The organism is Paenibacillus lignilyticus (assembly GCF_017942085.1).
Classification (GTDB): Bacteria; Bacillota; Bacilli; order Paenibacillales; family Paenibacillaceae; genus Paenibacillus_Z; species Paenibacillus_Z lignilyticus.
Genome location: NZ_JAGKSP010000008.1, coordinates 1 through 57671, shown reverse-complemented (window position 1 = coordinate 57671; position 57671 = coordinate 1). Strand labels below are relative to the sequence as shown.

The 57671-nt window shown below is 46.3% G+C and carries 55 protein-coding genes and 1 riboswitch (1 of these 56 running past the window's edge); of the genes, 52 read left to right on the top strand and 3 right to left on the bottom strand.

Annotated features, from left to right (window positions below; genetic code table 11):
- Window positions 1-110: the 3' portion of a MerR family transcriptional regulator gene (locus I8J30_RS19245; protein ID WP_210660843.1), read on the top strand. It extends 658 nt beyond the left edge of the window; the window shows 110 of its 768 coding nt (coding positions 659-768); its start codon lies off the left edge, out of view; the stop codon is at window positions 108-110.
- A gap of 127 nt (window positions 111-237) precedes the next feature.
- On the opposite strand, the gene I8J30_RS19240 is transcribed toward I8J30_RS19245, so the two are convergent.
- A complete protein-coding gene (locus I8J30_RS19240; RefSeq protein WP_210660841.1) occupies window positions 238-384 on the bottom strand; it encodes a hypothetical protein in 147 nt (48 codons plus the stop codon).
- Window positions 385-618: 234 nt separating this feature from the next.
- On the opposite strand from I8J30_RS19240, the gene ychF reads away from it, so the two are divergent.
- The 10 genes from ychF to I8J30_RS19190 all read left to right on the top strand — a co-directional run bounded on the left by ychF (window position 619) and on the right by I8J30_RS19190 (window position 10903).
- Entirely contained in the window at window positions 619-1719 is a 1101-nt protein-coding gene (ychF, locus tag I8J30_RS19235) for a redox-regulated ATPase YchF (RefSeq protein WP_091224928.1), read from the top strand.
- Between the two features lie 175 nt (window positions 1720-1894).
- The gene (prfA, locus tag I8J30_RS19230; protein WP_210660839.1) at window positions 1895-2968 is read left to right on the top strand and encodes a peptide chain release factor 1; all 1074 of its coding nucleotides are present in this window, start codon (window positions 1895-1897) and stop codon (window positions 2966-2968) included.
- A 281-nt stretch (window positions 2969-3249) separates the two neighbouring features.
- Window positions 3250-4170: a peptide chain release factor N(5)-glutamine methyltransferase gene (gene prmC / locus I8J30_RS19225; protein ID WP_276316158.1), complete on the top strand. Its 921-nt coding sequence runs from the start codon at window positions 3250-3252 to the stop codon at window positions 4168-4170.
- A 654-nt stretch (window positions 4171-4824) separates the two neighbouring features.
- Window positions 4825-5553, top strand: coding sequence for a stage II sporulation protein R (spoIIR, locus tag I8J30_RS19220; RefSeq protein WP_210660835.1), 729 nt, complete (start codon window positions 4825-4827; stop codon window positions 5551-5553).
- Between the two features lie 90 nt (window positions 5554-5643).
- Window positions 5644-6819 carry an L-threonylcarbamoyladenylate synthase gene (locus I8J30_RS19215; RefSeq protein WP_210660833.1) on the top strand — a complete coding sequence of 392 codons (1176 nt, stop codon included), beginning with the start codon at window positions 5644-5646 and terminating at the stop codon, window positions 6817-6819.
- A gap of 190 nt (window positions 6820-7009) precedes the next feature.
- Entirely contained in the window at window positions 7010-7570 is a 561-nt protein-coding gene (locus tag I8J30_RS19210; protein ID WP_210660832.1) for a manganese efflux pump MntP, read from the top strand.
- 33 nt (window positions 7571-7603) lie between these two features.
- On the top strand, window positions 7604-8179 hold the full coding sequence (locus tag I8J30_RS19205; protein ID WP_210660830.1) for a low molecular weight protein arginine phosphatase: 576 nt from the start codon (window positions 7604-7606) through the stop codon (window positions 8177-8179).
- Between the two features lie 140 nt (window positions 8180-8319).
- Window positions 8320-8402: riboswitch (ZMP/ZTP riboswitch) on the top strand.
- Between the two features lie 117 nt (window positions 8403-8519).
- Window positions 8520-8987, top strand: a complete 468-nt coding sequence (rpiB, locus tag I8J30_RS19200) for a ribose 5-phosphate isomerase B (RefSeq protein ID WP_210660828.1) — start codon at window positions 8520-8522, stop codon at window positions 8985-8987.
- A gap of 15 nt (window positions 8988-9002) precedes the next feature.
- The gene (locus I8J30_RS19195; RefSeq protein WP_420831237.1) at window positions 9003-9623 is read left to right on the top strand and encodes a TIGR01440 family protein; all 621 of its coding nucleotides are present in this window, start codon (window positions 9003-9005) and stop codon (window positions 9621-9623) included.
- Window positions 9624-9655: 32 nt separating this feature from the next.
- Entirely contained in the window at window positions 9656-10903 is a 1248-nt protein-coding gene (locus I8J30_RS19190) for a serine hydroxymethyltransferase (protein ID WP_210660826.1), read from the top strand.
- Window positions 10904-11236: 333 nt separating this feature from the next.
- Here I8J30_RS19190 and I8J30_RS19185 read toward each other — a convergent pair whose 3' ends face one another.
- Window positions 11237-11482: a hypothetical protein gene (locus tag I8J30_RS19185; RefSeq protein ID WP_210660824.1), complete on the bottom strand. Its 246-nt coding sequence runs from the start codon at window positions 11480-11482 to the stop codon at window positions 11237-11239.
- Window positions 11483-11646: 164 nt separating this feature from the next.
- On the opposite strand from I8J30_RS19185, the gene I8J30_RS19180 reads away from it, so the two are divergent.
- From I8J30_RS19180 to I8J30_RS19010, 35 genes are all read left to right on the top strand, one after another.
- Entirely contained in the window at window positions 11647-12438 is a 792-nt protein-coding gene (locus tag I8J30_RS19180; protein ID WP_210660822.1) for a sugar phosphate isomerase/epimerase family protein, read from the top strand.
- A 558-nt stretch (window positions 12439-12996) separates the two neighbouring features.
- The gene (locus tag I8J30_RS19175; protein WP_210660820.1) at window positions 12997-14058 is read left to right on the top strand and encodes a glycine-rich domain-containing protein; all 1062 of its coding nucleotides are present in this window, start codon (window positions 12997-12999) and stop codon (window positions 14056-14058) included.
- 145 nt (window positions 14059-14203) lie between these two features.
- Window positions 14204-14833 (top strand): uracil phosphoribosyltransferase, encoded by a 630-nt coding sequence (gene upp, locus I8J30_RS19170; protein WP_091224939.1) that lies wholly within the window; start codon window positions 14204-14206, stop codon window positions 14831-14833.
- A gap of 57 nt (window positions 14834-14890) precedes the next feature.
- Window positions 14891-16039, top strand: coding sequence for a non-hydrolyzing UDP-N-acetylglucosamine 2-epimerase (wecB, locus tag I8J30_RS19165; protein WP_276316157.1), 1149 nt, complete (start codon window positions 14891-14893; stop codon window positions 16037-16039).
- A 189-nt stretch (window positions 16040-16228) separates the two neighbouring features.
- A complete protein-coding gene (locus I8J30_RS19160; RefSeq protein WP_091224941.1) occupies window positions 16229-16495 on the top strand; it encodes an AtpZ/AtpI family protein in 267 nt (88 codons plus the stop codon).
- Window positions 16495-16905, top strand: a complete 411-nt coding sequence (locus tag I8J30_RS19155; protein WP_091224942.1) for an ATP synthase subunit I — start codon at window positions 16495-16497, stop codon at window positions 16903-16905. The genes I8J30_RS19160 and I8J30_RS19155 overlap by 1 nt, the downstream gene beginning before the upstream one ends.
- Window positions 16905-17660, top strand: a complete 756-nt coding sequence (gene atpB, locus I8J30_RS19150; RefSeq protein ID WP_210660818.1) for a F0F1 ATP synthase subunit A — start codon at window positions 16905-16907, stop codon at window positions 17658-17660. The genes I8J30_RS19155 and atpB overlap by 1 nt, the downstream gene beginning before the upstream one ends.
- A gap of 71 nt (window positions 17661-17731) precedes the next feature.
- Window positions 17732-17956, top strand: a complete 225-nt coding sequence (gene atpE / locus I8J30_RS19145; protein WP_090982204.1) for a F0F1 ATP synthase subunit C — start codon at window positions 17732-17734, stop codon at window positions 17954-17956.
- Between the two features lie 102 nt (window positions 17957-18058).
- The gene (gene atpF, locus I8J30_RS19140; RefSeq protein ID WP_210660816.1) at window positions 18059-18541 is read left to right on the top strand and encodes a F0F1 ATP synthase subunit B; all 483 of its coding nucleotides are present in this window, start codon (window positions 18059-18061) and stop codon (window positions 18539-18541) included.
- Complete coding sequence (locus tag I8J30_RS19135; RefSeq protein ID WP_210660815.1) at window positions 18538-19086, top strand: F0F1 ATP synthase subunit delta; 549 nt, start codon at window positions 18538-18540, stop codon at window positions 19084-19086. Before atpF ends, I8J30_RS19135 begins: the two co-directional genes overlap by 4 nt.
- A gap of 16 nt (window positions 19087-19102) precedes the next feature.
- The gene (gene atpA / locus I8J30_RS19130) at window positions 19103-20617 is read left to right on the top strand and encodes a F0F1 ATP synthase subunit alpha (RefSeq protein ID WP_210660812.1); all 1515 of its coding nucleotides are present in this window, start codon (window positions 19103-19105) and stop codon (window positions 20615-20617) included.
- A 78-nt stretch (window positions 20618-20695) separates the two neighbouring features.
- Window positions 20696-21556: an ATP synthase F1 subunit gamma gene (gene atpG, locus I8J30_RS19125; protein WP_210660810.1), complete on the top strand. Its 861-nt coding sequence runs from the start codon at window positions 20696-20698 to the stop codon at window positions 21554-21556.
- Between the two features lie 110 nt (window positions 21557-21666).
- Window positions 21667-23085 carry a F0F1 ATP synthase subunit beta gene (gene atpD / locus I8J30_RS19120; RefSeq protein ID WP_210660808.1) on the top strand — a complete coding sequence of 473 codons (1419 nt, stop codon included), beginning with the start codon at window positions 21667-21669 and terminating at the stop codon, window positions 23083-23085.
- Between the two features lie 26 nt (window positions 23086-23111).
- The gene (locus tag I8J30_RS19115; RefSeq protein ID WP_210660807.1) at window positions 23112-23510 is read left to right on the top strand and encodes a F0F1 ATP synthase subunit epsilon; all 399 of its coding nucleotides are present in this window, start codon (window positions 23112-23114) and stop codon (window positions 23508-23510) included.
- 176 nt (window positions 23511-23686) lie between these two features.
- On the top strand, window positions 23687-24472 hold the full coding sequence (locus I8J30_RS19110; RefSeq protein ID WP_210660805.1) for a tyrosine-protein phosphatase: 786 nt from the start codon (window positions 23687-23689) through the stop codon (window positions 24470-24472).
- 91 nt (window positions 24473-24563) lie between these two features.
- Window positions 24564-26882 carry an S-layer homology domain-containing protein gene (locus I8J30_RS19105; protein ID WP_210660803.1) on the top strand — a complete coding sequence of 773 codons (2319 nt, stop codon included), beginning with the start codon at window positions 24564-24566 and terminating at the stop codon, window positions 26880-26882.
- A gap of 130 nt (window positions 26883-27012) precedes the next feature.
- Complete coding sequence (locus I8J30_RS19100; protein WP_210660801.1) at window positions 27013-27789, top strand: YveK family protein; 777 nt, start codon at window positions 27013-27015, stop codon at window positions 27787-27789.
- On the top strand, window positions 27770-28462 hold the full coding sequence (locus I8J30_RS19095; RefSeq protein ID WP_210660799.1) for a CpsD/CapB family tyrosine-protein kinase: 693 nt from the start codon (window positions 27770-27772) through the stop codon (window positions 28460-28462). The genes I8J30_RS19100 and I8J30_RS19095 overlap by 20 nt, the downstream gene beginning before the upstream one ends.
- A 121-nt stretch (window positions 28463-28583) precedes the next feature.
- Window positions 28584-30401 (top strand): polysaccharide biosynthesis protein, encoded by a 1818-nt coding sequence (locus tag I8J30_RS19090; protein ID WP_210660797.1) that lies wholly within the window; start codon window positions 28584-28586, stop codon window positions 30399-30401.
- Between the two features lie 33 nt (window positions 30402-30434).
- Window positions 30435-31091 carry a hypothetical protein gene (locus tag I8J30_RS19085; protein ID WP_210660795.1) on the top strand — a complete coding sequence of 219 codons (657 nt, stop codon included), beginning with the start codon at window positions 30435-30437 and terminating at the stop codon, window positions 31089-31091.
- 185 nt (window positions 31092-31276) lie between these two features.
- A complete protein-coding gene (gene galU / locus I8J30_RS19080; RefSeq protein ID WP_210660793.1) occupies window positions 31277-32167 on the top strand; it encodes a UTP--glucose-1-phosphate uridylyltransferase GalU in 891 nt (296 codons plus the stop codon).
- 53 nt (window positions 32168-32220) lie between these two features.
- On the top strand, window positions 32221-33360 hold the full coding sequence (locus I8J30_RS19075; RefSeq protein WP_210660791.1) for a DegT/DnrJ/EryC1/StrS family aminotransferase: 1140 nt from the start codon (window positions 32221-32223) through the stop codon (window positions 33358-33360).
- 2 nt (window positions 33361-33362) lie between these two features.
- On the top strand, window positions 33363-34004 hold the full coding sequence (locus I8J30_RS19070; protein ID WP_210660789.1) for a sugar transferase: 642 nt from the start codon (window positions 33363-33365) through the stop codon (window positions 34002-34004).
- Entirely contained in the window at window positions 34001-34618 is a 618-nt protein-coding gene (locus I8J30_RS19065) for an acetyltransferase (protein WP_210660786.1), read from the top strand. The genes I8J30_RS19070 and I8J30_RS19065 overlap by 4 nt, the downstream gene beginning before the upstream one ends.
- 3 nt (window positions 34619-34621) lie before the next feature.
- Window positions 34622-35833: a glycosyltransferase family 4 protein gene (locus I8J30_RS19060; protein WP_210660784.1), complete on the top strand. Its 1212-nt coding sequence runs from the start codon at window positions 34622-34624 to the stop codon at window positions 35831-35833.
- Between the two features lie 22 nt (window positions 35834-35855).
- Window positions 35856-36878: a polysaccharide biosynthesis protein gene (locus I8J30_RS19055; protein WP_210660782.1), complete on the top strand. Its 1023-nt coding sequence runs from the start codon at window positions 35856-35858 to the stop codon at window positions 36876-36878.
- Window positions 36875-37984 carry a capsular polysaccharide biosynthesis protein CapF gene (locus tag I8J30_RS19050; RefSeq protein ID WP_210660780.1) on the top strand — a complete coding sequence of 370 codons (1110 nt, stop codon included), beginning with the start codon at window positions 36875-36877 and terminating at the stop codon, window positions 37982-37984. The genes I8J30_RS19055 and I8J30_RS19050 overlap by 4 nt, the downstream gene beginning before the upstream one ends.
- 2 nt (window positions 37985-37986) lie before the next feature.
- Window positions 37987-39114 carry a non-hydrolyzing UDP-N-acetylglucosamine 2-epimerase gene (wecB, locus tag I8J30_RS19045; protein ID WP_210660778.1) on the top strand — a complete coding sequence of 376 codons (1128 nt, stop codon included), beginning with the start codon at window positions 37987-37989 and terminating at the stop codon, window positions 39112-39114.
- A 107-nt stretch (window positions 39115-39221) separates the two neighbouring features.
- Complete coding sequence (locus I8J30_RS19040; RefSeq protein ID WP_210660777.1) at window positions 39222-40475, top strand: glycosyltransferase; 1254 nt, start codon at window positions 39222-39224, stop codon at window positions 40473-40475.
- 294 nt (window positions 40476-40769) lie between these two features.
- Window positions 40770-41951, top strand: coding sequence for a glycosyltransferase family 4 protein (locus I8J30_RS19035; protein ID WP_240548195.1), 1182 nt, complete (start codon window positions 40770-40772; stop codon window positions 41949-41951).
- Window positions 41952-42011: 60 nt separating this feature from the next.
- Complete coding sequence (locus tag I8J30_RS19030; RefSeq protein WP_240548194.1) at window positions 42012-43379, top strand: flippase; 1368 nt, start codon at window positions 42012-42014, stop codon at window positions 43377-43379.
- A gap of 33 nt (window positions 43380-43412) precedes the next feature.
- Window positions 43413-44324: a glycosyltransferase family protein gene (locus tag I8J30_RS19025; protein WP_210660775.1), complete on the top strand. Its 912-nt coding sequence runs from the start codon at window positions 43413-43415 to the stop codon at window positions 44322-44324.
- A gap of 147 nt (window positions 44325-44471) precedes the next feature.
- On the top strand, window positions 44472-45641 hold the full coding sequence (locus I8J30_RS19020) for a nucleotide sugar dehydrogenase (protein ID WP_210660773.1): 1170 nt from the start codon (window positions 44472-44474) through the stop codon (window positions 45639-45641).
- A gap of 114 nt (window positions 45642-45755) precedes the next feature.
- Entirely contained in the window at window positions 45756-46736 is a 981-nt protein-coding gene (locus tag I8J30_RS19015) for a stalk domain-containing protein (RefSeq protein ID WP_210660771.1), read from the top strand.
- Between the two features lie 808 nt (window positions 46737-47544).
- Window positions 47545-48849: an O-antigen ligase family protein gene (locus I8J30_RS19010; protein ID WP_210660769.1), complete on the top strand. Its 1305-nt coding sequence runs from the start codon at window positions 47545-47547 to the stop codon at window positions 48847-48849.
- 225 nt (window positions 48850-49074) lie between these two features.
- On the opposite strand, the gene I8J30_RS19005 is transcribed toward I8J30_RS19010, so the two are convergent.
- The gene (locus I8J30_RS19005) at window positions 49075-50616 is read right to left on the bottom strand and encodes a carbohydrate binding domain-containing protein (RefSeq protein WP_210660767.1); all 1542 of its coding nucleotides are present in this window, start codon (window positions 50614-50616) and stop codon (window positions 49075-49077) included.
- Window positions 50617-50846: 230 nt separating this feature from the next.
- Between I8J30_RS19005 and I8J30_RS19000 the strand changes: the two genes are divergently transcribed.
- The 6 genes from I8J30_RS19000 to I8J30_RS18975 all read left to right on the top strand — a co-directional run.
- On the top strand, window positions 50847-52226 hold the full coding sequence (locus I8J30_RS19000; RefSeq protein WP_210660765.1) for a UDP-glucose dehydrogenase family protein: 1380 nt from the start codon (window positions 50847-50849) through the stop codon (window positions 52224-52226).
- Entirely contained in the window at window positions 52198-53226 is a 1029-nt protein-coding gene (locus I8J30_RS18995) for a GDP-mannose 4,6-dehydratase (RefSeq protein WP_210660763.1), read from the top strand. The genes I8J30_RS19000 and I8J30_RS18995 overlap by 29 nt, the downstream gene beginning before the upstream one ends.
- A gap of 202 nt (window positions 53227-53428) precedes the next feature.
- Window positions 53429-54370 carry a lysylphosphatidylglycerol synthase transmembrane domain-containing protein gene (locus I8J30_RS18990; RefSeq protein WP_210660761.1) on the top strand — a complete coding sequence of 314 codons (942 nt, stop codon included), beginning with the start codon at window positions 53429-53431 and terminating at the stop codon, window positions 54368-54370.
- Window positions 54367-55863, top strand: a complete 1497-nt coding sequence (locus I8J30_RS18985) for an alkaline phosphatase family protein (protein WP_210660759.1) — start codon at window positions 54367-54369, stop codon at window positions 55861-55863. The genes I8J30_RS18990 and I8J30_RS18985 overlap by 4 nt, the downstream gene beginning before the upstream one ends.
- Window positions 55864-55890: 27 nt before the next feature.
- Window positions 55891-56652, top strand: a complete 762-nt coding sequence (locus tag I8J30_RS18980) for a glycosyltransferase family 2 protein (RefSeq protein WP_210660757.1) — start codon at window positions 55891-55893, stop codon at window positions 56650-56652.
- Window positions 56653-56728: 76 nt separating this feature from the next.
- The coding region (locus I8J30_RS18975) for a glycosyltransferase family 39 protein (protein ID WP_210660755.1) at window positions 56729-57671 on the top strand (943 nt) is incomplete at its 3' end.

Sequence of the window (57671 nt, the reverse complement as noted above, 5' to 3'; positions counted from 1 at the left end):
TGTATGTGGACGATGAACGGTTCAAAGCGTATTACGACGTGGATCGCCCGGGAGCAGCTGAGTTTCTGCGCGATGCGATTCATATCTATACAGGCGTAAGTAAGCCGTAGGCGACGTTGTCGCTGCGGGATGTGCTATCGAGGAAGGAAAAGGGTGCCCCCGGATCGGTGATGATCCGGCGGGGCACCCTTCTTAATTGTGCCGCTGTATCGCAGAGGGAGGGTCCGCGAGATCGGCTTACTTATCGGTTTTCTTCTTCACATGGTTGAAGTTGGTGACGGACTTGGCATCCTCGAGCGTATCGTTGACGAAGGCCATGTCCTGATTCTTGGCGTGCATCTTGGTTGTGCCTTTGTAGTTGCCTTTATGGGTTTGGTTTTCCATGTCGGTTCACCTCCGAAGGATGGTCGCACATGAGGTAGTATGTTCGGAAGTCGGGGGTGGCATGCGGATGAAGGCGAACGTTTGGAAGCCGAACAATTTCTCCAATATTAGCGGATTAACGTGGAAAATCAAACATTTACAAGCTGCGAATCCGCGGAGTCTCCTTTTTTATTTGCCCCCCTTCATGTATAATGTCATGAGATTGTTTAATACGGAACAGGGGTGTCTTCATACATGGCTTTGAAAGCTGGAATCGTCGGACTGCCGAACGTAGGTAAATCGACTTTATTTAATGCAATAACGCAAGCGGGCGCGGAGTCCGCGAACTATCCGTTCTGTACGATCGACCCGAACGTAGGCGTCGTTGAAGTGCCGGATGAGCGTCTTGATAAATTGACGGAGCTTGTTGTGCCGAACAAGACCGTTCCGACTGCTTTTGAATTCATCGATATTGCGGGTATTGTAAAAGGCGCGAGCAAAGGCGAAGGCCTCGGCAACAAGTTTCTTGCGCACATCCGCGAAGTGGATGCGATCGTACACGTCGTTCGCTGTTTCCAAGATGACAACATCACGCACGTTTCCGGTAAAGTGGATCCGATCGGCGATATCAACACGATTAACTTGGAGTTGATTTTGGCGGATATCGATTCCGTGGATCGGAAGATCGAGCGTTCCCGCAAGAACCTCAAAGGCGGCGACAAGAAGGTCGTGCAAGAGGTGGAAACCCTTGAGCGCGTAAAAGAAGCGTTGTACAACGATCTGCCTGCGCGCAGTCTTGACCTCTCCGAGGATGAGAAAGCGATCATTCGCGATCTTCACCTGCTGACGATGAAGCCTGTACTATATGCGGCTAACGTTAGCGAAGGCGAAGCGGCAAACTCCGACGGCAACAGCTACGTGGAGTTGGTACGTGAATTCGCAAAAGCGGAAGGCGCGGAAGTGGTGCCGATCAGCGCGAAGGTAGAGTCCGAAATCGCCGAGCTTGAAGGCGAAGACAAAGAAATGTTCCTGGAGGAGCTTGGCCTCACGGAATCCGGCCTTAACCGCCTGATCCGCGCAGCTTACAAGCTGCTCGGTCTGTACACCTACTTCACGGCAGGCGTACAAGAAGTGCGTGCGTGGACGATTCGCAAAGGCATGAAGGCGCCGCAAGCGGCAGGCGTTATTCATACCGATTTCGAGCGCGGCTTTATCCGTGCTGAGGTTGTGTCCTACGAAGATCTGATGGCGGCGGGCTCCATGAATGCTGCGAAGGAAAAAGGACAGCTTCGCCTTGAAGGTAAAGAATACGTGGTGCAAGACGGAGACGTTATGCATTTCCGTTTCAACGTGTAGCGACTGAATGATTGGTTTTAGGGCCCGAAATTCTCGGGTCCTTTTGCTATGCTTGCGGAAGCCCGTGCTAAAGTCGGCAAATTAACCAGAATTGTCACGTTTATGGTTTGTAGTGCGTTATGTTATACTAAAGGAACAATCAATTGGATTTATTCTAAAGTAGAGGTGAATGACAGTGTTGGACCGTTTACAGGCACTCGCTGACCGGTATGAGAAATTGAGCGAGCTGTTGTGCGATCCGGATGTGGCTAGCGATCCGAAGAAGCTGCGCGACTACTCCAAGGAGCAGTCAGACTTGCAAGCTCCTTATGAGGCATATACGGAATACAAGCAAGTATCCGAGCAGCTTGATGAAGCGAAAATCATGCAGAACGAGAAGCTTGATGAAGAAATGCGCGAAATGGTGAAGATGGAAATCGATGAACTGAGCGCGCGCCAGGCTGAGCTGGAAGAACATATTCATGTTCTCTTGCTGCCGAAAGACCCGAATGACGATAAGAACGTTATCGTAGAGATCCGCGGCGCTGCCGGCGGCGACGAAGCGGCATTGTTCGCATCGGATTTGTACCGCATGTATATGAAGTTTGCGGATACCCAAGGCTGGCGCGTAGAGCTGCTGGAATTCAGCGAAAGCGATCTTGGCGGCTTCAAAGAGGTTATCTTCATGGTAACCGGCAAAGGCGCCTACAGTAAGCTGAAATTCGAAAGCGGCGCGCACCGCGTTCAGCGGATTCCGGTAACGGAGTCCGGCGGCCGGATTCATACATCGACTTCGACCGTAGCGGTTATGCCGGAGGTTGAAGAGGTCGAGATCGAAATCCTCGATAAAGATATTCGGGTCGATACGTTCTGCTCCAGCGGTGCAGGCGGTCAGTCCGTTAATACAACGAAATCAGCCGTTCGCGTCCTTCACGTTCCGACGGGCATCATGGCTCAGTGTCAAGATGGCAAGTCGCAGAACGAGAACAAAGCGAAGGCGCTTCAAGTTCTTCGTGCGCGGATTTCGGATATCAAGCGCCAAGAAGAGGAAGCCAAGTATGCCGGCGAACGCAAAAGCAAAGTCGGTACAGGCGACCGCAGCGAGCGGATTCGGACGTACAACTATCCGCAAAGCCGCGTAACGGATCACCGTATCGGCCTTACGCTGCACAAGCTCGACTCCGTGCTGAACGGCGACATGGAAGAGATCATCAATGCGCTGACATTGACGGCTCAGACGGAATTGATGGAGCGCGAGAATCTGGTTTAAGCGCGGAAGCTTGAATAGATGGAAGAAACGGGAGCGGCCTAGGCTGCTCCCGTTTGTGTAGCTTGGCGAGGTGGAAGGTGCGTCGCTGGTATGTGGCGGTGACAGAAGGAAGCGAGCGAATATCGAGATGAACGTAGATCGAGATGACAGCGTCAGAACAATGCGAGCGGATCTCTAGAAAAATTATTTTTAGGGAAATCGCGCGTGCAGCGTTGATTGTTGAGTTTGAGTATAAGGGAGTGTTTGTTGTGGAGGACAATGGTCTAGCCGGAGGCGGGGCGTTGCTTACGATTGGGGAAGTCTGCGTGCGAGCGACGAAAATGCTGGAGGCCCGTGGTATCAGCGAACCTCGCAATAACGCGGAATTGCTGCTGCTGCATGTGCTCGGAATGGAGCGGGCCGCGCTGATCCGCGATTGGCGGGACCCTTTTCCGCAGCAGCACGCCGCTGAATGGGAAGCACTGCTTGCCCGCAAAGCAGCGGGCGAGCCTGTCCAGTATTTGATCGGCGAGCAGTGGTTCTACGGCTTGCCCTATCAGGTCACCCCTGCTGTGCTCATCCCGCGCCCGGAGACGGAGCTGCTCGTTGAAGCCGTGCTGGAAGCAGCGGATAAGCTGTGGCCGGAGGCAGCGGGGTCTGATGCGTGTATGCCGACGGTGGTTGACGTCGGCACAGGCAGTGGCGCCATTGGCGTGACGCTGGCAACGCTGCGTCCGCGGTGGCGCGTGTGCGCGTCCGATCTGTCGCCGGACGCGCTGGCTGTCGCCCGCACGAATGCGGAGAGCCACGGCGCAGCGGCGCGCATGACGTTCGTGCAGGGCGACCTGCTCGGGCCGTTCGCGCAGCTGCGGCCCGGGGAGCACCACGATGCACCGGGCAGCGTAGCCGGCCTGCGCATCGACGTGCTGGTCTCGAACCCGCCGTATATTCCGGCGGGGGACATTGCCGGCTTGCAGCCGGAAGTGCGCGACCATGAGCCGCGCCTCGCCCTGGATGGCGGAGATGATGGCCTGACGCCGTACAGGCGCATGGCGGAGCAGCTGCTGCAGCTGTCTTCGCTGCCGCGCATCGTCGGCTTCGAGCTTGGCATGGGCCAAGCAGAAGCTGTCGCCGACCTGCTCCGCGGCATCGGCGCATGGCGCGAAGTGCGCATCATCCCCGATTACGCGGGAATAGACCGCCACGTCCTGGCGGTGGAATAGTTTTTCGCGCGGATCACGCTCGCATCAGGAGCTGAGAGTACGAAAATCGAACTCTCAGCAGCGAAATAACGTGAAGATGAATCTGAAAGTTCCGAAATCGAACACTCAGCATCGCGGTCAGCGGAAAGCAGCTTGTATCGGGAGCTGAGAGTACAAAAATCGAACTCTCCGCACTGAAATAACGCGAAAATGAGCCTGAGAGTTCCGAAATCGAACTCTCGGGCTTTTTATCGTTTGGACAGGTGAACTCGTCGACGAGAGTGGTACAAAACAGCCCCTTTCCCCGTTGATAGCGGATATACCGCTAACAACGATCAAACTAGCTAATTTCTCCCCACTTAAGCGGCTATTTCGCGATTTAGGTATGGTTACCACCCGAAAAAGGACAAATAAGGCCGCTGACAACCGTTAGAGAAAATTCAGAGCGAAAATAGACGAAATCAGCGCTATGGCAACCGTTAGAGCAGAACACCTTCGCCTTCGCAGGGGGATATGCTTGAAGGTACCGTAGGTTGCTTTTTTCTATACTCTACGAAACTTTTTAATAGGTGGATTGATAGGTTTAGAGAGCCGCCGCGAGGGACATAATGGGGATATGATCGTTCCGGAACGCAAGCCGATGCACCGACGGGTGCCACAAAGGAGCTTGTCGTTATGATTCGCACTTATTCCCGTTTTCCTTATCGTCCGATTTATGGGTATGTTCTTCTTATCGCTGCAGTGTTGCTTATGAGCTGGGAAAGTCAACGTGCCGATGCGGCGATTGCCGGCGGCGGCATTCCGTCCGAATCCATTCGTCTGCGCATTCTGGCGAATTCGGATAACGCGTCTGATCAAGCGGTAAAACGCGAGGTTCGTGATGCCATCGTAGCCGAAATGAACAACTGGGTGGCTGGACCGCAAACGATCGAGGAAGCACGCGCCACAATCCTCAATCATATGAGCGACATCGAAGGCATTATTGCCGCCAAACTCAGCTCTCGTGGTTTTCACTATGGATTCAAAGCGGAACTCGGCCATGTGCCGTTTCCAACTAAAATATATGGCACCCAAGTGTACCCTGCCGGCAATTACGAAGCGCTACGCATCACTCTTGGCGCAGGTGCAGGACAAAACTGGTGGTGCGTGCTGTTCCCGCCGCTCTGCTTCGTGGATGCGGTAAGCGGGGAAGCGTCGTCTCCGGCGGTGGCCGCAACGGCAACTGTGAGTGCAAAAGCAGACAACGATGCCAAAGTAACTTCAGCCGCGGCAGATGCTCCTGCCAAAGATCAAGCTGCCGATCAAAACGTGCAAGAAGGCGAAGCGAAGCAGCCGGAAGTGAAGTTTTTTCTGTGGGAAATCTTCAAGTCGATCATGAGCTTTTTCCGCACCCTATTCAGCTAACTATAAGATAAGCTCAGTCGCGCACCCTGCGATTGGGCTTTTATTGTATAGGGATAGCCGTTTGGATGGCGCGAGGCGGCATATGGTATAATGGGGCAAAACAAAGCAGAAGCTGGGGATACGACATTGACCATCCATCTACGAAAAACATTACTGTGGGAAGTGGACAGCCACGACCCGCGCGACGGAGAACTTGACGAGGCTGCAGCCATGCTGCGAGAAGGCGGGACCGTTGCTTTTCCAACCGAAACGGTTTACGGGCTAGGTGCCGATGCACGTAGCACGGCGGCGGTGGAACGGATTTTCGAGGCAAAAGGGCGCCCCTCCGACAATCCGCTGATCGTTCATATCTCGGATCGCAAGCAGTTGGAGGAGCTGACGCTTCCGCTGGAGGGAGAGTCGGCTATACTTGCCGATAGGCTTATGGATCAATTCTGGCCGGGGCCGCTGACGATTGTGCTGCCGGTGAAGCCTGGGGCGGTGTCGCCGCGGGTGACAGCGGGACTTGCTACCGTTGCGGTGCGGATGCCTGCACATCCTGTGGCCTTGCAGCTTATTGCTGCTTCTGGATGTCCGCTGGCGGCACCTAGCGCGAATCGCTCCGGCCGTCCAAGTCCGACGCTGGCCTCGCATGTGCGAGATGACCTTAGCGGCCTAATTGACGGCATCGTCGATGGCGGCGCCGCAGGGGTAGGACTTGAATCGACCGTCGTCGAGGTGGACGGCGATCTTGTGCGGATCTTGCGCCCCGGCGGCGTGACGGCCGAAGCGCTTCGCGAAGTCGCGGCGCGGGTCGACTACGACGCCGTTGCCGCTCCGGGCGCCGGCATTGCCGCGTCCGCCGCCGCAGATGCTGCGCCTTCGGCGGCGGGAGCTCCTGCTGTCGAAGCGCAGGCGCCGCGCTCGCCCGGCATGAAATATGCGCATTACGCCCCGCAAGGGCTGATGCACTTGGTCAAGGGAGACGCTGACGCCGTCTCCGCCTACATTGAGGCGGAAGTCGGCGCAGCGAAAGCGCGCGGCGAGCGCACGGGCGTGCTCGCCTTTGCCGAGCATGCCGCTCGGTACGACGCCGACTGCGTGCTCGTCGTCGGCAGCCTGGCGCAGCTCGAAACGGCTGCGCACGGCCTCTACAATGCGCTGCGCGAGTTTGACAATCGCGGCGTACAGCGCATCTGGGCCGAAACCTGCACGGAGCAGGGGATCGGCCATGCGCTCATGAACCGCTTATCCAAAGCGGCCGGCCACGCGGTGGTCCACGTCTAGTGATGTTGATCTCCGCTCGCCGCGCCTAGCCGCGCAACAACCGCTCGCCGCGCCAAGCCCAGCGCGATCTCACTTACTCGCGGCCAACCCGCGCACCAAGCGCCTCCCGCATCCGCCGCCTCCCCCAGGTCATCTTTCCAACCTTGTCCGCATATGCTTGTGGAGAGGTTGCGGACAAGGAGAGGATGAAATGGTTGAGGCGGGCATGCATGCCGGACAATTGCTGACGCTGCTGATTATTGCTATGGCACTGGGTATGGACGCTTTTTCGCTGGGTGTCGGCATTGGGCTCAAGGGCATTCGGCTGATGGATATAGCAAAACTTAGCGCGATCATTGCGCTATTTCACATGGTAATGCCGCTCATGGGCATTTTCACGGGCAAATATGTCAGTACGCTGCTGGGCGGCGTGGCGACGACGGCTGCCGGTGCGCTGCTGCTCCTGCTTGGCGGCCATATGATCTACAGCTCGCTGCGCGGCGATGCGGTGGAGTCGATCGACTACCGAAGCTCATGGGGGATGCTGCTGTTCGCGCTAGGCGTGAGCATCGATTCCTTTTCCGTCGGCATCTCTCTTGGCATGTTCGATACGGACATGCTGCTGACCGTACTGCTGTTCGGCGTTGCAGGAGGATTGATGTCCGTATTTGGGCTGCTGCTCGGTCGTAAGGTGGGCACTAGTCTCGGCGGGTACGGGGAAGCGTGCGGCGGCGTCATTTTATTTACATTCGGATTGCTGTTCCTGTTCTGACAGAACGGCATTTTATAAGGAGTGAAATCAATCGTGAAACGGATTCTATTCGTGTGCACCGGAAATACGTGCCGTTCACCAATGGCTGAAGCGCTGCTTCGGGCGATGTCCCAGCAAAGGGGCATGCAGCTCGATGTTCGTTCCGCAGGCGTGTCCACGATCGATGGACTGCCTGTTTCCAATCATGCACGGACGGCGCTGTCCAGTCGCGATATTGTGCATGGCGGTACCTCGAAAGCGCTCGAAGGCGGCTCGATTGCGTGGGCTGATCTTATTTTGACGATGACCGCCAGCCATAAAAGGCAGCTGCTGCAGCATTTTCCGGCTGCGGTGGACAAGACGCATACGCTGCTTGAGTTCGTGAACACGGATCCCAACGTGCTGGCGAACATCGCCGAGCTGGAAGGGCTGTACTCGAACTGGCAGATTAAGCAGGCGCTGGGTCAGTCGCTGACTCCGCAGGAGCGGTCAAGGCTCCTTGAGCTGGAGCAGCAGATCCCGAGCTTCGACGTGGAAGATCCTTTCGGCGGCTCTCTGGCGATGTATGAGCAGAGCGCCAGCCAGATCGAAGACGCGCTCAACCGCCTTCTCGATCGACTGAAAGGATAAGTATAGTTTTCTGAAGGCCATTTCGTTGCTCCTTAAAAAGGGTAAAACTGCGCTCGCTGTCAAACGATGGCATGTGCCGTTTCTTCCGGCAACGATTGATTTTGACACCAAAATCCGTTATGATAAAAGCAACTAAAGACGGTTTCCGATGTAACTGGCGACGAAAGTGGGTTAAACCACGGTGGAGCATCGGATCATACGGCCGGTCGCCTGGGCAAAGAGCAGCGTGCGTAAGCATGCTTGCTCTTTTTTCGTCTTTTTCGGCGAAATCAGGTATACTAATGCCATTGTGAATCGACAATTTCCGCCATGCGCGGTTCTATTGGGAGGAATATGGATTATGAAAATCGCCATCGGCGCAGACCACGCGGGCTACCGCTTGAAAGATGAGCTGGTTCCGTTTATCAAATCGCTTGGCCACGAGATTGAGGACGTAGGCTGCGATTGCGACCAGTCCGTAGACTACCCGGATTATGCTCTTCCTGTTGCGGAGCTTGTCGCGCAAGGCAAGGCTGAACGCGGGATTCTCATTTGCGGTACGGGAATCGGCATGTCCATCGCGGCTAACAAAGTCAAAGGCATTCGCTGCGCACTGGTGCACGATATGTTCTCGGCTAAAGCAACCCGCGAGCACAACGACACCAACGTACTGGCAATGGGGGAACGCGTCATTGGCCCTGGCGTAGCGCAAGAGATTATTCGGATATGGCTCGAGACGCCGTTCTCGGGCGGCGAGCGTCATGTCGGCCGCGTGAACAAAGTGATGAAGCTTGAAGCACAATATGCCGATGCGGCAAAATCCGAGTAAGGGGCGTACCCAGCGATGAGCGAACACGACCACGACCACGGAATAAGCAGCATGGATTCGGCACAGCTGACCAAGGATGTAGAAACCGTTGTCCGCGAGCTTGCAGCCGCGTCCGGCATTCGCCAAGGACAGCTGCTTGTCATCGGCGTGTCGACCAGCGAAGTACTCGGCCAGCGGATCGGGACATCAGGCACGCCGGAAACGGCAGCCGCGATCTATGCGGGAGTCGAGAAGGTACGGCAAGAATTGCAGTTTTATCCGGTTTATCAGTGCTGCGAGCATTTGAATCGGGCGCTGGTTATGGAACGAGAAGCCGCCGAGCGGTATGGCTTGGAGCTCGTTTCGGCTATCCCCGTGCGCAAGGCCGGCGGCTCCATGGCAGCCTACGCGTTCCAAAAGCTGCAGGATGCCGTGCTGACCGAGACGGTTCAGGCCCATGCGGGCATCGATATCGGCGACACCTTCATCGGCATGCATTTGAAGCGTGTTGCGGTACCGGTGCGACCAACGATCCGAGCAATCGGATCCGCGCATTTGACGATGGCTTATACCCGTCCGAAGCTGATTGGCGGGGAACGAGCGGTTTACACGCGGGAAGCGGCAGGCCCGGCAACGGATGCCGGCACATGCGACTAATATATTTATTTTACTGAGGAGGACTTATCAACATGGAAAACCTACGTAAACAAGATCCTGAAATTATGAAAGCACTTGGCCTTGAGCTGCAGCGTCAACGCGACAACATCGAGCTTATCGCATCCGAGAACATCGTTTCCGAAGCGGTATTGGAAGCAATGGGCACTGTCCTGACGAACAAATACGCAGAAGGCTACCCGGGCAAACGTTACTACGGCGGCTGTGAGCATGTGGATATCGCGGAAGATATCGCACGCAACCGTGCCAAAGAATTGTTCGGTGCCGAGCACGCGAACGTACAGCCGCACTCCGGCGCACAAGCTAACATGGCGGTTTACCTGGCAGCACTAAACCCTGGCGACACGGTTCTTGGTATGAACCTTGCGCATGGCGGTCACTTGACGCACGGCAGCCCGGTTAACGCATCCGGTCTTCTGTACAACTTCGTGGCATACGGCGTTAACGAGAACACATTTACGATCGACTATGCGGAAGTACGCAAGCTGGCGTTCAAACACCGTCCGCGCATGATCGTTGCAGGCGCATCGGCTTACCCGCGCATCATCGATTTCGAAGAGCTTGGCCGTATCGCTAACGATGTAGGCGCATTGCTCTTCGTTGACATGGCGCATATCGCAGGTCTGGTAGCTGCAGGCTTGCACCCGAGCCCGGTTCCGCATGCACACTTTGTAACAACAACTACGCACAAAACGCTTCGCGGACCTCGCGGCGGTATGATCCTTTGCCGCAAAGCATGGGCGCAAGCAATCGATAAAGCAGTATTCCCGGGCTCCCAAGGCGGACCTCTGATGCACATTATCGCGGCTAAAGCAGTAGCTTTCGGCGAAGCGCTTCAGCCTTCGTTCAAAGAATACGGCAAGAACGTTGTCGACAACGCTAAGGCGCTTGCTGAAGGTTTGATCGAGAGAGGCATCAACATCGTTTCCGGCGGTACGGACAACCACTTGATGCTGATCGACCTTCGCAACCTGAACATCACAGGTAAAGACGCGGAGCACGTACTCGATTCCGTACAAATCACAGTCAACAAAAACGCGATTCCGTTCGATCCGACCAGCCCGTTCATCACTAGCGGTATCCGTATCGGTACACCTGCGGCGACTTCCCGCGGCATGGGCGTAGACGCAATGGCTACAATCGCAGAAGTAATCGCAATGACGCTCAAGAATCCGAAAGACGAGGCCGTTCTGGAAAAAGCACGCGGTATGGTCAGCGACCTCATGTCGCAATACCCGCTTTACCCTGGCATGACTTACTAATATCGGCTTGATCAAAAGGCGGCGCAGGGTTGATCTCTGTGCCGCCTTTTTTGCGTTTCGCAGCATGCTGCGAGCCGGAATCTGTAATCTGCGGGGGCATTGTCCCCCATACAACCGGACCTTCAACTCTAACGAATCGTAGAGGTCTTATTTCGCCCAAAACACCCTATTTATAAATCTAACGAATCCCACAGGTCTTATTTGGACTCAAAATGCCGGATTCCGCTCCAATTCGCTCAAATAAGACCACTACGATTCGTTAGAAAAATGAATGGTTCAATTTCGCTCAAATAAGACCGCTACGATTCGTTAGCGAGTCACCACAGCAACAAACTACCCCACCGCCGACAGCAGCACCTCTCGATGTCCAATTCTAGCTGCCCTGCCCGCATAATTACCTGTTTTCGACGTCTCGCGGCCCGTCATCCCACCGCCGTATTGTCCCGCGCACGCAGTCCGCAGTCGTCCAGCTATCCACCGCTTGCTGCCAGTTACCTCCATTCCACCGCCAACTGTCCACAGTGTGGCCAACTCGCGATCCCAACACTGTGCCATCGAGTGATCTCTGCCTGCAGCCATCCCGCTATTACACCACCACCCATGCGAATCACGCACTTCGCTCCCTTGTCGATAAATTTTTGTTGCAATCGCTTTCTTGCTGGTTATATAGTGAGAGTGCGAGTCAATCCGAAACGTTTCGGTGCGGGCCGTAATCGGATGAAAACGAAGGAGTCGAACCGATCATGAAACTTGGAATCATTGCAGATTATCGTGTTGAAAGCTTCGATTATGCGGCCAATCTCGGCTTGGCCTTTTTAGAGTTTTGCGTCAATGTGGGCACGCCAGCTTCTACTTTCACGAGCCTTGTACCGGAGCTGAAAGCCGCGAGTGAGCGGACAGGCGTTGCGGTTGCTTCCATCGGACGCTGGGGTCCGGATCGAATCAACAAGGATGGCAGCATCAACGAAGAGGAGCTGAAGGCATCCCAAGCGCTTATCGACGCGTGCCAGGAGCTTGGTTGCCCGGTATTCGTAGGCGGCTGCAATTACATCGAAGAGCTGTCCTATTACGATAACATCACGGCGGCGATTAACTACTTCTCTATCCTGATTGAATACGGCAAAACGCGCGGAATCGCCATTGCGACGTACAACTGCCACTGGAACAATTACATCGTGGACGATGCAGCGTGGAAGCTCATTCACGGCCATTTGCCGGAGCTTGGCATCAAGTACGATCCTTCGCATGCCCGTTATGCCGGACAAGATTACTTGAAAGAAATCGTGGATTGGGGCTCGCGCATCAAGCATATCCACATCAAAGGCTCGGTCATCATTGACGGCAAACGTTTCGACGATCCGCCGGCCGGCATGGATCAAACGGATTGGGGCACGTTCATGGCTATCCTGTACGGGGTTGGCTACCAAGGCGGACTGAGCATCGAACCGCATTCCCACACCTGGACGGGCGAGCTCGGCGACAAAGGCGTGCAGTTCACGATCGATTACTTTAACCGCCTGCTGCTTCGGGGTTAATTAAGAGGATGGCAAAAGGGCTAGCCAAGCCCTAATGCCATCTTTTTTATTCCATTGACACCTCACTGGCTCATTTATGGCTGTCCCTATAGGCAACTCGAAACCCAAATGATGCCTAAAATGCAACATTTCCACCTTTCTGACCGTAAAACACCAAGAATGTTGCGCGAAAGGCAACATTCTCTTGGAAAATGAACTTTTAAACGCTATAACGGGGCTAAATGTTGCATATTACGCAACATATCTAACTTCCCGATCGCAAGTAGTTGTTTTTGTTGCACTTCGTGCAACATTTGCTACTACGAAGGCGGCTCGGAAGTGTCGGAGGTGACTGGGGGGTGTCGAAGGTGACTGCGAGGTGTCGAAGGTGTCTCGGAAATGTTGAAGGTGCCTCGAAGGTGCCTCCAAAGTGTCTCGAAGATGTTTGAGGTGCAATGCACTTCAGGGACATCATCACCCCCGAATCTTTTCCTGAATTTAGCGAAAAATAATCAGCACATCAGCCTCGGCATGATATGATGGCCCTATATCCCAACAAAGGCGGTGAGCCTCCGACGTATGAGCATTTTTGGATTTGTTTTCATCCTTATATTAGTCTTTATTGTCATCAAGCTCTTCCAATCCCGAGGGACCCAGCAGCAACGATCAAGCGGGTTCAACGCGCGCAACGGCGCTCGCCGATCTTCTACACCGCCGATGCGCAAGCCTCCGGAATATCTCGGCGTACCCGAGGGACATCCGGCACGGTCGGCTGCCGAGCGGCTCGAAGCCGCGCTGTCGCCGGACTTTGAAGCGCGCGTGAAAGACCGCGTACTGAAGCGCACCCCAAGCATGCGCGAGGGGGAATGGCAGTGGCAGTGGTTTGAGCTGAAGCGTTATTTTCTCATGTGCGGGGTGCTTCGGAATGTTCCGATGTACAGCGTGCGCGTAGATGAAGTGTGGCATGAAATGCTGATGTTCACCCGGGAGTATGAGCAGTTCTGTAAGCAGTTTTGCGGAGGGACGATCCATCATGCTCCGCACGGTTCGGATGCGAAGCCTGCAGCCGGAGAACGCGCCTGGTTCGATTGGATTTACGGGGAGCTGTTCCTGCCTGTGCCGGTAAGCGGTCAGCTATGGGGAGCTTTTTATCGCACTCCGCTGCCAAGGGAGCTCATGGATGAGCTGGAAACGGGAGATCCTTCCGAGCTGCGCAGCAAACGTTTCAATGAGAAGGCAGCAGCCCAGTTCGACGATTTGAATGCGACCATCGATTACTTAATTGAGCGTGGAAGAAAGCTCGCATCTTCCAAAGACGAACCCATCCACAACCGTGTCGCAGACTCTTCCGACATGATGTCGACAGGAATGCTCTCGGGGATGTTTTTCTACTCTTCATTCGGGCCGGTCGACAACTTTCATAATCAGATGGATGAGAATCAAACCGACGAACAGCGTGACGCGAACGGCTCGGGCTCGGATCCGATTTGCAGCGGCGCCGATCAGGATTCCACTGACTTTAATGACGGCGGCTTCGATGGCGGCGGCGGAAGTTCCTGCTCAGGCGGAGGCGATTCAGGTGGCGGCGGCGATTCCGGAGGCGGTTCATCCTGCGGAAGCAGCTGTGGCGGCAGTAGTTGAGACAGAGACCAGGTTCACGTAATTCATGCCTCTTTCGGGTATACTTTGCATGTGTTTCTTGCGCTCCATGGCCCAGATAGCACATTGATGCGCCGAATGTTATAATAGTCAGTTGAAGAAGCATTTCAGGAGGATGAATAGAACTATGGGCAATCTCACAATTTGCGACCATCCGCTTATTCAGCATAAGCTGACCTTTATTCGCGACAAAGATACGAAGACCAAGGATTTCCGTGAACTGGTCGATGAAGTCGCCACGATGATGGCGTATGAAATTACAAGAGATTTACCGCTGGAGACGACTACCGTCACGACGCCCGTCATTGAAGCGACGAGCAAAATCGTGTCCGGACGCATGGTGGGACTCATTCCGATTTTGCGCGCGGGACTCGGGATGGTGGAGGGCATGCTCAAGCTGATTCCTTCGGCTAAAGTCGGTCACATTGGGCTGTTCCGCAATCCGGAAACGCTCGAGCCGGTTGAGTATTACGTCAATCTGCCGGCTGATGCAACGGAGCGTCAGTTGATTGTAATTGATCCGATGCTCGCTACGGGCGGATCGGCGAACGCGGCCATTCAAGCGCTGAAGACGCGCGGCTGCACGCAGATCAAGCTAATGTGCCTCATCGCCGCACCGGAAGGTGTGGCGGCTGTGCAGAAGGCGCATCCGGATGTCGATATTTTCTTGGCTTCGCTCGACAGCCATCTTAACGATCACGGCTACATCGTACCAGGTCTGGGCGACGCCGGTGACCGTATGTTTGGCACCAAATAATCAGGCGTCTGCATCTGGGGGCACTATTTGCTACGCTACAATTAGGAGTGACATGCTTTGGCTAAAATTAAAGTGATGACGATATTCGGCACCCGACCGGAAGCGGTGAAGATGGCGCCATTGGTACTGGAGCTGGAGAAGCATCCGGAGGAGATTGAGTCCGTTGTCTGCGTAACGGCGCAGCATCGCCAAATGCTCGATCAAGTGCTCGATTTCTTCAAAATCACGCCGGAATACGATCTGAACGTCATGAAAGATCGCCAGACGCTGACGGAGACGACCGTCAAAGTGCTTGAGGGCCTGGAGCCGATTCTACGTGAAGCGAAACCGGACATCGTACTGGTGCATGGCGATACACAGACTTGTTTCTTGGCCAGCTACGCTTCCTTCGTGCAGCAGATTCAAGTTGGACATGTTGAAGCAGGGCTGCGCACGTGGAACAAGATGTCTCCGTATCCGGAAGAGATGAACCGTCAACTGGCCGGCGTTCTATCGGATGTGCATTTCGCGCCGACGGACAGAGCGGCAGACAATCTGCGCAAAGAGAACAAATCGGAGTCTGCGATCTACATAACCGGCAACACGGCGACAGACGTATTCCAATACACGGTGGACAAATCCTTCACGCATCCCGTTATCGAATGGGCGGCGGGCAAGCGCATGATTCTGATGACGGCTCATCGCCGCGAAGCGCTGGGCGAGCCTCATCGCAATATTTTCCGCGCGGTGAAACGGATTGCCGACGAGTTCGAAGATGTTGTTGTCGTGTATGCGGTGCACTTGAATCCTGCCGTTCGCGAGCCGGCGAATGAAATCCTTGGCAATCATCCGCGTATTAAGCTGATCGAGCCGCTCGACGTGTTTGAATTCCATAACTTCTACCCGCACACGTACATGATTATGACGGATTCAGGCGGTTTGCAGGAAGAGGCGCCGTCCTTCGGCGTTCCGACCTTGGTGCTTCGTGATACGACCGAGCGTCCTGAAGGTATCGATGCAGGGACGTTGGAGCTTGTCGGCACCGACGAAGAGGTCGTTTATGAGCGCGCTCATGCGCTGCTTTCCGACAAGAACCTCTATGACAAAATGAGCCAAGCAGCCAATCCTTATGGCGATGGGCAAGCATCTGTTCGCATTGTACAGGCGATCCTGCATCATTTTGGAAAAACGGACAAGCGTCCGGAGTCGTTCACACAACGTTCATAGTTTACAACGGTAGGATAGCATTCCGAGGAAGGCCACAGCATACAGTGCTACTGTACGGTTTGGAAACCCGAAAACCCCAGGTAAATCAAGGGTTTTCGGGTACCCGTTCACTAAATGTTTGAATTTATATCAATTGACAAAAGCGAACCCGCTTGGCTAAAATAAATAAGAGTTTTGGAGTGATTCTAGATGACGAATCCGTCCCATAACGACAATAATCGCAACACGGATAACAGCAGCTTCGGAGATAATCCTTGGCGCGCCATGGGTCTGATCGGATCCGTCGGCGGGACGATCGGTGCCTGTCTTGGACTGGGCTACTGGATTGGACTCAAGGTCGATCAAGCGCAAGACACCGGGTACTACTCTATTGTTGGCATGGCAGTTGGTTTTGTTGTCGCGGTCTTCATCACCATCATTCTGATCAAGGCGTTTACAGGGGGCAAAGCGAAATAATGGATGATTTGTCCGGCCACCTTCGAACGGTTAAGCGTATTACGTTCTTTTTTTTGTCTCTATGTTTTATTGGATGGGCCCTTCTTCCGGAATATAAGCCGTTCTTCGGCGGTCTTGTTCTCGGAACTGCGGCAAGTCTTGCAAACGCCTTCCATCTCTCTTGGAAAGTACAGCGAGTCGGTGCTTTATCGGCCGCGGGGATCCAGAAACGCCATAACCTTGGTTTTCTGACTCGCGCATGTATTGCCCTGCTAGCGGTTGTGATCGCAACCAAGTACTTTTCGTTTAGCCTCTATGGAACAGTAGCTGGATTATTTGTTGCTCAATTGGCAACACTCATATTGGGATTTAAAGCCAAGAGAGATCCGGCCGTACGGCAATCCACCGATGAAAGGGGTGAAAACAACTAATGGATCATATTTTTCCTGAAGTAAATCTGGGTGGCATTCGATTTGATTTGGCTGCCATTATCATGATAGTTATCACCAGCATTATCGTATTTATTATTGCTAAGCTGGCGGTTCGCAACGCTTCGGTAACGAACCCGACCAAGATGCAGAACTTCTTGGAGTGGGTTATCGAATTCGTACAGAACATCATCGGTACTACGATGGACCTGAAGAAAGGCCGTCCGTACTTGACGCTGGGTATTGCTATGATCATGTACCTGTTTGTTGCCAACTTGCTGGGTCTTCCGTTCGGTATCATTACCGAGGCGCATCATGGCGCGGCATTTGCAGGCATGGAGCTTAACTTGCATGGTGAAGAGGAAGCACACATCGCGTGGTGGAAATCACCGACTGCCGATGTCGCGGTTTCAGGCGCTCTAATGGCTATCGTAATCGTGCTTACGCACATCGAGGGTCTGCGTCGTAACCGCAAGCATTACCTCAAGCATTACTTCGAGCCTTACGCAGCATTCTTCCCGCTTAACGTAATCAAAGAGGTCGCTAAGCCGCTATCGCTTTCGCTTCGTCTATACGGTAACATTTTCGCGGGTGAGGTTATGATTGGCGTTATCATGGGCATGGGATGGTTTGGTATCCCTGCGCTGATTGTATGGCAAGGGTTCAGTGTTTTCGTAGGCGCGATTCAATCCTTCGTATTCGTTATGCTGACCATGGTTTACATGTCGCAAGCGATCGTTCACGAAGAGCATCATTAAGTCAGTAACAAACCTGCTCATGGCAGGAAACAATAAAACTATATGTAAACATTTTAAGGAGGATTTCTCTAATGGGAGCTTTGGCATTAGTTGCAGCAGCAATTGTATTCGGTCTTGGAGCACTGGGTGCAGGTATTGGTAACGGTTTGATCGTAGGTCGTACAGTTGAGGGTATTTCCCGTCAACCGGAACTTCGCGGTACTCTTCAAACTACAATGTTCATCGGGGTAGCGCTTGTAGAGGCACTTCCAGTTATTTCCCTGGTACTAGCGTTCATCTTCTTGGGCAAAGCGTAAGATTACTAATGCATTATGGCGGGGAGTGCAATCAGCCTCCGCGCCTTCCTTTTGCCTGCTTCAATTGAGAGCCGGCTAATCTACGGAAAGGAGTGACGTACGTTGGATATCGTATGGTCCAATTTTTTCATCCAACTGGTTGCTTTCGGAATTCTTTACTGGCTGCTTAGCCGTTACGCTTTCGGTCCGCTATTCTCCATCATGGAACAGCGCAAGCAGTTCGTGAAAGAACAGCTTGAGAGCGCGGAGAACAGCCGCAAACAAGCCGAAGCACAGTATGAAGAGCAGAAGCAATCCCTTCAACAAGCACGCAAAGATGCTTATGAAATTATCGAGCAAGCGAAACAAACCAGCACGAAGCAAGCTGATGAAATCGTACATGCTGCTAAATCCGAGGCTACTCGCCTGAAGGACGAAGCTGTCAAAGATATCGAAAGCGAGAAAAACAAAGCGATTTCTGCACTCCGCAGTCAAGTTAGCGGTATGTCCGTCATGATCGCTTCCAAAATCATCGAGAAACAAATCGATGACAAATCGCAAGAGCAGCTTGTTGACCAATACTTGAATGAGGTTGGAAGCAAATGAGCCGCGAGAGCGTCGTAGCTAAACGCTACGCTAAAGCGCTGTTTGAACTTGCACAAAGCAATAATGCGGTTGCAGATGTTGAGAAACAGCTGAAAATCGTCGTCGACGCGCTGAACGGAGATGCGGAAATCCGCAAGTTTCTGGGTCTGCCAAACGTCGAAGTGACGAAGAAGATCGACATTATTAAAGGTGCGCTATCTGACAAAGTGTCGGTAATGGTACTGAATACAGTAGAGCTGCTCATTATCCGCGGCCGTCATGACGCGATCGCAGAAGTGTACGAAGCTTATACGAAGGTAGCGGGCGATGCGCTCGGTCAGGCACACGCTACTATATATACGGCTAAATCCTTGTCCGCCGAAGAGCTGTCCAAAGTGGCTGCGCAATTCGGAACAATGGTTGGCAAACGCATTATCGCAAAACAAATCGTTGAACCTTCCCTGCTCGGCGGCGTACAAGTACGCATCGGCGACCGTCTGTATGACGGCAGCCTCTCCGGCAAGCTGGCTCGACTTGAACAAGCTTTGAAAACTCAAGCATTGTAGATAGGGGTGAACGGAATTGAGTATCAGACCTGATGAAATCAGCACGCTGATTAAACAACAGATCGAACAATTTAAATCCGAAATTCAAGTCGTTGATGTCGGTACGGTCATCCAAGTCGGTGACGGTATCGCACGTGTACACGGCCTAGAGAACGCTATGGCCGGCGAACTGCTCGAATTCTCGAACGGCGTTATGGGTATGGCCCTTAACCTTGAAGAGAGCAACGTCGGTGTCGTTATCATGGGACCTTACACAGGCATCCGCGAAGGCGACCAAGTGAAGAGAACAGGTCGTATCATGGAAGTTCCGGTTGGCGAAGCTTTGCTTGGCCGCGTAGTAAACGCACTGGGACAACCGGTTGACGGCAACGGACCAATCAACACAACTAAAGCACGTCCAATCGAATCTCCGGCACCGGGCGTTATGGCTCGTAAATCGGTATTCGAGCCGATGCAAACAGGTATCAAAGCGATCGATGCGATGATTCCAATCGGCCGCGGTCAACGTGAGCTTATCATCGGCGACCGTCAAACAGGTAAGACTCAAATCGCGATCGACACGATCGTGAACCAAAAAGGCAACGGCGTTATCTGTATCTACGTTGCAATCGGTCAGAAACAATCCACTGTACGTACGGTTGTTGAATCCCTTCGCCAACAAGGCGCTTTGGAATACACAATCGTGGTTACGGCGAGCGCTTCCGAGCCGTCCCCTCTTCTTTACCTCGCACCTTACACAGGCTGCGCGATGGGTGAAGAGTTCATGTACAACGGCAAACACGTTCTTGTTATCTATGATGACCTTTCCAAACAAGCGGCAGCATACCGTGAGCTTTCCTTGCTGCTTCGCCGTCCGCCGGGCCGTGAGGCTTATCCAGGGGACGTATTCTACCTTCACTCCCGTTTGCTTGAGCGCGCGGCTAAGCTGAACGATGAGCTTGGCGGCGGTTCCTTGACTGCATTGCCATTCATCGAGACGCAAGCCGGCGATATCTCGGCTTACATCCCGACGAACGTAATCTCGATTACGGATGGTCAAATCTTCCTAGAGTCCGATCTATTCTACTCCGGTCAGCGTCCAGCGGTTAACGTTGGTAACTCGGTATCCCGTGTAGGTAGCTCCGCTCAAATCAAAGCCATGAAGAAAGTTGCGGGCACGCTCAAAACCGACCTTGCTCAATACCGCGAATTGGCAGCATTTGCAGCGTTCGGATCTGATCTTGATAAAGTAACGCAATCCCGTCTAAACCGCGGTGAGCGCACACTGGAAATCTTGAAGCAAGGCGTTAACGCGCCATTGCCGGTAGAGCGCCAGGTCGTTTCCCTTTACACGGTTACACGTGGACACGTTGATGATATTCCGGTTCAAGATGTACGCCGCTTCGAAGCCGGTCTACTGGCTTTCGTGGATGCAAACAAACCAGAAATCTACGCTTCCATCCGCGACACGAAAGATTTGACTTCCGACAATGAGAAAGTGCTTGTTGAAGCGATCAAATCGTTCAAGAACAGCTTTGCAGCGTCGGTTTAAACCTATAGTGCGGAATAGAACTGGCCCGGGTGAAGTGCTGCTTCACCCAATGGCTCAGTAATAAGGTGGTGACAACGAATGGCTAAAGGTATGCGCGAAATTAAGCGCTCGATCAAGAGTAAGCAGAATACGAAGCAGATCACGAAGGCAATGGAGATGGTTGCATCCGCCAAGCTCAAGAGAGCTCAAGATGCGGCAGTAGCATCACGTCCATATACCGACAAGATCAAGGAAGTCGTAGCGAGCATTGCATCGAGCGGAGGCGCGATTAAGCATCCTATGCTGCAGAGCCGCGAAGTAAAACGTACGGCCTACCTGGTCGTCACGTCGGACCGCGGTTTGGCGGGCGGATACAATGCGAACGTGCTTCGTAAAGTATGGACGGAGATTCAGGAGAAGCATAAGTCTCCTGCTGAATACGACGTTTTCGTCATCGGACGTAAAGGCCGGGATTACTTCAAACGCCGGAACATCAACCTTGCGGATGAAGTAACGGGACTTTCCGATTCACCGAAGTTTGCCGACATCAAGTCGTTGGCAGCAGCTGCTGTTAAAGGCTTCGAAACCGGTAAATATGACGAGCTAAACCTGGTGTATAACCAATTCTATAATGCAATTACCCAAGTTCCTGTTATTAAGCAGCTGCTTCCACTGGATCAGTCTGAATTTACAGGCGCGAAGGCAAGCTACGAATATGAGCCGTCACCTGAGAAGGTACTCGATGTGCTATTGCCGAAATACGCGGAAACGGTTGTTTACAGCGCGGTATTGGAAGGTAAAGCGAGCGAGTTCGGCGCACGTATGACAGCGATGGGCAATGCAACGAAGAACGCGACGAAGATGATCGCAGGCTTGACGTTGACGTACAACCGTGCACGTCAGGCAGCAATCACGCAAGAAATCGCGGAGATCGTCGGCGGAGCTAACGCACAAGCATAAGCTTCACCATTAATGCATCCGGAGCAAGCACTAGCTGAGTGCCGAACGACCTAGCGGTCGCTCAAACCAATCAGCGGTATTGCTTCGGAAAACATGAAGGAGGTACAAGAATGAGCAAGGGGCGTGTAGTCCAGGTAACAGGACCCGTAGTCGACATTGCGTTCGAAAACGGACATTTGCCTGAGATTCTTAATGCGATAAAAATCGAAAGAGCTGCTCAAGGCGCAGGCGAGCGCGATATCAACCTTACGGTTGAAGTAGCAACTCACCTCGGCGACAATCTGGTTCGCTGCGTTGCGATGTCTTCCACTGACGGTCTTGTCAGAGGAACAGAAGCTGTGGATTTGGGTAAACCAATCACAGTACCTGTAGGACCGGCAACACTTGGCCGCGTATTTAACGTACTTGGTGATCCAATCGATAACAATGGTGATGTTGACCGTACGATCTCTAACCCGATCCACCGTCAAGCACCGGCGTTTGAAGATTTGTCGACTTCCCAAGAGATCCTGGAAACAGGTATCAAAGTTATCGACCTTATGGCTCCATATTCCAAAGGCGGTAAAATCGGTCTCTTCGGCGGTGCGGGCGTAGGTAAAACCGTAACGATGCAAGAGCTTATCCACAACATCGCACAAGAGCACGGCGGTATCTCCGTATTCGCCGGCGTTGGTGAGCGTACTCGTGAAGGTAATGACCTTTACCACGAGATGAGCGACTCCGGCGTTATCGCTAAGACAGCGATGGTATTCGGTCAAATGAATGAGCCTCCGGGTGCGCGTCTTCGCGTAGCTTTGACAGGTCTTACAATGGCTGAGTATTTCCGTGATGAAGAAGGAAGAGACGTTCTTCTGTTCGTCGATAACATCTTCCGCTTCACGCAAGCCGGTTCTGAAGTATCCGCTTTGCTAGGCCGTATGCCATCCGCAGTAGGTTACCAACCAACATTGGCAACTGAAATGGGTCAATTGCAAGAGCGTATCACTTCCACGAAGAAGGGTTCCGTTACTTCCATTCAAGCGATCTACGTTCCTGCCGATGACTATACGGATCCGGCTCCTGCAACGGCGTTTGCCCACTTGGATGCAACGACTAACCTTGAGCGTAACATCGCAGCAATGGGTATCTTCCCGGCCGTAGATCCGCTCGCTTCGTCTTCCCGTATCCTGACGCCTGAAATTCTTGGCGAAGAGCACTACCAAGTAGCGCAAACCGTTAAGAAAGTTCTGCAACGTTATAAAGAGCTTCTCGATATCATCGCGATCCTCGGTATGGACGAATTGTCTGAAGAAGACAAACTGATCGTTCACCGTGCGCGTCGTATTCAAGTGTTCTTCGCGCAACCACTGCACGTTGCGGAAGCGTTCAATGGTATCCCGGGCTTGTACGTTCCTGTTAAAGAAACAGTACGCAGCTTCAAAGAAATTCTTGAAGGTAAGTACGACCACCTTCCGGAATCGGCATTCCATAACGTCGGAACGATCGAAGACGCGGTTGCTAAAGCGGAAAAACTTGCTCAAGAGGTTTAATCGCTCATAGCTAGGGAGGTAATATCATGAGCTCCTTTTTATTGGAAATTGTAACCCCTGAGCGTAAGGCTTACGCTCAGGATGTAAATATGATTATCGTAAAGGCTTCCGAGGGTGAGATGGGTATTCTGCCTAATCACATTCCGATGGTAACGCCTCTGCGAATTGCTCCCGTAATCATCAAGAAGGACCGCTCTGAAGAAACAATCGCCGTTAACGGCGGGTTTCTTGAGATCCGTAAGGATAAAGTGGTCATCTTGGCTGAGAGCGCAGAGCTGCCGGGCGATATCGATTTGGCCCGTGCGGAATCGGCGAAGCAGCGTGCAGAGCAACGTATTAACGGCAAGCGCGATGAGTACGATCAACTTCGCGCTGAGCTCGCATTGCAGCGTGCACTTAACCGTATCGCGGTAAAGTCTCGCTAAGATAGTAAGCGAAGAAGACTGATTCTTTTCGCAGAGGTATTCTGTGAGAGGATCAGTCTTTTTGTTTTATTGTCGCATTTGTAAGTATATGGAATAATACTGTCAAATGTTGGACACAACCGAATGGTAAATCTGTAGTATAATGAGAAAATCCGACATGAGGGGGAGATCCTGCCATGATTGATATTCATACGCATATATTGCCGGGCATTGATGACGGCGCTGCAGATATGGAAGAAGCGCTGGATTTGGCTAGAGCTGCTGTGTCGGATGGCATTACCGGACTTATCGCGACTCCGCATCATGCGAATGGCCGATATATGAATGACGCAGCATTCACTCGCCAACAAGTAGAGCTGTTGAGAGAACGTTTGGCTGCTGAGCAGATCGCGCTTGATCTGTATGTAGGACAAGAGATTCGTGTGCACGGCGATATGTTTGAAGCGCTAAGTGCAGGGGAACTGACCACATTGGCTGATTCCCGTTACATATTATTAGAGATGCCATCTTCATCCGTCCCCAAACGGATGCTGGAATATATTCATGAGTTCACGATTATGGGCATACGTCCGATTATTGCCCATCCTGAACGTAATGCTGAGGTTGTTCAGAAGCCTTCCAAATTAAGAGAGATGATAGACGCCGGTGCCTATGGCCAAGTGACGACACACTCTCTGCTTGGCGGATTCGGCAAACAAATCGAACGTTCCGCCTGGCAGCTCTGCCAAGAAGGTCTCATACATACGCTGTCTTCGGATGCACATCATGTCGTGCGTCGCGGTTATCGACTTCAAGAAGCTTATAAGAGAGTAAGAGAAGAGTTGGGAGAGAACTTCGAGCAGTGTTACAAGCATAATGCGGAGGCGATAATTGGAAATTATGTTTTCAATGAATCTCCAGTGATGGGCAGAACTTCCAATGGTAAAAAATTGGCAAATCTCCTAAAATTCTTTGGAAGATAATTGACCACCTAGGGTATGGGTGGTACTATTGGTAGTGATTGTTACAAAACGCGGCATGGAATGACAATTTTTGAGGTAGAGGTGATCTTTTATGACAGTTAGAAAAAAATTAGTAGTAACTACAATCGCAGCAAGTTTAGTAGCCGGTTCGCTGGCAGGAGTGCCACTTAGCAATAAAGGTTTGGCACAACAACTGGGTCTGTCCAACATCGCGGCAGCAGCAACTCCAACCGAAGACCAATTCATGGACAGACTCGACGCAATCCATGATGCTCTTATCGCAGGAAAGGATGCACAGAGCGTTCGTGATCTTCGCACTCAAATTGGCGCGCTGACCTTCGCAGCAGACAACGATGCTATCGATCCACTGTGGGCTTATGTTCCGGCACCGGTTAAGAATGATACAAACAAAGAACTTTTGTTTGATACCTTCCAAGCCCTTGGTTCGATTATGTACAGCACGCGTAACGAAGAAATCACTGCTATTCGTTCGGATGCAGATCTGCAAGCGGCTCTAGTACAACTTGCTACTATTACGGGAACTACTAAACTAACAGTTAATGACTTGCTGGCATTTGTTGATGCAGTTGAAACGGCAGCAGTTGAATCCGTGCAAACGAATTTAGGAGATTTGCTTGACGATGAATCAGGTTCACTGGCAGTAGCTTTGATCAAAGCTGGTGTGAATAAAGTATTGGACAACAATACTCTTGAAGTTAGCAAAGTGCTCAATTGGTTTAAAGATGAGACCGATGCTACTAAAGAAGAGTTTGCAGACGGCTTGGCAGCAACATTGGAGAACGTTACAACTGAACTACCAGCGGGAGAGGCAGCGACGAAGGCACTAGTGGTAGCTTTTGTTCGTGCAGAAACCGTAAACTCGTTCACGACAACTGATAGTGGTCGCACTCATACATACACACTTACGTTAAAAGGCATCACAATTCCTAATGCGTTGCTTACTTGGTCAGCAAGCGGCGATGTGAATGTTGAAGTTGTAGCTGGTAAAGTAACACTTGCATCTACGGCAACTACAGGCACAGCTGTAATCCAAGCGAAGCTTCAAGGCAAAGTTATCTTCGAGAAATCAGATACGTTGACTTACTCTACCAGCCCAATCGTTCTACCACCAACACCACCGACAATTACTCAAGTATTGGATGAACTTAAAGGCAAGATTGCAGCTGCAACAGGCGCAGAGAAAGACAAGCTGATCCAAGAAGCGATTGATAAAGCAGCAGCAGCTGTCGCAGAACTCGCGAAGATTGATGCTAAAGGCGACGTTAAAGTTGTAGATGGTAAAGCAACTGTAACTGTAAGTTCGTCAGCGATTGATAGTGCAATCAATGAAATCGCTAAAGTCATCGCAGCTCTGAAAGCAGCGGCTCCTGGTTCGGAAGCGGCACTTAAAGTAGTTCTGACGATTGATCTTGGCACTGTTAATTCTAAGGATGTTAGCGTTGGCGTGAACAGCGACATCGTGAAGAAAGCTTCTGCAGCTGGCGTGTTTGGTTTCAACTTTGGCTTCAACGGCTTTAGCGCTACATTGCCTGTTGGTGCGGAGATCAACGATGCGTTCACGTTCAACGTGAAGAACAACGCTCCGGCAGGTCCGGCAGCTTCGTTGAAAGCTGCATCCGATGCATACGACTTCGCCCTTGCTGTTGGTGGCAAAGAAGTTCACGAGTTCAGCAATCCGATCGAAGTCAATATCCCTGTAAACACAACAGGTGTCGACAAGGATCTTCTTACAGTATTCGACGGTACGACTTATTATGGGGGCGTCTATCACGATGGTGTTATCACCGAGAAGCGTGATCATTTCTCCACTTATGTAGTTGTTGAGAATAAAGTAACATTCAAAGATACGAACAAAGTAAAAGCATGGGCCGGTCGCCAGATCGAAGTTATGGCTGCTAAAGGCGCTATCCAAGGCCGCGCTAATGGCGCATTCGTTCCGAATGGTGAAGTAACACGCGCAGAATTCGCTAAGATGCTCGTTCGTGCACTTGATTTGGACAACGTATTGGCGAAAGAAGGCTTTAGCGACGTGAATGCTGCCGACTGGTTCGCGCCATTCGTAGCTGCTGCATCCGAAGCAGGCATCATCAAAGGCCGTACAGCTACTTCCTTCGAGCCTAACGCTACGATTACACGCGCAGAGATGGCTGTAATGGTCGCTCGCGGCCTGGAAGCGGCTAAAGGAGTCAAACCTAGCGCTGAAGATCTGAAGGCTCTGGACGCATTCAAGGATGCAGGAACGATCAACGCTAGCTTGAAAGATGGAGTAGCTTTTGCAGCGAACAACGGACTTGTTGTAGGCGATAAAGGCAAGTTCAATCCTAATGCTACGGCTACACGTGCTCAAGCGGCAGTTATAATCTACCGCGCATTTAACTTCAAGGGTTAATCCATCTGCATCACCGGATTGAATGACATAATATACATCCCCCTTCAGTGGGGGATGTATATTGCTTTATTGAAGGAAATTCACCCAGATTAATCCAAAATTTCACTGATGAAAATGCGAGGGATATGATGTGCAGATCGAGTTAGAACTCCGTGACTATATACGGATTATTACCAAACGGAAATGGATGATCGTTGCCATCGTGGTAATCTGCTCTATGGCAGCGGGCTTATATAGTTACTTCATGATAGAACCGGTCTATCAAGCGACAACGAAGATTGTCGTCAATCGTACAGCTGCGGCAGGCGCTTCCACGAACGACCTGGATTTGAATGAAGTGAATGCCAATCTTCGTTTGATTGATACCTACAAGGAAGTTATCAAGACACCGGCAATCATGGAGCTTGTGTCCAACCAGCATCCGGAGTTCGGCATGAGCGTGGATGATTTGATTAGGAAAGTAAAGGTAAGCTCCGTCAACAACACGCAGGTCATGACGATGGCTGTTCAGGATCTTTCTTATGAGAGAGCAGCTGAGGTTGTGAATGCGGTGACGCAGGTGTTTAAAGAACAAATTCCGACAATCTTCAACGTGCAGAACGTCACTATATTGAACTTAGCAAATTTGAATCCAAGCAAAGAGCCGGTTCCGGTTAATAACAAATTTGCGCTCAATGTGATCTTAGCTTTCGTTGTATCCCTTATGGCAGCTGCGGGGATTGCCTTCTTACTTGAGTATTTAGATGACACGATTAAGACTGAGGCCGATGTATTGCGATACTTGGAACTGCCAACAATGGGCCAAATCGCCAAAGTGAAGAATGAACATGCGAACCGTGAGGAAGCGATTAAGACAGCTAGAGTGAAATCAGGAGGTGAGATTTCGAATGTCCAAGTTGGGAAATAGCAGATATCTGATTACCTATTACGAACCAAAGTCACCAATTTCGGAAGCCTATCGTGCGATGCGGACGAATATCGATTTCTCCTCTGTGGATGATCACATTCAAGTCGTCATGGGCACTTCTGCTTCTCCGGGAGAAGGTAAATCAACGACAATCGCCAATCTTGCCGTAGTTTATGCCCAAGCGAATAAGAAGGTTGTTCTCATCGATTCCGATATGCGGAAGCCGACGATGCATCACACATTTGGGATAAGTAATCGTAATGGTTTATCTTCCTTGCTGTCTCGTCAGTGCGATCTGGATGAGGCGGTTCATCCTACGGACATCCCAAATTTATATATCATTCCTTCCGGTCCCGTACCACCTAATCCCTCCGAGATGGTTGCGTCTCAACGTATGAGTGCGCTAATTGAAGAGCTGCGGACCAAATTTGACATTGTGTTAATTGATACGCCGCCAACATTAGCAGTGACAGATGCACAGCTAATTTCAACCAAGTGTGATGGGGTATTGCTTGTCATTGAATCCGGTAAGGTCAAACGCGACGCGGTGATCAAAGCGAAGCAGCAGCTTACTCATGTCAAAGCCAGAATATTAGGTGTCGTACTGAAGAACATCGAACAGAAGAACAGTGATGGGTACTACTATTATTACTATAGCGAAACAGAAAAATAGTTCTAAAGTATTGTGGTACTAGTTAAAAAGTTCTATTATTATATCTGAGAGCATTTGTCTAATACTACCAATTAAGGGCATAATAGCCGGATGTTTATAATGAGAACATGGAGGAAGTCCAATGCTGTACAGGAAGCGTTCTTTAATTTTAATGGGAATTGATTCATTGATAGTTTTCTTCAGCGTTGGAACATCATATCTATTCCGATATGAAGGGAACATACCAACTGAGTCTGTATTGCAAATGCTAGTTTACGCTTTAGTAACAGCAGCTATATCCAACACGACAATGGTGTACTTCAAGATGTACCAACGATTATGGAGATATGCCAGTATCGGAGAGCTTGTTTCTCTGCTCAGAGCGGTTATTCTGGGTTGGGTAATCTCCTATGGACTGACAAGCATCTTCATGGATGAAAATGTTCCTTTACCCGTTGCAGTCCGTACAATGGAAACGATGCTATTGATTATGGGGGGCATCCGCTTCATATGGAGAATGATCGTGGACAGTAAAAATACAGCTACTAATAAGTCCAGGGTTCTGATTATTGGAGCCGGAGACTGTGGTGCCATCATTGCTAAAGAAATTAAAAGTAATGCCAATGCTGAATTATACGTGGTTGGCTTTATTGATGATGATAAGAAGAAATTATTGCAACGTATATTAGGTATACCCGTTCTGGGCGATCGCTACGCAATTGAGGCGATTGTGAGAAGGCATAAGATTAATGAAATCATTATCGCCATTCCATCTGCTGGAAAGACGGAACTGACCGAAATCATTTCAATATGCAGGGTATCCGGTGCTAAGGTGAAGATCATACCTGCGTTGAATGACCTAATCGCCGGCAAGGTATCGGTTAGCGCAATGAGAGACATTGATCTGGAAGACCTGCTAGGACGCGATCCAATCTTGCCAGATCTGAAAGGGATTGCCGACTATGTAGAGAACAAGGTTGTTCTAGTGACTGGCGCGGGGGGATCAATAGGTTCTGAGTTATGCCGACAAATTACGACTTTCAGACCCAAGACATTGATGCTATTAGGGCATGGAGAGAATAGTATCTATACAATAGAGATGGAACTGCGCAGACGCTTTCCAGATCTCAAGCTCGAAACCATCATTGCAGACATTCAAGATCGTTCACGTATAGATGATGTATTCCGCGAGCATAAACCGCAGGTCGTCTTCCATGCAGCAGCACATAAGCATGTTCCATTAATGGAGCGCAATCCTGCAGAGGCAGTTAAGAATAATGTATTTGGTACCAAAAATGTGGCTGATGCTGCTAATCGTTACGAGGTTGAGAGATTCGTTCTCATTTCATCTGATAAGGCAGTTAATCCATCGAGCATAATGGGTGCAACCAAACGGATTGCTGAGATGTACATACAAATGCTGGATCAGATAAGCCATACCAAATATGTTGCTGTCCGCTTTGGTAATGTGCTCGGCAGCAGAGGCAGTGTTATACCAAGGTTTAAAGAGCAAATTGCAGCCGGGGGTCCAGTGACCGTCACGCATCCGGAGATGGTACGTTACTTCATGACCATTCCTGAGGCTGTGCAGCTAGTCATTCAAGCAGGAGCATTTGCAGCTGGTGGTGAAATCTTCGTGCTGGATATGGGACAACCTGTCAAGATTGTAGAACTTGCAGAGGATATCATTCGATTGTCCGGGTTTGAGCCGTATACCGAAATACCAATAGAATTTACCGGAATTCGTGCAGGTGAGAAGCTGTATGAGGAGCTTCTACTAAATGAAGAAGCAATTGCGAAGACGAAGCATAATCGGATATTTATCGGAAAACCGGTAGGGATTAATCAAGTGGAGCTAGAGCTTCAGTTCAAGCGCTTGGAACGTGCAATTAATGGTGAGAAGGACGATATTCGGAATGTCATTGAGTACATCGTGCCGTTATTTAAAGATGTTTCTTAACAAGAGATGAATTGTGTATGTGAGGTGCGCAAAATGAAGAGATGGAAAAAGGTTACATTGTGGATTGCATCGATTGTTGTCGTACTTGGAATTGCTGGTGTATTTACAGCTAACTACGCTGTAAATAAAGTCATTGGATCTTTGTCTGCCAGTCTAGAACCAGATCTTACAATTGATACTTCTGATGAGACAATAATAGTTGACCCTAAAAGCAACAATGTTACCGATAATGAGCAACAACAGGTAAACACAAATAACAATGTACCACCTAAGAAAGAAACGACAAAAGGTTCTTCTGACACAACTGATACCCAGGATACAGTTAACCAAGAAGTTAATCCTACTTCAAGTAATGAGAAAACTAATACGAGTGTTGAACGTATTAACGAATACTCCTCTGAAGTATCAGTTGAAAAAGCTAAAAACATAAAGGAATCAGTCTCAATAAAGGACAAGGCCTCAGTGACCTCGATTCTCCTTAGTAAACTAAGTTTAAAGGATATGAAGAAATTACAGCAACTGGCAAGCGGTGGCCTAAGTATCGAAGAAAAAAGAGAAGCTCGCAAAATTGTTCTAAATGAAGTTAGCCCTGAACAGTATAATGAACTTTCTCAGATTGCTAAGAAGTACGGTGTTAGCCAAGGTAAAACACATGATGAAGTGGTCAAGGAAGAAACTTTGAATAACTAAGATGTGTGAAACATGGAATTTACGCTTTCGTGTGCAGCTGATCGTACTAACTAATCAGCGATACACGAAAGCTTTTGTTCTATAGATAGAGCCTAATGATGGGGAAGTATATAATTGCAACCTTATTTGTAAATAAAAGCAATCGCTTGCTCAAAATAGATGTTAATTGTAGAGGGGGCAGCATAATGAAAGTTCGAAAAGCAATTATACCAGCAGCTGGACTAGGAACTAGATTTCTGCCAGCTACAAAGGCAATGCCCAAAGAAATGCTACCCATTGTTGATAAACCGACCATTCAATATATTGTGGAAGAAGCTATAGAATCAGGAATTGAAGATATTATTATTGTAACAGGCAAAGGTAAAAGGGCAATTGAGGACCACTTTGATAATTCTTATGAACTGGAACAAAATCTTCTGGAAAAAGGGAAGATTGAACTTCTAAATGAAGTTCAAAAGTCCTCCAATATGGTAGATATTCATTATATCCGCCAAAAAGAAGCAAGAGGTTTAGGACATGCCATTTGGTGTGCTCGTAAATTTATTGGTAATGAACCATTTGCTGTCTTATTAGGTGATGATATTGTTCAGGCAGAAACACCGTGTTTGAAGCAAATGATTGAACGATATAATCGATATAGAGCTTCGGTAATAGGGGTGCAGCGTGTCTCAGAGCAAGAAGTTTCTAGATATGGAATTATCGATGGGAAGCAAATAGACAATCGAATTTTCAGTGTGAGTAGTTTGATTGAGAAACCTAAACAAGAGGAAGCACCATCTAATTTAGCAATAATGGGACGCTATATTCTTAATCCGAAGATTTTTGAACTATTGGATGAACAAAAACCAGGTGCAGGGGGAGAAATTCAACTTACAGATGCAATAGCAGAGTTGAACCGATATGAGGCTGTTTATGCCTATGAGTTCGACGGTGTTAGGTATGATGTAGGTGAGAAATTAGGCTTTATTAAGACTAATGTGGAATTTGCTCTGCAACGAGAAGATTTAAAAGATGAATTGATGAAGTACTTTCAAAGTATTGTTGATCAACGGGGCTATAAATTAAGTAGTAATTAAAGTAGACAGTAGAGCAAAATACAATGAGATATACCGATGGAGGAAGATAGAGAATGTTAATTCAGTCCGAAAAACTGACTAAAAATAAAATCTATCTCTCATCGCCACATATGAGTGATGAGGGCTATGAAATGCAATACGTAGAAGAAGCATTTAAAACAAATTGGATAGCGCCTCTCGGAGAAAACGTTAATGAATTTGAAAGAGAACTTGCTATTAAAGTTGGATCGAAAGCAGCAGCAGCACTTTCCTCTGGAACGGGTGCAATTCACCTCGCGCTTAAAGCTGCAGGAGTAGGAGAAGGGGATATTGTCTTCTGTACAACATTGACCTTTTCTGCAACGGCTAATCCAATTATCTATCAAAATGCAACTCCTGTATTTATTGATAGTAATTATGAAACTTGGAATATGTGCCCTAAAGCATTAGAAGAGGCTTTTAATAAGCACCCGGATGTAAAAGCGGTTATAGTTGTTCATCTGTATGGAATGTCAGCAGATATGGATAAGATTATGGCAATTTGCGATAAACATAATGTTGTAGTAATTGAGGATGCTGCGGAAAGTTTAGGGGCTTATTACAAAGGAAAACATACAGGTACCTTTGGACAATATGGAGTCTTTTCGTTTAATGGAAACAAGATCATTACCACATCAAGTGGTGGAATGCTTGTTTCTAATAGTGAGGAGCGAATTGCAAAGGTTAAATTTTGGTCTACGCAAAGTAGAGATCAGGCAAGGCATTATCAACATAGCGAGTTGGGGTTTAATTATCGAATGAGCAATGTTCTTGCGGGAATAGGCAGGGGGCAACTTAAGGTATTAGATCAAAGGGTGGATAAGAAGAAATACATATTTGATTTTTATAAAAAAGAGTTAGGTGCTCTTGAAGGTATTAATTTAATGCCAATTAATGAGTGGAATGAACCTAATTATTGGTTAAGTTGCATCACTTTAAAAGGGAAAGTTCGACCAATTGATGTTATGGAAGCCTTGGATGCTGACAACATTGAAGCAAGACCGGTGTGGAAGCCGATGCATTTACAACCGTTTTTTGAGAAGTACGATTTCGTGGGAACAGGTGTGTCGGAAAAGTTATTTGAGAATGGTGTCTGTTTGCCCTCTGATACAAAGATGACGGACGAAGACTTGAATAGAGTAGTCCAGATTATTAAAAAACTATGGGTGGAATAGCAATGGATTCTAAGGGTGGTTGTTATAGACGATTTATAAAAAGACCTATGGATTTTATAGTATCTTTAACCGCAATTATATTTCTTATTCCGGTGCTTTTAGTTGTCGCCTTGCTTGTAAGAAGTAAATTAGGAAGTCCGGTTATTTTCAAGCAGAAGCGTCCGGGGCTGAATGAAAGAGTATTTACAATGTATAAGTTTAGGACTATGACTGATGAAAAAGATGTGAATGGAAAGTTACTGGCGGATAGCATTCGACTAACGGAGTTTGGAAAGTTTCTGCGCTCTACATCACTTGATGAATTGCCGGAGTTGTTCAATATTTTAAGAGGAGATATGTCAATAGTTGGTCCAAGACCGCTATTGGTAGATTATTTGTCTCTTTATAATGAACATCAAAAACTTCGACATAAAGTTCGTCCTGGATTATCAGGGCTGGCACAGGTTAACGGAAGAAATGCTATTAGTTGGGAAGATAGATTCAATCTTGATGTGGAATATGTAGACAATGTAAGTTTTATTAATGATTGGAGAATTATATTCTTAACCATTAAGAAAGTTTTTGCCAGAGAGGGTATTACCTCGGAGACTACTGCAACGATGGAACCCTTTAAGGGAAGTTCGGAGGAACGAATAGTGCTATGAAAGATAAACTTCTTATAATTGGTGCTAGTGGACATGGAAAGGTTGTCGCTGACACTGCATTGAAAATGAAGACATGGAAGAGTATTGCTTTCTTGGACAGTGATGAAAGTATCATTCCTCCTTTTAATTTAGAGATAATTGGGCTATCAAATGATGCCAGTAGATATTTAGAACAATATGACGTATTTGTGGGAATAGGCAATAATGCAATTCGAGAGAAAATTCAAGATCAGCTAGAGCTTGAGGGTGCGAGTATACCCGTATTAATTCACCCTAGTGCTGTTATCGGGGAACAAGTTAAATTAGCCTCAGGAACAATAGTCATGGCTGGAGTAGTGATTAACTGCTACACAACAGTTGGAAAAGGCTGCATAGTTAATACAAGTGCCACAATAGATCATGATAATTTAATTGGGGATTATGTTCATATTTCCCCTGGGGCAAATTTAGCAGGTACAGTAACAATAGGAAAAGGCAGCTGGTTAGGTATTGGAAGTGCAGTAAGTAATAACGTAAATATTACTCAAGATTGCAAAGTGGGGGCTGGAACAGTTGTGATTAAGGACCTGACCGAAACTGGAACATATGTAGGAGTTCCGGCGAGGAGAGTATAGAGAATGAATATACTTTTTTTAACCCTTTTAGATTTCTCCACACTTAATGAAAAGGGTATATATACAGATTTAATGCGGGAATTCTTAAGGGATAACCATACAGTGTGTATTATCTCTCCCACGGAGAAGGGGAAGAAACAACCTACAAGATTAATAGCTAATGAGAAAAATAAAATATTGAAATTACAGATTGGTAACACTCAAAAAACAAATATGATTGAGAAGGGGATTTCGACTCTTACATTAGAAGCTAAATTCAAAAAGGGGATTAAAGAATATTTTTCTAATATTAAGTTTGATCTTGTAATTTATTCAACACCACCAATAACACTGCAAAAAGCGGTGGATTATGTGAAGAAAAGAGACAATGCTAAAACGTACTTATTACTGAAGGATATATTCCCGCAAAACGCTGTAGATTTAGGTATTTTAAGTAAAAATGGGTTTAAAGGTATAATCCATAATTATTTTAGAGAAAAAGAAAAAAAGTTGTATGCACTTTCGGATTACATTGGATGTATGTCCCAAGCTAATGTGGATTTTTTACTGAATAATAATCCTACGATCCCCCATAAAACTGTAGAGGTTTGCCCTAATAGTATTGATCCATTGCAAATCATAAGTGAGAAGCAGATGATAGACTTAGTTAAAGAAAAATATAAAATACCTTCTGATAGAACTGTATTTATATACGGAGGTAATCTTGGTAAACCACAAGGTATTGATTTCCTAATTGAATGTTTAGATGCAAATAAAGCAAATGACCAAGCGTATTTTATTATTGTAGGGGCAGGAACAGAATTCAATAAAGTGAAAAATTACTTTGAGAAAGAACAACCCAAGAACGCTCAGTTATTTGAACATTTACCTAAGAACGATTATGAAATGTTAGCAAATGCATGCGACGTAGGGCTTATTTTTCTTGATAAACGATTTACAATACCTAACTTTCCTTCAAGACTTCTTTCATATATGCAAGCTTCAAAGCCTGTAATAGCTGCTACTGATATTAATACCGATATTGGCAAAGTAATAGAGGGTGGTCAATTTGGCTATTGGTCTGAGAGCGGAAATATACAAGGATTTAATCAATGCATACAACTACTTTGTGATGAGAAACTAAGAGAGCAATTTGGAAAGAATGCAAGGAGTTATCTAGAAAATAATTATACTGCGAAGCACTCGTATGAAATTATAATAAAGCACTTTAAATGAAAAAGTGAGAGAGGTTTGAAAAATGTTTAATAATAAGACGTTATTAATCACGGGTGGTACAGGATCTTTTGGGAATGCAGTTATGAAAAGATTCTTAGATACAGATATTAAAGAAATACGTATATTCTCTCGAGATGAGAAGAAACAAGAGGACATGCGTAAACTTTATAATAATGAGAAGCTTAAATTTTACATTGGTGATGTAAGAGATCTGGGAAGTGTCAAAAACGCTATGCATGGAGTGGATTATATCTTCCATGCGGCTGCACTTAAACAAGTTCCATCTTGCGAGTTTTTCCCTTTAGAAGCCGTGAAGACCAATGTAATTGGAACGGATAACGTTATTACAGGTGCTATTGAAAGTGGAGTGAAAAAGGTAATTTGTTTATCTACTGACAAAGCAGCGTATCCTATTAACGCAATGGGTATCTCTAAAGCTATGATGGAGAAAGTGTTTGTGGCTAAGGCCAAAACGGTAGATCCAGAGAGGACTCTGATTTGCGGGACACGTTATGGGAATGTGATGGCTTCAAGGGGTTCCGTAATTCCACTATTTATAGATCAAATCAAAAGTGGAAAACCGTTAACTGTAACAGATCCCAATATGACAAGATTCTTAATGAGTCTTGAAGAGGCAGTGGAACTCGTTGTCTTTGCTTTCGAAAATGCTGAGGCAGGCGATATTATGGTGCAAAAAGCGCCGGCATCGACTATAGGAGATCTAGCTCAAGCAATTAAGGAATTATTCCATGCAGACAATGAAATAAAGATCATTGGTACTCGGCATGGTGAGAAAGTATATGAAACATTGCTCACTCGGGAAGAGCACATTGTGTCTCAAGATTTAGGTGGATTCTATAGAGTTCCGGCTGATAAGAGAGACCTGAACTACGATAAGTATTTTGTGGAGGGAGATCAACAATTGTCCTCCGAAGAAGAGTATAACTCTCATAACACATTAAGATTGGATATTGAGCAAATTAAAGATAGGCTATTAATGCTTGATTACGTTCGAGAAGAACTGAAGGGCTGGAATAGAGCGTGAAGATATTAATTACTGGGGCGAATGGATTTATTGGAAAGAATCTTATTGCAGAGCTAAAGAACAGAAAATATACAGATATCTATGAATATAGCAGGGATTCCGATCCTTCATTACTAGATGAATATTGCAGAGAAGCTAACTTCGTCTTTCACCTAGCGGGTATAAATAGGCCGAAAGATGAGAATGAGTTTATGGAAGGTAATTTTGGATTTACATCTAAATTACTTGCTACTCTACAGAAATATCAAAATACATGCCCGGTTATGATTTCATCATCTATTCAAGCTGATTTAGACAATCCATATGGCAGAAGTAAAAAAGCAGTAGAAAACCTACTCTTTGATTATAAGAGCGTTGCTGGAGCAAAAATACTTATTTATCGCTTTCCGAATGTGTTTGGGAAGTGGTGCAGACCTAACTATAATAGTGCGGTAGCAACATTCTGTCACAATATTGCTCAGGAGTTACCAATTACAGTAAATGATCCAAGTGTTAAAATGAATTTAGTGTACGTAGATGATGTATTAAACGAAATGATTAATGCATTACATGGTATTGAAAACTCCGTAGGTGAGTATTGTGAGGTACCGGTTGTGCACTCCACTACTCTTGGAGAGATCGTTCGATTAATTTATTCGTTTAAGAGCAGCCGTGAAGAGCGTTCAATTCCTAATATGTCGGATGAGTTTACAAAGAAATTGTATAGCACCTATTTGAGTTATTTGCCGGAAGAACAATTTAGCTATGATCTGAAGATGAATGTTGATCACAGAGGATCCTTTACAGAATTTATTAAGACACCGGATAGAGGGCAAGTTTCCGTAAATATATCGAAGCCTGGGATAACTAAAGGAAATCACTGGCATCATACTAAGAATGAAAAGTTTCTGGTTGTCAGTGGTACCGGAGTTATCCGTTTCAGGAAGATTGATTCAGATGAAATCATTAATTACTATGTCAGTGGCGATAAACTGGAAGTTGTAGATATACCTACAGGCTATACACATAATATTGAGAACTTAGGTAGCAGCGATATGGTTACAATTATGTGGGCCAATGAGCACTTTGATCCTGAAAAGCCGGATACATATTATTTGGAGGTATAAGAGTGAACAAATTAAAAGTTATGACAGTCGTAGGTACAAGACCAGAGATTATAAGACTGTCAGCTGTAATGAATAAATTAGAAGAATCTAACGCAATCGAACATATCGTTGTTCATACAGGTCAAAATTATGATTATGAGCTCAATGAAGTGTTTTTTAAAGATTTTAATTTGAAAAAACCGGATTACTTCTTGAACGCTGCTACAGGAACAGCGGTTGAAACAGTAGGAAATATCCTGATTAAAATTGATCCGATATTAGATGAAGTTCAACCGGATGCAATTTTAATTCTCGGGGATACAAATAGTTGTTTATGTGCCATTGCTGCTAAGAGAAGACAAATTCCAATCTTCCATATGGAAGCAGGGAATAGGTGCTTTGATCAAAGAGTTCCGGAAGAAACGAATAGAAAGATTGTCGATCATATAGCGGACATAAACTTAACTTATAGCGATATTGCAAGAGAGTATCTGTTAAGAGAAGGTCTACCAGCTGACCGAATAATTAAAACAGGCAGCCCGATGTTTGAAGTAATAAATTCAAGAAGAGATGATATTGAGAGTTCGGATGTATTAGACAGACTGGACCTTGAAGTAGGTAAATATTTTGTGGTTTCAGCCCATAGAGAAGAAAATATTAGTTCAGAAGTGAATTTCCTTGACTTAGTGGATAGTTTAAATGAAGTAGCAGAAAAGTATAATTTGCCTATTATTATTAGCACACACCCTAGGACAAGAAATATGATCAATGCTAAAGGGATAGAGTTTAATCCATTGGTGAAAATAATGAAACCTCTAGGTTTTAATGATTATGTAAAACTTCAAATTCAGGCAAAAGCTGTTCTTAGCGATAGTGGAACAATTAGTGAAGAATCTTCAATCCTTGGATTTAGAGCACTTAATATTAGGCAAGCTCATGAAAGACCCGAAGCAATGGAAGAAGCTGCTGTTATGATGGTGGGGTTAAAGAAAGAGAGAATTCTGCAAGGATTAGAGGTTTTGGAGACACAAGAGAAGGGTACTTTGAGGCTCGTTGGTGATTACAGTATGCCTAATGTTTCGGAGAAAGTGCTAAGGATTATATTGTCTTATACAAACTATGTTGATCGAGTTGTATGGGAGAAATATTAATAATTCAGTTCGGTTTGTTGAATTAATAGAAGGAAATGGAAATGCGGAGAGTTATTACAACGAATTATTATTATGAGACTCTATAAATCAAAGTTACGAGGTTATCAATGGATATATTATTTATAGGTGGGGTTTTTTCAGAAGGGCAGCAAAAAGAGATACTACGTAAATCCAATGGAGTTGTACAATTTGCAGCAAATGTATTGCAATGGAATTTAATTCATGGACTTGATGCTAATAGTGAAAGTCCCGTAAGCATTCTCAACGCTATGTTTGTTGGAGCCTACCCTCGTCACTACTCTGATTTCTATTTGAAATCAAGAAACTGGAGCCATATTTTAGAGGCCACTGATAAAGATATTGGGTTCCTCAATCTCCCCCTTATTAAGCATTTATGGAAGGGGAAGGCGATTGCGAAGCAAGCAATAAAATGGGGGAAGAGTAATTTAAATAACAAAAAAACTATAATAATTTACAGTATGCATACACCATTCATTTATGCGGCAGCAATGGCAAAGCGTAAAAATCCGGATATACATATTTGTCTTGTAGTACCTGATTTACCCGAATTTATGAATCTTACTTCAGCAAATAGCAAGATATTTAATGTTTTAAAAGGAATCGATAGAACTGTAATGGATGCATATCTTAAGTATGTTGATTCTTTTGTATTACTCACTCGTTATATGGAAGGGCCAGTGGGCGTTGGTAATCGACCGTGGATTGAAATGGAAGGCGTGGTTGATTCCAAAGACATAGTGTCAGAAAGTATAAATTTTGAAAAAGACGTTAACAAGAAAATTGTTCTCTATACAGGCACATTAAATAAGTTATATGGAATTATGAATTTATTAAATGCTTTTTCAATGATTAAAGATATAGATAACAGTTACAGGTTATGGATTTGTGGAGCAGGAGAAGCTGAAGAAGATATAATTAAAGTTGCCCAAGTTGATTCACGAATAAAGTTTTATGGTCAAGTGACACGTAATGAAGCAATAGAACTACAACGAAAAGCAACAGTTCTAATTAACCCGAGAAGTAATGAGGGCGAATTTACAAAGTATTCATTTCCATCAAAAGTTATGGAGTATCTATTGTCGGGTACTCCAACCATTGTGAAAAAACTTCCTGGTATGCCTCATGATTATTTTAATTACTTATTTACAGTGGATGGAGATAGTGACGAGGATATTACTAAAAAAATTGTTGAAGTTTGCAGTTTACCTCACCTCGAATTATTTGAGTTTGGTATGAGGGCTAGAGAATATGTGTTGAAAGAGAAAAATTATAATAAACAAGCAAAACGCATACTTGAATTGGTATCCAATTCAAATGTAGTAAAACTTAAGAATCAGTAGCTAAAAAACCTTGATACCATTTGCATAAATTCACACTATAGTGAAGTTGCTATAATCATAATGCGGATTGACGAGCAAACTTTATTTGAGAAAAGTAAATCTAGATGGAGAGTTGTTTATATAAAAACGGGATTTATTATAAATAATGGGGTTATTAGTAAATAAAATGGAACTAACAGAGTAATACTTAAATGAGAAAGGGGAATTAACATTAATATACTATGGCTTACTAACATTCCATTACCAGAAGCTAGTAGGATTTTGGGGGGGAATTCTACTCCTTTTGGAGGATGGTTGGTTAATACATCAGATGCTTTATCAAATCTTGACGGAATACAACTCTCAATTGCATTCCCTAAAAAAGGATTGAATGATATTAGGGAGATACAAGGCTCGAAAATTAATTTTTATGCGTTTAGCCCAGTAAAAGAAACACAAGCAAATTTAATAATTGACAATAAGAATCTTGAGAAAATAATACAGGAAGTTAAACCGGATATTGTTCATATATTTGGAACGGAATATTTACATTCTCTTGCTATGGTAAATATCTGTAAAAAGCTTGGTATAAATTCAATAATATCGATTCAAGGACTTGTATCAGTGATTTCACGACATTACATGGCCTTGCTGCCCTTAAAGGTACAACGTAGCTTCACATTCAGAGATCTCATTAAACGAGATAATTTAAAGAAGCAGCAACAAAAAATTTATATTCGTGGTAAATATGAAATTGAAGCCTTACAGAAGGTTAAGCATGTTATAGGTCGTACTACTTGGGATAAGGCATGTACTTTGCAAATAAACTCAGATATTAAATACTACCATTGTAATGAAACTTTAAGAAGTGAGTTTTATAAACATAGTTGGGATATAAATCATTGTGAGAGGCATTCCATTTTTATTAGTCAAGGTTCATATCCATTAAAAGGTCTACATTTTATGATTGAAGCACTACCAATTATTTTGAAAAAGTTTCCTGACGTTAAACTCTATATCGCAGGTCCAGATATTACTAAATATGATACTTTAGTAGATAAGCTCAAGATCTCTTCTTATGGATTATATATTAAGAAACTTATAAATAAATATAATTTGCAAGGGCACGTTATATTTACCGGATTACTTGATGAGGGGCAAATGTGTCAAAGATTTTTGAAATCGAATGTATTTGTGTCTGCCTCAACCATTGAGAATGAATCCAACTCCCTAAGTGAAGCGAAGATACTCGGTTTGCCTTGTATTGCGTCTTATGTAGGAGGGGTAATAAATCGAATAAATCATGAGGTGGATGGTTTTTTATACCAGTTTGATGCGCCGTATATGCTAGCACACTATGTTAACGAAATTTTTAGTAGTGATAATTTGTGTCTGAAGTTTTCTGAAAATGCAAGGGCTCAAGCATTGGAAGTTCACGATATAAAAGAAAACACTGCAACATTAATAGAGATATATAAATCCATCTTGAAAAGTTGATATAGATTACTTACTTGATCATTACAACTTTATATTCTATACAGACAAGTGGGAACTCGTATGATGCTTCTAAGGAACCAGTATGTCAAGGTCATTAAGATATTACTATCTAATAATCTAACAAATAAAATATTCAAAAACTCATCCTGGTTAGTTATTGAAAAAATAATCAATATGTTCATTGGGGTATTTGTTACTGCAATTATAGCTCGGTATTTTGGACCTGAGTTATTTGGACAATTCAATTATGCTTTTGCACTTGTTACTTTGTTTACAGCTTTTTCTACCCTTGGATTAGAAACACTAACAGTAAAAACTATAGTAGATAAGGAGTATGACGAAGGAAGAATATTATGTACAAGTCTTTTCCTTAGAGTGTTTGGAGGAATAATACTAACTATTATTGCTGCTATAGTGATTAAAATAATTGAACCTAATGAACGCAATTTGCATTTATTGGTACTTATTATGTCCTTTACAATGGTTGTGAAATCTTTCGAAGTAATTGAGTATTGGATTCAAGCCTATCAAAAATCAAAAATCTCTTCGTTAATACGAATTTATGTATACATATTAACTGCTCTGTTGAAGATAATAGTTGTAATTTTCTCTGGTAATTTATTTCACTTATCTTTGATCTATGTTATTGATGGTGCTGTTACCGGTCTAGCCCTTATAATTGCCTATTTTAAGATTCGTCACGATGCGGCAAAATGGAAGCTTGATATGGGTTACGCAAAAAACATTCTATCGAAAAGTTGGTATTTAATACTATCGGGTTTAATGATAACTCTTTATATGAGAATTGACCAAGTTATGTTAGGTGCCATGATGCAGGACAAAGCTGAAAATGGTGTTTTTTCAGCAGCAGTTAGAATTGCTGAAATGTGGTACTTTGTTCCTTTGGCAATAATAACCTCTTTTAAACCAGTTATATTAAATACAAAAAAAGTTGATGAAGTAAGTTATCTTAGATCAATTCAACTTCTATATAATATAGTAACTTGGTTGAGTATTGGATTTGGTGTATTAGTAGTACTAATTTCAAAACCAGTTATAAAAGTTCTGTATGGAGCAGAGTTTTCGGATGCTGCTAGTATTTTATCTATAAGTATCTGGGCAGGGACATTTGCAATGCTTGGTACTGCTCGATCTATTTGGTTAATCTCCGAAGGACTACAGAGATATACAATGGTGTATACTTTCGGAGGGTTGGTTGTAAATATTGTATTAAATTATATTTTAATACCGCATTTCGGTGCACACGGGGCAGCAATAGCAACATTAGCTGCACAAATAACAGCCAATGTAATAATGTTGTCTTTTTTTAAAAATACAAGAGTATCGACCGTGATGATTTTGAGGTCCTTTATATCTTTACCTATTATCAGGAAGAGTAAGTTGCTCGGTAATAGTACCAAATTATAAACTACTTATAGATTTTATACGGAGGTTGTTTTAGTGCTAGCACCTGTTGTTATTTTTGTTTACGCAAGGCCAGATCATACCCAAAGAACCATTGAAGCACTAGCAATGAACTCCCTCGCAAAAAATACAGAAGTATATATATATTCTGATGCAGCCAAAAATGAAAAGGCCATAGAAAAAGTGAATCAAGTTAGAGAGTATATTGATTCTCTTCCAGAAAGAAAACTTTTCAAGTCGCTGAATATTATCAAAGCTGATTCGAACAATGGGCTTGCAAACTCTGTAATTTTAGGGGTAAGCAAAATTATTGAACTACATGAAAAAGTAATTGTAGTAGAAGATGATCTTGTTTCTTCTTCGGACTTTCTGGAGTATATGAATGAGGCCTTAGATTATTATGAACATGATAATAAAATATGGTCAATTAGCGGATACACATTTAATGTGAAAATACCTTCTGATTACAAAAGTGAAATATATTTATCTTATCGAGGATGCAGCTGGGGTTGGGCAACTTGGAGTAATAGATGGAATAAAGTTGATTGGGAAGTAAATGATTATAATCAGTTTAAAAAAGATAAGAAGCTGCGAAATAATTTTAATCGTGGCGGTAGAGATATGGAGGGAATGTTAGATGCACAAATGCAAGGAAAGATAGATTCATGGGCGATTAGATGGTGTTATACCCAATCTAAATTAGATATGCTGTCAGTATACCCTGTAGTTTCCAGAATAAGGAACGTTGGACTTGATGGAACAGGTACTCACAGTGGAATAAGTTCTAAATATGATGCAATTCTCAATGATAGTATTCAAAAGTGTAGATTTGATAATCCCAATTTAGATTATCGAATTGTAAAGTCTTTTAAAGATAAATTTGGCACTAATTTTGACTATTTCGTTATTGGAATAAAACGTCTTATTAAAAGAATGATAAGGTTGTAAAATTAAGTATTCTCTGTTGCAATTGCAGGTTATGAAAGGTAGCTTACTGCGATAAGGAACTTATTAATATAAAACATCGTATTTATTTATGTATTTCCAAACAAGTTGTATATAAGAGCAGTTTATAGGTAAAGGAAGGAAAGAATTATGAAGATCACTATTGCTGGAACAGGCTACGTAGGTTTATCCATTGCAATCTTATTAGCTCAAAAAAATGAAGTGACTGCTCTTGATGTTATTCAATCAAAAGTAGATATGATTAACAATAAAAAATCCCCTATTCTTGATAAAGAAATAGAAGAATTTTTAGCAAAAAAAGAATTAAACCTAACCGCGACTACTGATAATTACAAAGCATTTAAAGATGCGGAGTATGTCATTATTTCAACTCCAACAAATTATGATCCGGAGAAAAACTACTTTAATACAAGAACTGTTGAGGCTGTTATTGCTAATGTACTATCTATTAATCCAGAAGCAATAATGGTCATTAAATCAACAGTTCCGGTGGGTTATACAGAAAAGGTTAGAGAGAAGTTTGAAACGGAGAATATTATTTTCTCACCTGAGTTCTTAAGGGAAGGAAAAGCGCTATATGATAACTTGCATCCTTCAAGAATTGTGGTGGGAGAACGATCTGACAGAGCTAGGGTTTTTGCTGATTTACTTTTAGAAGGTGCCGAGAAAGAAGAAATTGATGTTCTATTTACGAATTCAACAGAAGCTGAAGCTATAAAACTATTTGCCAACACTTTCCTTGCGATGAGGGTGGCTTTCTTTAACGAGCTAGATTCATACGCAGAGGTAAGAGGCTTAGATTCAAAACAGATTATTGATGGAGTTGGCCTTGATCCACGAATTGGTGATCACTACAATAATCCATCATTTGGTTATGGGGGATATTGTCTTCCGAAAGATACAAAGCAGTTATTAGCTAATTATGCCGATGTTCCTAATAGTATTATGACAGCAATTGTTGAAGCAAACAGAACGAGAAAAGATCATATTGCTGAAATGATTATTAAGAAAAATCCAAGTGTTGTAGGGATTTATAGACTTACCATGAAGATGGATTCAGATAACTTTAGGCAATCAGCAATTCAAGGTGTAATGAAGCGTATCAAAGCTAAGGGTATTGAAGTAGTTGTTTACGAGCCAGCGCTCCAGGATGATAAGTTCTTTTATAATTCTAGAGTAGTTAATGATTTTGAAGAGTTTAAGGCAATTTCAGATGTTATTGTAGCAAATCGACAATCAGAAAATTTGAGAGATGTAGAGAATAAAGTGTACACAAGGGATCTATTCGTTAGAGATTAGTATTTGAACAAATACAAATGGCAGTAAGCTGTTTAAACGCAGAATTGTTCCGAGTTACCAATCAAATATGTTAAAATAGATAGAATAATGTAACCTAAGAGGTGTATGCAATTGATGAATGGGAAATCCAGAAAATTATCACTGTCTTTTTTACTTTTTACAGCACTTATTTTTACCGCACACTCTATCGTCGCCGCAGCTCCATCAGCTGCACTCAAAGTTAAGACAAGCTCCTTCAACATGGTGTTCGACGGGAAGACGCTTGTGCTTCCGGACGGACAATATGTATTCGCTGTTAACGGTACATCTTATGTGCCGCTGCGTTTCGTATCGTATGCGCTGCAGAAGAGCGTGCAGTGGGATGCTAAGACTTCTCAGGTGACTGTGGCGAATCCTAATAAGCAGGAAGCTATTGTATTGAAGGACTATCTTGCTAATGTCATCGCACATGGTAATGAAGTGTCGGCGAAGGGCGGCGTATCCGTACAGCTTACGCCGAAGAGTGTGAAGGTTGTTGTGGATGGTAAAGCGAAGGTGCTTCCTGAGGGGCAGTCGGGTTACATCGTGAATGGTGCGTTGTATGTGCCGGTACGCTTCATGTCGGAAGCAGTAGGAACGGCGATTCAGTGGGATCCGGTGAAGAAGCAAGTATCGGCGGAGTCGGCTGCTTATCGAGCTGAGCATGGCTCGCATGAGACCGGGAACACGGGTACCGGTGGTTCTAACGGCGGTACGACTGGTGGTTCGACAGGTGGCTCCACTGGCGGTGGATCCGGACCGGTTAAGCCTTCGTATGAGTCCATTACGGCGAATGCAGAGGCGCGCCTGACTTCCTTGCAAAATAGCTGCCAAGCCGCGCTGATGGATATTGGCATTCAATATATCAGCACAGATGATGCGAAGCTGAAGGAAAGCTTGAAGAACAAAGGCTACGCTAAGCTTGATGAGTGTACAGCTAGTTTTAATAAGGTGGTTGGTGAGGTTGAAGCGCAGCTAAAGGCCAATGGTTACAGCACGGCTATCATTGCCGACTACCGCAAAGAGTTTAATAGCCAAGTTGAGGCCGGTAGAGACATCATGAAGGGCATGGCCTAGTATAATCGGATTCAATAAACAAAACGACTGCTCCCCCTGGGGGACAGTCGTTTTTTGCTAGAGCTCGTTGAAGATATGAATCCAGCCCTTAATGGAGATGATCATCGTTGTCCAGAAGAAGATACTCATTACTGTGCCCCATAAGAGTCCTACCCAAAACCTTTTATATGATTCTTGATCCATCGAAATGCCACACTTCTCGTTTTAGAGTGCAGTATGGACAGGATCCAGATGTTATAAACGTTGATGAGATAAACGGTTTTAGCCGCCAACACGGCGTCTTTGCTTGGACCACATTTTAACCCACAGATAGTTGTCGTCATCGCGGTAAAAACGGACACCAATCAATTTCAAGGGTGACCATACTTCTTTGAAATAGTAATTTGGCATTACTTCTACCTCCCTGTAGATATATTAAATATCATACTAAGGTACTGGTGCGGAGTATGTCGTAATGTGTCGACAACCTAAAGAAATTTTAAAAAAAGGATTAGGAATATATTAGCGAAGCAGTGAAAATGTAGCGAAATCTAGAGTTTTCAAGGGTTTTATCGGATGCTAGGAAAATGGAATCAATTTAGGTCGTATGAACTAATCTAGAAGCTGTGTGAAAGTATAAAAGGATGCCGGGCAATACTAGTTTAACACCACATTAAATAAACCTATTTGGGTGAACATGGTAGCAGGTCCAGTTTGGATAGATGCAACAGGCACAACGGTTTAGAGATATAAAATGAAATTTTCGAGATGCTTTCCATGAGATAAGAGTGTATAATTTAAAAAGCCGAAATTTTAGGAGACGAATATCGTGGAAAGTATGATCGAACGTGGGAAAATTAAATTTAAAGAGTTAGTCCTAATAATGTTTATCTTTTTTTATATCACTAATGTAATAAATGTTGGTACCTATCTCCCTTTTGTTATTTTGCCTTTTATACTCGTCTACTTAGTAAATAGTAAGATAGGCTTGCAACAGATGAGCATCATATTTTTCAGTATTATGTTTGCAATATCTCTTTATCTGTATCATCAAAGCACAATCGGCACTATTATAATGCAACTGACATTTCCAATTTGCTTTTATGTACTGGGTAATATCTTAGCGAAAAACGATCCATTATACAAAAAAACATATACTACCCTTATGGTTGTGATCGGCTCCGCTACCATCTTCGGTTTGGCATGTGTTGTCAAGACGATCAACTTATACGGAAACGTGGACGGCGCCAGTGTGGCTCTGAATGGGCGAAGTGTGTTAACTCCATGGGGTGGAGGTGCGATTACCGCTACAGGACTTAATACATACATGTCCTTAGGATTATCGTTACTTCCTATTGTATTCATTAAGGGGAATAGAAAGCTCAGATTAATTAGTTTTCTTTTTTTCTTAGTAACCGCATACTGCACGATTTTGATGGGTAATCGTACAGGTATTTTAGTGGCTGCCATCTCAATTGTTGTATCGATGGCCTTATCCGGAAAAGCAAGCATTAAGAAATTGTTTGGCATATTAATTTTATGCGGAATTGGAGCAACAACAGCGAGAGTTTTCATGAGCGCGTTTGGAGATTCTTTGCTATTAAGTCGGCTGCAAAGTATGGACAATTTACATGATCCTCGTTTTGATGCTTGGAAAGCAGTTTTCTGGGGTATGTTTAAATACCCTATGGGTGGGAAACAGACGGTTCTGATAGATGTTAATTACGCGCATAACATGTGGCTTGACGTTGCCTACGAGGCCGGAATAGCTCCCTTCTTGCTATTATTGCTATTCACAGTACTATCCATAAAAAGCGTACTGAAATTCAGAAAGAGTTCCTTCCCTACCCAATTAAAACTACTCATTCTTTGTTTGTTTACTGCATTTCTAGTTGTAAGTTTCTTTGAGCCTATACTTGAAGGTTGGTTTTACTTTTTCAATATCTTCTGCCTTGTCGCGGGCATGGTCAGTCGACTTGTCATTCAAAATAGAGATCCTTTAGTGGTAAACGAACAAACTGAAATAAAAATTCCAAGAATAGTGTTTTCGATGAGGAGTAAGTTACTAATTACAAGCTTTACTCTATTAATGGCAAGTTCAATTACTTGCATAACCTATATGCTGATAGTTTAAGAAACTTATAGTAACGCAGTTGGAGCATACTGCGAAGTATTGATAATCTTGTTCAGTTCCATGAATAATTAAATAAAATAGCCTTCGGTATTATTTCGTCGACTCTTTTTTATGACTATTAGCTTTATTGAATTATGACCTTTCCCTACCGAGGTAAGTTTAAATCAAAGAGGCATATGTGCGTTACACATATGCCTCTTTGATTTATTTATTTTATCTGGATGTTTAGTTAATGCTATCCAGATAAATACTTCCGCTCCAGGCGCCGGTGGTGACGAGCTCAACGCCGATGTTCTTCATCGGAGTGGCAGCGCCGGAAGGGATCGTTAAGGTGATGGTGTTCCATGCATTCTTGGTCAAGCTTGCATAGGTTTGATAGTTGCCGTACCAGGTCCAGTTATTGCTCTGTACATAAGGCTGGATGGATGCAATGGCAGCGCCGCTTGGTACCCAGACGCGGAAAGTAAGCGTCGTGTTCGCGCTCAGACCGCTTGGATTGTCCAGTTGAGCATAGTAGGTGGCAACGCCTGTTGCGCTGGAGGTCATTTTCAGGGAGTAGCTGCCGGCATAGGCGCGGTCGGTACTTGCAGATACGGCTAGGCCGTTTCGGCCGAAGAAGCTTTGCAGGGAATTGTTCTCAAAATTGAACTTTGCGCTATCGCCGGTTGCCGGCGGGAACACCAGAGCGTAGTGAGCATCACGGAAAGCTTGTGTAGCAGGTCCGAGGTTCGTGATGCTGCCGTTGGCATCGACGCCGTTAGACGTCCAAGGCATGACGCCTGCGTATCCGTTGGTGTAAGCATTCGCGAAATCGCTTGTAATGGTATGACCGGTGGAACCAAGCGCTGGGGACTCGCCAATTACAACAGGGCGATCATGGACGATGCCGAACGCGGTAGGCGTCATATAGAATGGAATACCGAAGTAAGGGTCCTGCCAGCCGTAGTAGTGAGGGGAGTAGAAGTCGACCTTCGCGAGCGTGTTGCTGACTTGGGCCTGGAGGGCAGCGTCGCTGATTTTGTTGCCCGTGGAGCCGGATTGGGTGGCGCTGTTATACTTGACCATGCCTAAGCCGACCGTTGTCAGAATGTTGCTGTTCTGATGGATCGCGACGGCTGCTTTGGCAAAATACGTTTGCAGGCGAGCCCAGGCGATTTGACCGGCTGCAGCATCTTCATACACCCAGTCCGGCTCGTTCATGAGGTCGATGGACCAGAGCCATGGATTGTTCTTGTAGCGGTTCACGAATGGAATGAGGTAGTTATTCACGTAGGAGTCGATGTTGGCATTCGTGCTGAGCATATTGCGCCAGCTGTTGTAGTTGGTGTGGGTGTTCTTGAAATGGTCGAAGGACATCAGGGTCGCCATGACATAGACGCCGCGATTTTGTGCGATTTGGAAGAGGCTGTCGAGGTTGTTCCAGTGAGCGGTTGTCGCACCGGAAACGACCCCGCTGCTGTTGATGTTGATGCCGACTTCGCCATCGCAGGTAATCCAGATCCGCGTGGAGTTAATTCCGTTGTTGTGGAGCGTCTGGAAATGGTTGTCCCACCACGTGTAGTCGAAGGAACCGCCAAAATCATTCCAGCTGTTCCAAGGCGTATTGGCCCCATTCATGAAGATCTGCTGACCGCCTGCATAGAAGTTCGTACCGGTGATCGTAATCCGATCGCCGTACGCCGCCCCGGCCGAGGACGGTAAGACTAGTGCGCCAAACAGCATTGCAAGTGACAAACATAGAGACATTAAGCGTGAATTCTTCTTCATTAATTTCACTCCTCTCGTATGTAAAGCGCTTACATTATCTATTTTTTACTAATAATGAAGTTCCGTATAGAGAATATTGTTATGTAAAGGGTAGAAATAGGTCATTCGATGGTAAGGTTTTTGCAATGTGCAATAGGAATAGAATATTTATAATTAAAATTGTACGCGATATAAGTTTGTTATAATTGGGGAAATGAACGCTTCGGCCATGGCGGAGGGATGTCAAAACAATGTTTAAGATTGCTGTAGCGGGAACTGGGTATGTGGGATTGGTTGCCGGCGTATGCCTTGCTGAAGTTGGCCATCAAGTGATTTGTGTCGATGTAGACGAGAACAAAGTGAATGCGATGAAATCAGGCTTATCGCCGATATATGAGGTCAACCTAGAAGCATTAATGCAGAAAAACATTGCAGCGGGAAGAATTGATTTTACGACTGACTATCAAGATGCTTATAAGGATGCAGATGCCATCTTCATTGGGGTCGGTACCCCGGAGCAGCCGGATGGTTCGGCGAATCTTGCGAATATAGCGACCGTTGCAAGGCAAATCGCGGAATCGATTCGCAAGGATTGTCTTGTCATTGTGAAGTCCACTGTACCAGTCGGAACCAATGATAAGGTAGAACAATTTATTCATGACTTTCTGGTGCATGACGTGAAAGTAGAAGTTGCATCAAACCCTGAGTTTCTGGCGCAAGGCTCCGCTGTACATGACACCCTGCATGCAGAACGAATTATTATTGGGACCGCAAGCAAGTGGGCAGAGGAATTACTGATGGAGATCTACGAGCCATTCCGATTGCCGATCGTATCTGTTACGCGTAGATCAGCGGAGATGATCAAATATGCTTCCAATGATTTCCTGGCTCTCAAAATATCGTATATGAACGACATTGCGAATCTATGTGAGCGGGTTGGAGCGGATATTCAGGATGTAATAGAAGGCATGAGCTTCGATACCCGGATCGGAAGCAGATTCCTAAAAGCAGGCATCGGATATGGCGGATCTTGTTTTCCGAAAGATACAAAAGCGCTGCAGTACATGGCCAGACAGCATGGTTATGAATTGAGAACGGTATCGGCGGCGATTGATGTTAATCATGATCAGAAAACAATACTTTATCATAAAGCTAGTGCAAGACTGATTACGTTTAACGGACTGAAGGTAGCTGTACTGGGGCTTACTTTCAAACCCGGAACGGATGATGTGAGAGAAGCAGCATCACTAGCGAATGTCCCATTGTTGTTAGATCAAGGTGCAGATGTCTACGCCTTTGATCCTGCAGGTACGTTAAATTTCTCCAAACATTTTCCAGAAGGTGAGCATGGAAATGGCAGGTTAACGTTCGCCACAAATGCTATGGAAGCACTCGAAGCTGCGAATGTCTGCTTCATCTTTACGGAGTGGGATGAGATCAAAGCTGTTTCACCGGTAGACTATAACCAACGAATGAGAACGCCGCTGGTGTTCGACGGAAGAAACCTATATGAGGTAGAGGCAATGGAGCAAGCCGGTGTCGAGTATTACTCAATCGGAAGGAATTCCACCAGGAGAAGCAGGGCAAAGGAGAGCAAGGAAAGTGAATATCAAACAGCTAGACACGAGTAAGGTCTATTTAATTACTGGTGCAGCCGGCTTTATTGGGTATTTCTTAGCGAAGAAGCTGTTGGCACAAGGGTGTCGGGTAATCGGTGTTGATCAAATCAATGACTATTACAATGTCAGCTTAAAATATAATCGTTTAGAGCAGCTGCAGGCATATGCGAAGTTTACTTTTGTTAAAGCTGATATTTCGGATAAGCGGATCCATAGTGTCTTTGAAAAGTACAAGCCGCAAATCGTAATCAACTTAGCAGCCCAAGCAGGTGTGCGTTATTCAATCCAGAATCCGGATGTTTATATTCAGAGCAATATTGTTGGTTTCTTCCACATTCTTGAAGCGTGTAGAAATCATCCAGTAGACCATTTGGTTTATGCTTCATCGAGCTCGGTTTACGGAACCAATGAGAAAGTGCCTTTTGAAGAAACGGATGCGGTAGACAACCAAGTATCCCTCTATGCGACGACGAAAAAAACAAATGAACTCATGGCAAACTCCTACAGCCACTTATACCAAATTCCTTCGACAGGGCTGAGGTTCTTTACGGTCTATGGTCCGATGGGACGGCCGGACATGGCCTATCATTCCTTTGCGGATAAGTATTTTGCAGATGAGCCCATCCATATTTACAACAACGGCGATGCCGACAATGATCTCTACCGAGATTTTACTTATATAGACGATATTATCGTTGGTATAGAGAGACTGCTGCCCAATCCGCCTGTTGGACTGCTCCCTCATAAGATCTATAACATTGGCAATAACAAGCCTGTGAAGCTAATGGTGTTTATCGAAACGCTTGAGAAGGCGTTTAGCAAAACATTAGGCAGAAGGGTCGACTTTCACAAAATATTTAAGCCGCGGCAGCCAGGTGACGTGCCCGCCACCTATGCATCTACTGCGCTTCTAGAGAAGGAGATCGGATTTAAGCCGGAGACCTCCATTGAAGAGGGATTAGAAAGATTTGCAGCATGGTATGTCGACTATTATGGAATTAAAAAGTTGTAAAACAATACCACACTATGAAATCCAGAAGCAGCTCCTTGCCCCGGATATGGGGCGAAGGGGCTGTTTTTCTGCTGCCGCGCGGAATATAAATTGACGGGCTTCGACAAGGCCTTTATACTTAATTGATAACTGTTCTCAATAATGCTGTTCGATAGTGATAGAGCAGGATGATAGAACAGAGTAACGGGATACAGGTGACAAGATGAAAAGAGCAGTAATTATTGGCGGCGGTCTGGTGATGACAGCCGTATTTGTTTGGCTGTCGATGCAGTGGTTTCATGGCCGTCAGATGGATGCAGCTTTTAAGAGACTGCTCCATTCGCCCGGGTGGATTGCAGCAATGACGGTAGGATACGGCTGTTCCTTTTGGCTGAAAGCGGTAGCTTGGCGATTATATGTGGCTCGGGAGAACGAGGATCGACTACGTACATACATGTATCCCTTACTTGTTAGTCTATTGGTTAATCATATACTGCCTGTTAAATTAGGAGATTTGGCGCGCACGGGAATGCTGGCTCGGCAATCGAAGGTGCGGTTTGATGATGCGCTTCACTCTGTAGCGATGATGCGGCTGCTGGATATGGTTTCGCTGCTGCTTATTGGTTCGATTGGAGCCATCACGCTGGGATTGTCTGTTTCGCCTCGCTTCCTGCTTGTAATGATTGTTCTGGGAGTGGTCATGTTGGCCCTGGCTGCATGGCTAAGCCGGAAGTGGAAACCGTTTCAACGGCATTTCGATCGGCTGTGGACGACGATTCGATCGCGCAGGGGAGCGGCAGTTGCGCTGCTTACGCTCGCCAGTTGGGTGCTGGAAGGTGCGGTTGTATATGGTGTGGTTCATGCGCTCAATTTGCAGGTTGGCCTGCTGCAAGCCGTTTGGGCTAATAGCATGACGATTGCGGGACAGCTGTTCCATGTGACGCCGGGCGGTATCGGAACCTATGAGACGACTTTAACGGCCTCGCTTGGGTTGCTCGGCATTGCCGGTAGTGACGGGTATACAGCCGCGTTATTATCGCATGGCTATAAATTTGGGTTTGCCTATACCGCAGGAGCGGCAGCTTTGGTTCTTGGAGCTGTTTCCTGGAGGGAATTAAAGGAATGGTTTGGCTTAAAGGATAGAGGGAGGCAGAAGAAATCGTGAAGAAAGCGTCAGGATTTGAAATTGTTGCAGCCAGGTGCTGGAACTTGTTGAATGAGGGCAAGCCGTTTACGCCGATTTTTACGGTTGGCGTGTATCTCCTCTACCACATGAATGCTTGGGGAGACGGTAGCTTCTGGGAGCAGTTTGGACTTGGACTTCTGACGGCGCTGCCGTTGTTTGCCCTTTATTTTCATTTTGATTTTCCGCTGTTTCTGCGCAATTATCTGTGGTTCCCGGTTATCGGCGCGCTCGTGCTGTGGCGGGATGCGTATCTGGATATGGGGCTGTATGCGACGGCGATTGGGTTGTTCTTGTTCTTCACGATCTACTTCTGGGGCACCTTCTATTATCATCTGCGCATCGGTACCTCGTGGTGGAACTTTAAACGATTTTGGAAGCTGGTCCTGAAAAATAGCGATTCCACAAGCGGCAATGCCCAAGAGCAGCTGCCGAAGTTTCTGCTACTGCTGTTTATTATGGATACGGCAGGCTCCTATTGGGCGGACGCGGATGGAGCGGGGACACAGGTTGATTTTACATGGAGCAGTTATGTGTTGTTCCTCTTAGGTGTAGGGCTTTACGCATGGATCCTGCATCGCAATCTGTTTGATTGGAAGCCCAAAGAAGTGGAGGGCTACACCGTTCCGGTACAAGCCCAGACAGAAGAGGCGAGCAGCGGGAAGGTGTTTGTGCTTGTCATCGATGGGATGCGCAAGGATCGGTTCGAAGAGGCCAATGCCCCATTCCTGAAGAAATGGCGCGCAGAAGGTACGGAATATACGCAAATGGAAACTCTTTATCCTGCACGTACAGTAGTCTGTTTCTCGTCGATGTTTACGGGGACGTATCCGCGCGAGCATGGGATTACTTCGAATATGGTATGGAAGCTCGGGATTAAAGTCGAATCGATCTTCGACAGCCTGCGCAAGGTGGGGAAAAAAGGACGACTCCTCGGCATCGCTCATCTGATCGACTCGATGGGTGACGACGTGGAGAGCGTGACGGCCGTTATGCATAACGACAAAGCGGACCGCAACATCATGGAACGTGCAAAGCTTATTATGGCGGAGCAGAATCCGGACTTGCTCGTTGTGCAATTTATTGCGACGGACCAAACCGGTCATAGTATGGGAGCGCTGTACGACGAATATCGGCAAAAGATTGAGGAAGCCGATGCGCTCATCGCTGAGTTCGTGGGATGGCTTACAGCCCAAGGTCACGCGAAGGATGCTACGTTCATTATCTGTGCGGATCATGGACAAGCGGATGGCATTGGCGGGCATGGTCATCTCGATGAAGGAGAGCGTTTCGTTCCGTTCTTTATGTATGGGCCTCATGTGCGTGCAGGGGTGAAGGTTGAAGCAAAACACTCGCTCGTATCGGTTGCGCCGACGCTTAGCTATTTGCTAGGTGCTCCGCTGCCGAGTCATAGCCGTGGACCGGTGCTCTCGGATGCTTTTGAATCAGAGAAGAAAAAGTTTAATCTGCTTTAAATTTTGGATAGAAGGAAGCTGGGCAGTGTGAAAAAGAAATTGATTGTGTTCCTTCCGGCACATAACGAACAACAGAACATCGGCAATGTCATTGCCAGAGTCCCGCGTGATTTTCATCCGGATTGGCAGGTTGAAGTGCTTGTCATCGACGATGGTTCCACGGATGGAACGGTGCAAGAAGCAAGGGAAGCGGGAGCGGACCATGTGGTTTCTTTTGCCCGAAATCGAGGACTTGGTGCTGCGGTGCGCGAGGGGCTTGCCTCTTGTGTGCGGCTCGGTGCGGATATTGGACTGATGATCGATGCGGATAACGAATATCCGGCAGATGAAATTCCGGATGTAATCGCGCCAATTCGAGAGGGACATACCGATTACACGATGGGCTCGCGGTTTAAAGGCGTCATTCGCGGGATGAAGCTGCATCGACGTCTGGGCAATATCTGCTTCACTTTGCTGCAGGCTGTGCTGCTGCGCCGGATGATCTGGGACGGACAATCGGGGATGCGCGGCTTCTCAAGGGAAGCTATGGAGCATGCCGAAATCATCCATGATTACAATTACGCCCAGGTGCTGACGTTGAATTTGGTGCGCCAGGGCTTCGTCATGAAAGAAGTGCCGATCACGTACCAAGTACGTACGCACGGGGAATCCTTCATCAAGTTTCGCAAGTATATGTTCAATGTGCTTCCAGCGGTTTGGAAAGAGATGCGTCGCCCAGTAGGGGACAAACGCGGTGTGCGGCATAAGCAGGCTGGTACGGTCGTGATTGGGCCTGGCGGGACGAAGTGAAACATTTATTGAAACGCGAAGTGAAAATAAGGGGACACCGAGTGAAATGAGTCACAGTTGTAAAGGGGGGAGAAAGGTGCGGCAGCGGGTTCAGGCAGGTGGTCGAAGCGGGGGAACTCGTGGAGCAAGCAGGTTGGATAACAAAATGACGTTGAAGTCGGTGGCTGCACCGGCTTTTCTTCTTGTTGGGGTCATCTTATGGGTGGTTTATAGTTTACTGCACAGAAGTCCGTATGCGGCGAGTTGGGATGAGGTTGATTTTGTGCTGGCGCTTGATCGTTTCGATCTTCTTGCTATGCAGCCGCATTTTCCGGGTTATCCGTATTTCGTCATGGGGGCATTGGCTGTGCGGCGTTTCATCCCTAATGCTGTTTATGCGTTTGAGACATTAAACATCGGGCTGACCGCGCTGGCGACGATTCCGATTTGGCTGCTTGCGAGACGAATGCTTTCTCCGCTTTGGTCCGTTCTGACCGTGCTCATAGTGCTGACAGCGCCATATCTGTGGCTGCAATCGGTTAGACCGATGTCGGAGGCGGCAGGTATCGCGCTCTTGTGGTGGTTTCTATGGAGCTGGTGGCGGGCGATGGAGCGGCCCTCATGGGGGAGGGCGACGGCAGTTTTGTTTGCGTTCGGGCTGCTGATGGGGATCCGACTTTCGTTTGCGCCTTTTGGCTTGGCGCTGGTGTGGTTGCTGGCCGTGAGTTACGTGAGCTGGCGAAGACAGGGGAAGAGACTGTGGCCTCGCATCGTGCTGTTTGGTGCGCTGGCCGCTGTGTTTCAGTTGTTGTGGGTGGCCGGGCTGGCGCTTAGCGAGGGCGGCTTGCTCGGGTTTATCCAGCTCGCTGCCGCATTTACGGCGGGCCATTTCAGCGAGTGGGGCGGCGGGGTAGCGTCCGCCGGCAGCGAGCTGAGCTTCGCGGAGCGCGCACTGCGCTTCGCGGGCGATAATGTGCTGTGGAGCGGGATGTTCGTCCGCTCTACGGCACTGCTCTATGCGGCGGCGGGCCTGCTCTTCG

Excerpts from the sequence above, each read along its gene's own strand:
- I8J30_RS19240 (WP_210660841.1), bottom strand. The coding sequence starts at position 384 with ATGGAAAACCAAACCCATAAAGGCAACTACAAAGGCACAACCAAGATG.
- ychF (WP_091224928.1), top strand. The coding sequence starts at position 619 with ATGGCTTTGAAAGCTGGAATCGTCGGACTGCCGAACGTAGGTAAATCG.
- spoIIR (WP_210660835.1), top strand. The coding sequence starts at position 4,825 with ATGATTCGCACTTATTCCCGTTTTCCTTATCGTCCGATTTATGGGTAT.
- I8J30_RS19215 (WP_210660833.1), top strand. The coding sequence starts at position 5,644 with ATGGGGCAAAACAAAGCAGAAGCTGGGGATACGACATTGACCATCCAT.
- I8J30_RS19210 (WP_210660832.1), top strand. The coding sequence starts at position 7,010 with ATGGTTGAGGCGGGCATGCATGCCGGACAATTGCTGACGCTGCTGATT.
- rpiB (WP_210660828.1), top strand. The coding sequence starts at position 8,520 with ATGAAAATCGCCATCGGCGCAGACCACGCGGGCTACCGCTTGAAAGAT.
- I8J30_RS19195 (WP_420831237.1), top strand. The coding sequence starts at position 9,003 with ATGAGCGAACACGACCACGACCACGGAATAAGCAGCATGGATTCGGCA.
- I8J30_RS19190 (WP_210660826.1), top strand. The coding sequence starts at position 9,656 with ATGGAAAACCTACGTAAACAAGATCCTGAAATTATGAAAGCACTTGGC.
- I8J30_RS19185 (WP_210660824.1), bottom strand. The coding sequence starts at position 11,482 with ATGGCTGCAGGCAGAGATCACTCGATGGCACAGTGTTGGGATCGCGAG.
- I8J30_RS19180 (WP_210660822.1), top strand. The coding sequence starts at position 11,647 with ATGAAACTTGGAATCATTGCAGATTATCGTGTTGAAAGCTTCGATTAT.
- I8J30_RS19175 (WP_210660820.1), top strand. The coding sequence starts at position 12,997 with ATGAGCATTTTTGGATTTGTTTTCATCCTTATATTAGTCTTTATTGTC.
- upp (WP_091224939.1), top strand. The coding sequence starts at position 14,204 with ATGGGCAATCTCACAATTTGCGACCATCCGCTTATTCAGCATAAGCTG.
- I8J30_RS19160 (WP_091224941.1), top strand. The coding sequence starts at position 16,229 with ATGACGAATCCGTCCCATAACGACAATAATCGCAACACGGATAACAGC.
- I8J30_RS19155 (WP_091224942.1), top strand. The coding sequence starts at position 16,495 with ATGGATGATTTGTCCGGCCACCTTCGAACGGTTAAGCGTATTACGTTC.
- atpB (WP_210660818.1), top strand. The coding sequence starts at position 16,905 with ATGGATCATATTTTTCCTGAAGTAAATCTGGGTGGCATTCGATTTGAT.
- atpE (WP_090982204.1), top strand. The coding sequence starts at position 17,732 with ATGGGAGCTTTGGCATTAGTTGCAGCAGCAATTGTATTCGGTCTTGGA.
- I8J30_RS19135 (WP_210660815.1), top strand. The coding sequence starts at position 18,538 with ATGAGCCGCGAGAGCGTCGTAGCTAAACGCTACGCTAAAGCGCTGTTT.
- atpG (WP_210660810.1), top strand. The coding sequence starts at position 20,696 with ATGGCTAAAGGTATGCGCGAAATTAAGCGCTCGATCAAGAGTAAGCAG.
- atpD (WP_210660808.1), top strand. The coding sequence starts at position 21,667 with ATGAGCAAGGGGCGTGTAGTCCAGGTAACAGGACCCGTAGTCGACATT.
- I8J30_RS19115 (WP_210660807.1), top strand. The coding sequence starts at position 23,112 with ATGAGCTCCTTTTTATTGGAAATTGTAACCCCTGAGCGTAAGGCTTAC.
- I8J30_RS19110 (WP_210660805.1), top strand. The coding sequence starts at position 23,687 with ATGATTGATATTCATACGCATATATTGCCGGGCATTGATGACGGCGCT.
- I8J30_RS19105 (WP_210660803.1), top strand. The coding sequence starts at position 24,564 with ATGACAGTTAGAAAAAAATTAGTAGTAACTACAATCGCAGCAAGTTTA.
- I8J30_RS19095 (WP_210660799.1), top strand. The coding sequence starts at position 27,770 with ATGTCCAAGTTGGGAAATAGCAGATATCTGATTACCTATTACGAACCA.
- I8J30_RS19090 (WP_210660797.1), top strand. The coding sequence starts at position 28,584 with ATGCTGTACAGGAAGCGTTCTTTAATTTTAATGGGAATTGATTCATTG.
- I8J30_RS19085 (WP_210660795.1), top strand. The coding sequence starts at position 30,435 with ATGAAGAGATGGAAAAAGGTTACATTGTGGATTGCATCGATTGTTGTC.
- galU (WP_210660793.1), top strand. The coding sequence starts at position 31,277 with ATGAAAGTTCGAAAAGCAATTATACCAGCAGCTGGACTAGGAACTAGA.
- I8J30_RS19075 (WP_210660791.1), top strand. The coding sequence starts at position 32,221 with ATGTTAATTCAGTCCGAAAAACTGACTAAAAATAAAATCTATCTCTCA.
- I8J30_RS19070 (WP_210660789.1), top strand. The coding sequence starts at position 33,363 with ATGGATTCTAAGGGTGGTTGTTATAGACGATTTATAAAAAGACCTATG.
- I8J30_RS19065 (WP_210660786.1), top strand. The coding sequence starts at position 34,001 with ATGAAAGATAAACTTCTTATAATTGGTGCTAGTGGACATGGAAAGGTT.
- I8J30_RS19060 (WP_210660784.1), top strand. The coding sequence starts at position 34,622 with ATGAATATACTTTTTTTAACCCTTTTAGATTTCTCCACACTTAATGAA.
- I8J30_RS19055 (WP_210660782.1), top strand. The coding sequence starts at position 35,856 with ATGTTTAATAATAAGACGTTATTAATCACGGGTGGTACAGGATCTTTT.
- I8J30_RS19040 (WP_210660777.1), top strand. The coding sequence starts at position 39,222 with ATGGATATATTATTTATAGGTGGGGTTTTTTCAGAAGGGCAGCAAAAA.
- I8J30_RS19030 (WP_240548194.1), top strand. The coding sequence starts at position 42,012 with ATGATGCTTCTAAGGAACCAGTATGTCAAGGTCATTAAGATATTACTA.
- I8J30_RS19020 (WP_210660773.1), top strand. The coding sequence starts at position 44,472 with ATGAAGATCACTATTGCTGGAACAGGCTACGTAGGTTTATCCATTGCA.
- I8J30_RS19015 (WP_210660771.1), top strand. The coding sequence starts at position 45,756 with ATGAATGGGAAATCCAGAAAATTATCACTGTCTTTTTTACTTTTTACA.
- I8J30_RS19005 (WP_210660767.1), bottom strand. The coding sequence starts at position 50,616 with ATGAAGAAGAATTCACGCTTAATGTCTCTATGTTTGTCACTTGCAATG.
- I8J30_RS19000 (WP_210660765.1), top strand. The coding sequence starts at position 50,847 with ATGTTTAAGATTGCTGTAGCGGGAACTGGGTATGTGGGATTGGTTGCC.
- I8J30_RS18990 (WP_210660761.1), top strand. The coding sequence starts at position 53,429 with ATGAAAAGAGCAGTAATTATTGGCGGCGGTCTGGTGATGACAGCCGTA.